Here is a 50,139-nt window from a genome sequence, read left to right on the forward strand (position 1 = left end):
TTTTATGGAGGCTTAGCGAAGTGGCCAAACGCAGCAGACTGTAAATCTGTTCTCGTACGAGTTCGGTGGTTCGAATCCATCAGCCTCCACCAGTAAGAGCCATTAGCTCAGTTGGTAGAGCACCTGACTTTTAATCAGGGTGTCGAAGGTTCGAGTCCTTCATGGCTCATCAAAGTCGTCAACGATGTTGGCGGCTTTTTATTATTTTCAGTGATCTTATGCTCGCCCTTTCCTTTTTAAACCTCCCCCAACAAGGTTGCACTTCTGGTATCAACAGCCTCGCATCTCATCTTCTTGAGGTATCAAATTTATTATATGCCCGTAACTATTCAGTTAGGCAGAATCTATACTTAATATACTTAAGCTCCTCACGAACCCTTCGTTATTCCCGTTCCAGCTAAAACTGCAATCATGAAGGATGTCCTTGCGGCCGGTTGTTGTTGTACCGCATGATTATGCTAAAATAAGAAAAAACAATAAAGTGGTGGGAACAGCAATGGTGGAGAAGGATCTTATTGTTCAGACACTTGAGCAGGTGCTGGGTGTTTCGCTTGGCTATCGAATATTGGATGATCAGGAGAGCGAAGCTGTGCTTCAGGCTGTATCCGAGAAACAGAACAGGGATGCCGACCTTGACGAGGCTGCTGTTGCTCCGACTAACGGCGTTTACGACAATAACAAAGAGAATGAACTATGGATTCCACTCCATCTGCAGAAGCCCATTCCAGTGATTACGGCGCCAAGGGATGTGTTGACCCCCTCTGAGGTCGGATTAATGAAGTTGTGGTTATCCAGTCTTCAGGAGGACGGCCAAGCCCTTAAAGGCAAAGGTGCCGGAAAGGCGGATGAGGAACGCCAGGCCCGTCAGCTTGGAGATTGGTTGATGGAACAGGTCCGGGAAGGAGCGCTTCATGCAGCGCTTCCGGCAGAACTGCGGCAGCTCAGATTGAAGGAGAACATGGTTCCTTTTTTGCTGACCAATGAGAGTGAGAGCTCTGGGGTGACGGGATACAAGGCGCTTCAGCGCTTGCTGAAGAGCTACTTTGACGGAGAAGTCCTGCTTATTCCTCTGCAGCAGAAAGAATGGATGGTTCTGGCGAGTCAGGATCTGCTTGCCGGCGGCCTAGCGGATGAGAAAGAGGATTCAGCAGTGGAGGCAGACCAGGATCTGCTATCCCTATTCTGCATGGGATTGTACGAGCTAATCTCGACGGAGTGGGTTGGAGATTTTCACATCGCCGCCATTCCGCCCGTGGATGCGAGGCAAGGGCTGCCCTCGGTGCTTCATAAGCTGAGAGAAACGATGGCCATCGGACGCGTCTTCCGTGTTAAGGAGCATATTCACTTGTCCACAGGTCTTCATCTTGAGCGCCTCATATTCAGCATTCCGGAAGCCCAGCGTAACCGTTTTTTGCAGGAATATGCCGCTTTGCATACGGAGCTGTTTGAGGATAGTGAGACGTTGTCTACACTGGAGTCGTTTTTTGAACTGGACTGTAACGTGAGCGAGACGGCTAAGCATCTTTATATCCACAGAAACACCTTGCTGTATCGGCTGGACAAGATTAAACAGGAGACCGGGCTTGATGTCCGGAGCTTCAGTGATGCAGTTCTGGTAAAAATGACATTGCTATTGTATAAAGTGACGAAAAGGAAATAGGTTTTTTGTGCAGATTGTGTATAGCAAGCCAGGAGCCTATAGGGTAATATAGAATTATCAAATGTATTCGATTTCATAACATTCCTATGAGGGGGCAAATGCACATGGCAGGTGTACGTTTAGAGCATATTTACAAGAAATACCCAGGTTCCGACAAACCAACCGTAGTTGACGTTAATCTTGATATTAAAGATAAAGAGTTTCTCGTATTGGTAGGACCTTCCGGTTGCGGTAAGTCCACTACGCTTCGGATGATTGCTGGACTGGAAGAGATTTCGGATGGAAAGCTGTACATCGGCGACCGCGTCGTGAATGACGTAGCACCGAAAGATCGCGACATCGCGATGGTATTCCAATCCTACGCCTTGTATCCGCACATGAACGTGTATCAAAACATGGCATTCGGTTTGAAACTCCGCAAAGTGAAAAAAGACGAAATCGACAAACGTGTACGTGAAGCAGCTAAAATCCTCGATATCGAGCATTTGCTGGATCGTAAGCCTAAGGCTCTGTCCGGCGGTCAGCGTCAGCGTGTCGCTTTGGGCCGTGCGATCGTCCGTGATCCTCAAGTGTTCTTGATGGACGAACCACTTTCCAACTTGGATGCGAAACTTCGTGGTCAGATGCGTGCGGAAATCACGAAGCTGGTTAAACGTCTTGAGACAACTTGTATCTACGTAACGCATGACCAGATCGAAGCGATGACGATGGGTGATCGGATCGTTGTTATGAAGGACGGCATTATTCAACAAGCCGCTTCTCCTGAAGAGCTGTATAACCACCCTGTAAATATGTTCGTTGCGGGCTTCATCGGATCCCCAACAATGAACTTTATTAACGGTACGTTGTCCGAGCAGGACGGAGGCGTATTCTTCACTTCCGAAGGCCTGAACGTACAAATTCCTGGTGGCAAAGCACAGCTGCTGAAGAATAAATCCTTGATCGGTAAAGAAGTTATTATGGGTCTTCGTCCTGAAGATATCCATGAAGAGCCAGTATTCCTGGAAGCTTCCCCGAACTCTGTGTTCAGCGCCAAAGTTGATGTAACCGAGAACCTGGGTCACGAAATGCTCCTGTACCTCAGCGGACTGGGCACGGATACAGTAATCGGTCGTGTGGACGGACGTTCCACTACACGCGAAGGCGACAATGTGAAGCTGGCGATCGATATGAACAAAGTTCATATCTTTGATAAAGAATCCGAGTTGAATGTACTGTTGGTTGACTAATTAGCGACCACTTTCGAAGAACCGTCCCTTTTGGGGGACGGTTTTCTTATTTTATTAAGGTAATATGCGGAATTATCCTTGCTGTGCCGAGGGGCTGCCCAAGCCGAGCGCGATTGCATTCGGGCTTTATTTCCTATAAGATAAGCAGAAACAGGCCTATATGAAGATACAAGTATGGAGTGATGAAGGTAATGAGCTTTGCGCTATGCGGTCGGCCTGATTCCAAGGTTTATGAATCTTGAGTATGATGCGGCATCAACACATGGTAAAATGAGGTGTAGCATCTTATTTTAATGATATCCAAATAAGGCAGCCGAGAACGAGCTCACTTACATAGCTTACATAGGCAGCATGATTATATGTGCAATTCAGGTACAATGATGCAGTACTTCAACGGGTTCCGCAGGCATACGAGGAACGCGACGGAAGCGAAAGTGCAGCAAACCAGGGCAGACTGCCAATACTAACTGCTACGGGAAGCTCACCGTCTACAATACAGCGGCAGAAAAGCAGAAGAAAAGGGGTAAGACCATGGCCAAAAAAGTAAAAGTGTCAGAGCTGGTACAGCAATTCCAGCTTGAGGTCATCTCAGGCGAGGAAGGTTTGAAACGGCAGATCACTACGGATGATTTGAATCGACCGGGTCTGGAAATGGCAGGGTATTTTGAATATCACCCACGCGAGAGAGTTCAGCTTCTGGGGCGGACAGAGCTGGCTTTTTTTGGGATGTTGAAGCCGGAGGAGCGCAAGGACCGGATGCGCAGACTGTGCACGGACGAGACGCCATGTATCGTGGTGACGCGTTCGCTTGAAGTTCCTCAGGAGCTGGTGGAGGTCAGCAACGAAAAAGGACTGCCTGTGCTTCGCAGCAGCATGGCAACGACGATTCTAACAAGCCGCTTTACGAGCTTTCTGGAGCGGAGACTGGCACCAACGACGACGATCCACGGCGTTCTATGTGATGTGTACGGCGTGGGTATGCTGATCACGGGAACCAGCGGTATCGGCAAAAGCGAGACCGCACTTGAACTGGTGAAGCGCGGACATCGGCTGATTGCTGACGATGCGGTCGAAATTCGCCAAACGTCAGATTTTCAGCTTCACGGGACCGCGCCTGAGCTGATTCGGCATCTGCTTGAGATTCGCGGGGTCGGCATTATTAATGTGATGACCTTGTTTGGTGCGGGCGCCGTGCGGAACAACAAGCGAATTACGCTGGTCGTCCGTCTGGAAGCGTGGCAGCAGGACAAACAGTATGATCGCCTGGGTCTGGACGAGGAAACAACACGCATCATAGATACGGATATCCCGTTGGTCACGATTCCGGTACGGCCAGGACGAAACCTTGCGGTCATCATTGAGGTAGCAGCGATGAACTACAGATTGAAGCAAATGGGACTGAATGCAGCATTACAGTTTACCAATAAACTGACGGCGACGATCGCCGAAGATATGGATGATTTGGATTAGGAGGTATTTCTAAATGTCATCACTGCTGATCAATCCGGTGGCGTTCTCCATCGGAACGCTGTCTGTTCACTGGTATGGGCTTATACTGGGACTCGGTGCGCTTGCAGGGCTTCTGCTGGCGATCCAGGAGGGAAAGCGATTCTCCATTCCCCAGGAATTCTTTATGGATCTGCTGTTGCTCGGCGTTCCCTCGGCTATCATCGGAGCGAGGATATATTATGTCGCCTTTAAATGGGAAGACTATCAGGACAATTTCCTGGATGTGTTCAAAATATGGGAGGGCGGCATTGCGATCTTTGGCGCGCTGATCGGTGCGATCATCTGCGCGGTCATCTACGTTCGCCGCAAAGGATATAACTTCTGGCGCATTGCAGATATTTGCGCCCCATCCCTGCTTGCCGGCCAGATTATTGGCCGCTGGGGTAATTTTGTCAATCAGGAAGCATACGGAGGCCCGGTAGAGGAATCCTTCCTGCGTGAGACGCTCCGACTGCCTGACTTCATTGTGAACCAAATGAATGTACAGGGCGTATTCCATCATCCAACCTTCCTGTATGAATCTTTGTGGAATGTGGTTGGTATTATTCTGATCTTTATTATCCGCAGACAAAAGTTCCTTCGGGCCGGAGAATTGTTTATCGGATATTTCATCTGGTATTCCATCGGTCGCTTCTTCATTGAAGCTGTCCGTACAGACAGTCTGGCATTCAGAGGCGCAAGCGGCCTGGCTGATTTCGTCAATGGACTGTGGAGCCCGATGACCTGGATGGGCTTTGAGCAAGGCTTTCTGGATCCTGCCTACGGCAACGTCCGTATATCGCAGCTCTTATCCATATTGTTCGTTGTCGTCGGGATTGCCCTGATTATCTTCCGCAGGGTAACAGGCAGAGCGAATGAGCGCTATCTGGATCCAATTGTATCAACCAAGGCGGACACCAGCACAGCACCAACGCCGGAAGCCGAATTGCGCAAGGGAGAGGCTGCACCATCCAAACCGCAGCAAACGACAGCTGCAGCTGAGCCGAATGAAGTGAGAGAGAGAACTAACATTAACCAGCCACCAGCGCAGCGTACCGAGGCTGGCAGGGAGGATACTCCGGATGTGAGCGAAAGCCTGGATTCGGAGGACAAAAAGGAGTAAATCAGCATGATTGAAACCGTACTGTTTGATTTGGACGGCACGATTATTGATACAAACGAACTGATCATCTCTTCTTTTATTCATGTGTTTGAACAGCGGGAATCAGGGCCGCTCACAAGGGAGCAGATTATTCCCCATATGGGCACGACGCTGGAGCATCAGCTGCAAGCTTTTTCGGGCGAGGAAGACGTGTCCCATTTCGTGAAGGCCTACCGCGCCTTCAACTCGGTGCATCATGATGAGATGGTCCGGCCATTTCCGCATGTGAATGAAGTGGTGGAGCGGCTGCATGCGCACGGGCTTCGCCTCGGTGTGGTGACGACGAAGATTCGTCCGTCTACGATGATGACACTGGAGAAGTTCGGACTGGAGCCGTATATGTCGGCTGTTGTCACTGTGAACGATGTGGAGCATCCGAAGCCTCATCCAGAGCCTGTGCTGACCGCTGTGGAGCAGCTTGGATGTGATCCGGAGACAACTTTAATGATCGGGGACAGCCCGGTGGACATTCAGTCTGCCAAAGCAGCAGGCGTGAAGGCGGCGGCTGTCGCTTGGTCACTTAAGGGCGTGGACAAACTTCAGGAGTACGGACCGGACTATATCATCAACGATATGAGGGATCTGTACGACATTATCGGACTTCACAAGGAATAGAGGTTTTGACGGCATGGCCAGAAACGTAACCCGGCATCCGGTGGAAGGGCCTAATGCATTGTGGCAAATATACCGTACCGTGAGCCCCTTCAAAGGGGTCAAAAACTTTGTCTTCATCCAGATCGCCCGCTATTGTCCGGTGCTATCCGTTAAGAACTGGATATATCGACACATCCTTGGCATGAAGGTGGGCAAGCATGCGGCGTTTGGGCTCATGGTGATGGTGGATGTTTTTTTTCCCGAGAAGATTACGGTAGGCGATAATTCGATCATCGGATATAACACGACCATTCTTGCTCACGAGTACTTGATTAAGGAGTACCGTCTCGGTGACGTCATCATTGGAGAGAACGTGATGATTGGAGCGAATTCGACCATTCTGCCCGGGGTGACGATTGGAGACGGCGCCGTGGTGGCTGCCGGATCGGTTGTGCATAAGGACGTGGCTGCGGGCACATTTGTGGGCGGGAACCCGCTGCGGGTGCTGACGAAGGGCTCGGGAGATGAGCCCACCTAAGGCAATTCGTGGTCATAGGTTCCCATGCTGTCCGTTTTATAGTAGAATGAGGAAGGTAATAGGGAAAAATGCTAATGAGAGGTCCCCAGGCTTGACGAACAGTCCTGCGGGACTTTTAAGATTTTTTGGCAGGTATGCCCCGCTTCCTTGATTCTATACAAAAGGAGATTTTATTGGTATGAGCGGAAATTCCATAAAGAAGGAACGACTGCCGCACCTGGACATTTTTCGAGCGCTGGCGATTATAGGCGTTCTTCATGTTCATGCGACGTCGTTTGCTACGGTTGCTGCAACCGAATCGCGATTCTACTACATTATTAACTTTTTAAATATCTTTTTTAAGTATGGCACGCCTTCATTTATTTTCCTGAGCAGCTTTGTTCTGTTCTATAACTATATCGACAGGCCGCTGACGAAGGATTTGATCAAGAACTTCTACAAACGGCGGCTATTGTATATTCTGCTTCCGTATCTGCTGTTCTCGATCATTTATTTCTTTGTTCGCTTGTACCAGAACGGTTTGCTGAATAGCTCGCTTGATCTATGGGCTCAGATGCCGGTCTTTTTCGAACGGCTGGCTCGCGGTCAGAACTATACGCACTTATACTTTGTATTTATCAGCTTACAGTTCTATATACTGTTCCCGATATTCCTTAAGTTGTTCAAGTCGTCCCGGTTCTTGGTCCGGTGGGCGGTGCCGATTGGCTTCTTGCTGCAATGGGGCTTTATTATACTGAACAAGTATGAGTTCCAGATCACGTACAAGGGAAGTTTGTCGATCTCTTATATCGCCTATTACATGCTCGGCGCATATGTGGCCATGCATTATGATAAGTTCAAGGGATGGTTCAGTTCAACCTGGAAGCAGCAGAGCGCAAGGCAGAGGACGGTAACTGTCTTCATATGGCTGGGCTGGCTGGCGCTGGCGCTGGCGCATGTTCAGATATGGTACAACAACCGATTGTATAGCGCGAGATACGACTCCTTGCTGTATGAGCTGCTCTGGAATATGCACACCGTCTTCTCGGCGATCGTGCTGATGCAGTTGGCCAGCTGGCTCTATAACAGCGGCTGGAAGCGGATCGTTGCGCTGCTGACGCGCATCGGGGAGCTGTCGTTTGCGATCTATCTGGTGCATCCGCTGTGGCTGTTCCTCTACCGGGAATATGACCCTAAACTAAATCCGGTTACCGATGATTATCTGATCTGGATTTACGGCGGATTTATTACGGCGCTGCTTGTCAGCGGGGTCGTTGTCCAATTGCTGATGAGATGGGTGCCGGGGGTTTGGGTGCTGCTCGGCAGCGTGCCGCGCTCCCTCAAGCCGGCGCCTCGGACTCGGGCGGATCGGAAAGACACCGTGGCCGGAGATGGCAAGAAGTCGGTGGATCTGTAACTCATTTGCTCCAATAATCAACACAGGGCAGGTCTCATCATGATGAGGCCTGCCTGTTATTATGCAAGCTGTTCGCTGGTGCGAGCAGCTTTTTGGCGTAGGTTCGGATTTTCTGCAAAGAAGCAAAAAAGGTGCCGAAAATGATAATATTACTAGTGTGGCTTTGTTCGTTGTAGTTCAAGATTACAGGGGGTAATGAACGTTTGTAGGCCGTGATGCCGTGCCATTGACGGATGTAAGCTTTGTATGTTAATATATCGAATATCCTTTAATTTGTTAGCAAATTAGCGCTTTAACGCAATGAAGATATAGAGGTGGTGTAGTATGTCTAAACCGAAAGGCTTCGAAAAACCAGCCGGTGTCCGGGATTACCTCCCGCACGCGGTTGCCAAGCTGCGCCGGATTGAACGAGAAGTTCTTGCGTGTATGGACCGCTGGGGCTACCGGCAGATCATGACACCTACGATGGAATATTATGATACGGTGGGCGTGGCAAGCTCGACGTCGGATCAGAAATTGTTCAAATTGTTGAATAACAGAGGCACCACGATGGTCCTCCGTTCGGATATGACGTCGCCGATTGCGCGCGTTGTATCTTCGCTGTTGAAGGAGGAGCCACTGCCAATACGCTTGTCCTACCATGCCAATGTATTCCGGGCGATTGAAGAAGAAGCCGGCCGCGAGTCGGAGTTTTTTCAGACTGGGGTGGAGCTTGTCGGGGACGATTCCCCGGAGGCGGATGCCGAGGTGATCGCTCTGGCCATCGAGTCATTGAAGGCGGCCGGTGTCGCCAGGTTCAAAATCGCAATGGGCCATATGGGCTTCCTGAACGGCCTTCTGCAGGAGGTGCTTCCGGAGCGGGCCGAGGACCAGGGCAGCCTGAAGCAGGATCTGTTAAACCGGGATTATGTGGGCTATCGAGGTACCATTGAGCGGCTGAATCTGCCCGAAGAACAGGCGGGCAAGCTGGATGGCGTGCTGAAGCTTCGCGGCGGCCGCGAAGCCCTTGAACATGCGCAATCGCTGAGCGGCAATACACTGGCTCAGAGCTCCATTCGCCATCTGGGCAAGGTGCTTGAAGTGCTGGATGCGTATGAGGTGTCTGAGCATGTTATGATTGACCTGACGATGATTGGCGATTTCTCTTATTACACGGGTATGATCTTTGAGGGCTATGCTGCCGAGCTGGGCTCTCCGGTGGCCAGCGGGGGACGCTATGACAAGCTGCTGCGGCAGTTTGGGCGTGCAGTGCCTTCAACTGGCTTTGCCTTGAAGACGAATCGCATACTGGACGGCGTATCCGGAACCGATATTCCAGAGGAACGGCCGATTCTCGTGCAGTATACGCCAGCCTTCCGCAAGGAAGGGCTGCAGAAGGCAACAGAGCTGCGTGCCCAAGGTTATATTGCGGTAACCTCTGTTATAGAGGAGAACGACCATAGCGAGGTGGCTGGTCAGAATGAACATCAACCGCCGGCTGCGGGCAAACTGCTCAATAAAGGTTATCAGGAAATTATTACTTTCAAATAGATGAGTGTGAATGGACGATATACAGGGAGGAGGATGCATGATGGCGGAAGTGTTGAAGGTTGCCATGCCTAAAGGGCGTATCTATAAAAAAGCATCTGCGCTGTTCCGCGCTGCGGGTCTCCCGATTCCACTGGATGTGGATGAGACGCGCAAGCTGGTCATTCCCCTGCCTGAGGCGGGAATGGAGTTCATCTTGGCCAAGCCGGTGGACGTTCCGACCTATGTCGAGTATGGAGTGGCCGATATTGGCATCGTCGGCAAAGATGTGCTGATGGAGGAGAAGAAGGACGTGTATGAGCTCCTTGATCTGGGCATTGCCCGTTGCCGGATGTCCGTCATTGCACTGCCGGATTGGACGCCGGGCATACGTCAGCGGGTAGCGACCAAGTATCCGAATGTTGCCTCGCAATATTTTCGTGAACAGGGACAGCAGGTCGAGGTCGTTAAGCTGAACGGTTCAATTGAACTAGCGCCGCTGATCGGACTTGCAGATCGGATTGTCGATATGGTGGAGACCGGACAGACCTTGCGCGAGAATGGGCTGGTTGAACTGAACAGCATCTTCGAGATTACGAGCCGGCTCATTGCCAATCGGGTCAGTTATCGGATGAAGAATGCGGAAATCCAGCAGCTATGCGACCGATTGCAGCAGGTGATTAACGCAGGGGCACAGCTCTAATGGAAACGGATAGCATGCTGATGCTACAGTTAGGGATTGTCCCAACGAAGCTAGCATCGGATGGGAAGAGAGCGGCACGATGTGCTGATATTATGAAATATCGCTTGCAGAGCATATAAGGTCTGAACTTCAGGAGGTGTTGAAGGTGAGAGTGGTATCTGCGCGTGACTTTCAGCTGAAGCGCGAGAATGATTACGGGACACCTGAGCAGAATGAAACGGTAAAAAGCATCGTGAACAGCGTACGAGCCGAAGGGGATATCGCACTGCTGCGGTATACCGAGCAGCTGGATCGCGTCAAGCTGGAGGCGTCCGGACTGCGCGTAACCGAGGCCGAAATGCAGGCCGCTTATGAGCGGGTAGAGCCGTCCTTTGTGACGGCGATCCGGGCGGCGGCAGACCGGATTCGCGCTTATCATGATAAGCAGAAGCGCCAATCCTGGATGGATTTTCAGGCGGACGGAAGCATCCTCGGCCAGATCATTCGCCCGCTTCGGCGGGTCGGTGTGTACGTGCCAGGGGGGAAAGCAGCCTACCCCTCCTCCGTGCTGATGAACGTGATTCCCGCGCAGGTAGCGGGTGTACCGGAGATCGTCATGGTGACTCCGCCGGCTAGCGGAGGAGAGATGGGCATTAACCCGTACATTCTGGTCGCCGCAGCCGAGGCTGGTGTCACGGAGATGTACCGGGTTGGCGGTGCCCAGGCGATTGCCGCACTTGCCTACGGAACGGAGACCATCCAGCCGGTGGATAAAATATGCGGGCCGGGCAATATCTATGTGGCGCTTGCCAAACGAGAGGTATATGGGGCCGTTAATATTGACAGTCTCGCAGGACCAAGCGAAATCGCAGTGCTGGCGGAAGAAGGGGCGGACCCTTCGTACATAGCTGCCGATCTGCTGTCCCAAGCCGAGCATGACGAGATGGCTTCCGCTATTCTGGTCACGCCGTCCCTCAGTCTGGCGGAGGCCGTGTCAGCCGAGGTGGAGCGACAGCTGGAGCTGCTGCCGCGCCGTGACATTGCCAGGGCTTCGATGGATTCTTACGGAGCAGCGGTCGTGACCGATTCGCTGACGGATGCGATTGATATCATCAATCGGCTCGCGCCAGAGCATCTGGAGATTGTAACGAAGGAGCCGATGGCGATTGTCGGTCAGATTGAGAATGCCGGAGCGATCTTCCTGGGGCCATACAGCTCCGAGCCTGTCGGGGATTATTTTGCCGGTCCGAACCATATTATTCCGACGAATGGCACGGCCCGATTTGCTTCACCTGTGGATGTGGACGATTTTATTAAGAAATCGAGCTTGATCTATTACAGCAAGGAAGCGCTGCTTCGCGACGGTGAGACGATCATGGAGCTGGCCCGGCGCGAAGGGCTGGAAGGACACGCCCGTGCCATCGGCATTCGGCTGGATCAAGAGCGAAATACAGGGGGGACAACGAAGTGAGCAGTTATGAGACAAGCGGTCGCACAGCCAGTGTAAGCCGCAAAACCAATGAAACCGACATTACATTAAAATTCAACGTGGATGGAACCGGCGTTTCCAACCTGGAGACGGACGTTCCGTTCCTGAATCATATGCTGGATCTGTTCACCAAGCACGGTCATTTCGATCTCCACGTACAAGCCAAGGGAGATATCGAGATTGATGACCATCATACCGTTGAAGATATCGGAATTTGCCTCGGGCAGACGATCCGCGAAGCGCTTGGGGACAAAAAGGGAATCAAACGCTATGCGAGCGTCTTTGTGCCGATGGATGAGGCGCTGGCGCAGGTTGTTATTGATATGAGCAACCGGCCGCATTTTGAATATCGTGCCGAGTACCCTTCGGGGCAGGCAGGCTCCTTCGATACGGAGCTTGTGCACGAGTTTCTGTGGAAGCTGGCTCTGGAAGCCCGGATGACGCTGCACGTCATTGTCCATTACGGACAGAATACACATCATATGATCGAAGCGGTGTTCAAGGCGCTCGGACGGGCGCTCGATGAAGCCACCAGCATAGATCCGCGTGTGACGGGAGTTCCTTCAACGAAGGGAGTGCTGTAAACGATGGCGATTGCGATCGTAGATTACGGGATGGGTAATCTGCACAGCGTAAGCAAAGCGGTGGAACGCCTCGGGGACGAGCCGCTTGTGACCGGGAAGCGGGAGGAGATTCTCGCAGCGGATGGCATTATTTTGCCGGGAGTCGGCGCATTCGGCGATGCGATGGAGCAGCTTCGTGCCACGTCGCTGGATAAGGTCATGAAGGAGGCGGCCGAGCTTGGAAAGCCGTTGCTGGGCATATGCCTTGGCATGCAGCTGCTCTTTAGCAAGAGCGAGGAGCATGGTCACCACGAGGGGCTGAGCATACTGCCCGGTCAGGTGGTTCGCTTTGAGAGCGGAGCGTACAAGGTGCCGCATATGGGATGGAACAGCCTGACGTTTACGAAGCCGGAGCATCCGCTGTTTGCAGGGCTTCAGGAAGGGCATGTGTATTTTGTCCACTCTTATCATGTTCTGCCTGACCAATCATCCGATTTGCTTGCCGTGACGGACTACGGCCGTCCGGTAACAGCGATTGTCGGTCGCGGCAATGTGCACGGGATGCAGTTTCATCCGGAGAAGAGCGGGGAGCTGGGCATGAGTCTGCTGCGCAATTTCCTGGCGCTGACGAGGTAGAAACGAGACAATGCGTAGGGGACGTGGGCGGTTGTGCATTGAGCAACGGCTCACGTTCCATGATGGTCGTTCGATCCACAAAATAACGTGAAGGCGAGGGTTGCTTGTGTCCTCATTTATCATATATCCCGCGATCGACATTCGCGGCGGGAAGTGTGTGCGGCTGGTGCAGGGAGACTACAACCAGGAGACGGTATACAACGATAGTCCGCTGGCAGCGGCCAAAGCATGGGAAGAGCAAGGCGGGCAGTTCATCCATCTGGTGGATCTGGATGGGGCGAAGGCCGGCCATCCGGTCAACGATGAGGTGATCGGTCAGATTGCCTCTCAATTGAACGTGCCGGTGCAGGTAGGCGGCGGGCTGCGGACGCTGGCAGACGTGGAGCGTCTGCTGTCGCTCGGCGTCAGCCGGGTCATTATCGGAACGGCTGCGATTGAGGACCGGGAGTTTACCGAGCGGGTGCTCGGACAATATGGCGATAAAGTCGCCATAGGCATTGATGCCCGGGACGGTTATGTAGCGACACGCGGCTGGCTGGAAACCTCCGAGGTGAAGGCAGACGAGCTGGCGAAGGAGCTGGCGGCCAAAGGAGCGGAAACGTTTATATTCACGGACATTTCCCGCGACGGTATGATGCAGGGTCCGAATGTAGAGGCCATTGTCTCGCTGGCACAAGCGAGCGGGCGCACCGTGATTGCTTCGGGCGGAGTAACGCAGCTGGACGATCTGGTGGCGCTCAGCAAGCACCATGGCGACGGCATCGGCGGCGCTATCGTGGGCAAAGCGCTATATACCGGCAATATCGATTTGCGCGAGGCTGTGGCAAAGCTCGGATAAGAAATAGATTAATGGGAAGAAGGCGAAATCATGCTGGCAAAACGGATTATTCCTTGTCTTGATGTTAAGGACGGCCGGGTGGTGAAGGGCGTTAACTTTGTGAACCTCCGCGATGCAGGGGACCCTGTTGAGCTGGCGGCATTATATGACCGCGAGGGCGCTGACGAGCTGGTGTTTCTGGACATCTCGGCTTCGGTTGAAGGGCGGGCCACCATGGAGGAGGTTGTGCGCAAGACCGCCGGGGAGATTGCCATTCCGTTTACGGTTGGCGGCGGCATTTCCTCCGTGGATGATATGAAGCGGATCCTGCGTGCGGGTGCCGACAAGATCGGCATCAATACCGCTGCAGTTAAGCAGCCCGAGCTGATCTCGGCAGGCGCGCGTAAATTCGGCTCCCAATGCATCGTTGTTGCGGTGGATGCCAAATATAACGAGGCATGGGGCGAATGGGAAGTATACACCCACGGCGGCCGTACGCCTTCCGGCATCAAGGCGCTGGACTGGGTACGGCAGGCGGAATCGCTCGGGGCCGGTGAAATCCTGCTGACGAGTATGGATGCGGACGGGACGAAGGATGGCTTCGATCTGCCGCTGACTTCCGCCGTATCTTCCTCGGTCAGCATTCCGGTGATCGCTTCAGGCGGAGCCGGGAAAGAAGAGCATTTCTACGATGTATTTACAACAGGGAAGGCCGATGCAGGCCTTGCCGCAACGATCTTCCACTATAAGGAGATCTCGATTCCGGAGCTGAAGCAGCATCTGAGCGGGAAGGGAGTGGACATACGATGAGTGATCAACGGAATAAAGCCGTGACGTTTGAGCAGGCAGTGGAGAATATCCGCTGGGATGAGGGGGGCTTGGTTCCTGCCATCATTCAGGATGCGGATACGCGACAAGTGCTGATGATGGCCTATATGAATCAGGAGTCGCTTCGTCTGACGCTGGAAAGCGGGGACACCTGGTTCTGGAGCCGTTCGCGCCAGGAGCTGTGGCATAAGGGAGGAACCTCGGGCAACACGCAAGCCGTCGTATCGATCGATTATGACTGTGACGGGGACACGCTGTTGATTCAGGTCAAGCCGAAGGGTCCGGCCTGTCACACAGGCAAGATCACGTGCTTCCACAACCCCGTTGTGATGCAGCGCCAGGACGGCAGCGAGCCTGTTCAAGAGTCCAGCTCAAGTACAGCAGGTGTGGCAGACCGCTTCGCCGTTCTCGGCGAGCTGGAGGCGATTATTGCACAGCGGGAGGCCGAGCGTCCGGAAGGGGCCTACACGACGTATCTGTTTGATAAAGGTGTAGATAAAATATTGAAAAAAGTCGGCGAGGAGACGGCGGAGACCATCATCGCCGCAAAAAATAAAGATAACGCCGAGCTAAGGCTTGAAGTCAGCGATCTCATCTATCACCTGCTGGTGCTGCTGCAGGAGCGAAAGCTTCCGCTGGATGACATTATGGACGAGCTGGCCCGCCGTCACGAACGGCCGCGCCGGGATTAGGGGGCTGTAGCATTCATGCGAATCGACTACCATACCCACCATGCCCGGTGCGGGCATGCACAGGGACAGCTTGAGGAATATGTGCAGCGGGCGATTGAGCTTGGCCTGGATCATATCGGGCTATCCGATCACATGCCGCTGCTCCATGTTGATCCGGATCGTTACTATCCGGAGATGGCGATGCCGATGTCGGAGCTTCCGCGTTATGTTGAGGAATGCTTGCAGCTGAAGGAACGGTATAAGGGCCAGATCGAGGTGCGGGTAGGTCTTGAAGGTGATTATATCGAAGGCTGCGAGGAGGAAATTGAGCGGATCGTGAACGGATATCCTTGGGATTATGTCATCGGCTCGGTGCATTTTCTTGGCGAGTGGGATATTACGGATTACCGCCAGACCGCAGGCTGGGAAGGGAAAGACCCGCTGGAGGTCTACCGCCAGTACTATGATGCGGTTCAGAAGGCTGTTGCGACCGGCTTCTATGACATTATGGGCCATCTTGATGTGATTAAACGCTTCGGGTACGGCCCTGGCAAGGAGCATGAACCGGAAGTGATTGCGCTGGAGAAAGCGGCGCTGGCGGCTGTGGCCAAGAGCGGGAAGGCGATGGAGCTGAATGCATCCGGACTGTCTAAGGACTGTGCGGAAATGTTTCCAAGCCGTCGCATGCTGGAGGAAGCCATCTCGCTAGGCATTCCGCTGACGCTTGGCTCGGATGCCCATCAGCCATTGAAGCTTGGCGAGCATCTGGACAAGGCCAGAGCGCTGCTGGCGGAGCTCGGCGTAACGGCACTGGCAACCTTCCGCGAGCGGAAGCGTGAAATGGTGCCTTTTGAAACCTAACCTTTTCGATGTATAATACAGGAAGAACGATACACAGAAGCGGACGGCTGTTCTCCTCTCCAACCGTATCAATTGGCGGTGATGGAGGCGGGAACAGCCTGATTTAGCGACAGCGCTTTCACGTCTAGAGCATATGCGTCAACCAATTCATTTCTCCAGGAGGCCCCCCATGTATCGAGAATTTCGATTGTTTGCCGGAACGTCCAATCCGGGTCTAGCCGAAAGGATTAGCCAGCAGCTGGGTGTGGAACTGGGCAAGGTCACGATCTCCCGCTTCAAAAGCGGGGAAATCTACGTGCATTATGAAGAAAGCATACGAAACTGCGATGTGTTCCTACTGCAGTCGTTCTCTCACCCGATCAATGAGATGTTTGTGGAGCTGCTGGTCATGATTGATGCGGCCAAGCGGGCCTCGGCCAGAACGATCAACATCATTGTGCCGTACTATGGCTATGCCCGACAAGAGCGGAAATCGGCGCCGCGTGAACCGATATCGGCGAAGATGGTGGCTGATGTGCTGACAACGGCGGGCGCTTCGCGCGTCATTACGATGGATCTGCATGCGCCTGCCATACAGGGATTCTTCAACATTCCGGTCGATCATCTGACCGCGCTTGACCTCATCACCGAGTACTTGAACAGCAAGGATATCGATCATCCTGTCGTGGTATCGCCAGATGCGGGACGGGCCAGAACGGCTGAGAAGCTGGCGAGCCGCCTCGGCTCGCCCTTCGCCATGATGGTCAAGCAGCGTCCGGCGCATAATCAGGCAGTGATCACGCATGTGATCGGGGATGTGAGAGACCGCACCCCGATTATTATCGAGGATCTGATCGACACGGGAACGACGATTGTCCAGGTTGTGGAAAGCTTGAAGGATCGGGGGGCCAAGGATGCCATCGTCTGTGCGACGCACGGGCTGTTCTCCGGCTCGGCGCTGGAGAAGCTGGATCATGCCCATATCGGGGAAATCGTGGTTACAGACTCGATTGCGCTGCCGGATCACCCCAGCACAGATCGCCTCAGAGTACTGTCTGTTGCACCGATGCTCGCGAGGGCGACACATATCATAATGGAGGGCGGCTCGATTGCTACCCTGTTCAAGGACGCCGGCGTGTAAAGCTGGTGTCTTTTTTCTGCAAATGATTGTGTTAGTTATGTTATACTGTTGTGGATAGAGGAGCAAGTTAAAGGAGGTGGCCTTGCTTCCGTGAGTGAGAATCACAACGGATCGTACGATCCGCATAATGTTATACCTATCGAAATGACAGCCAACTTTTTCTTCGATCGGGCGGTTCGCGCGCTGGATCGTTACCAATATGACAAGGCATTGAAATATTTTCGTAAAGCGGTTGAGTATGAGCCGGACAATCCGGTCAATCATTGCAACATGGCGGGTATATTATCAGAGACAGGGGATTACACGGCTTCCAATGAAGTGCTGAGGCACATTCTGGAGCAGGTGGATCCGTCCATGACCGAATGCTACTTCTATATGGCAAACAACTATGCCAATATGGAGCAGTATGAAAAAGCAGAGGAAGCGCTCATCACCTATCTGGAGGAGGATCCGAACGGTCAGTTTCTGGATGAGGCGGAGGAAATGATGGAGCTTCTTCAACATGAGCTGAGCCGCCCGGCCAAGCCCAGCCGCATCAAAAGCCGTGAAGGCATGGTCGAGCATGAGCGGGCGCGGGAACTGCTGGAGGAAGGCAAGTTCGCGCAAGCGGTGAAGCTGCTGGAGGAAATCGTCAGCGAACATCCGGATTTCCTGGCGGCGCGGAACAATCTGGCGTTAGCCTATTATTATATGGGCCGATTCGACACGGCCAAACGTACCATCGGCGATGCGCTTGAGCAGGAGCCGGGCAACCTGCACGGCCTGTGCAACCTGGCAATTTTCTATCAGCATGAAGGAAACACACAGATGCGTGACAAGCTGATGGACATGCTGTCGGTCACCGTGCCGTTCCATATGGAGCATGTGTTCAAGCTGGCAACGACGATGGGCATTCTTGGCCAGCACGAGATCGCCTATCGGCATTTCCGCCGCCTGCTCACTGATGAAGGGTTTAACGGAGACCCGAGCCTGTATCATTATACGGCGGCAGCCGCTAGCAACAGCGGCCGTTATGAGGCAGCGGAGAAGTATTGGCGTCAAGCGGCGAAGCTGGATCCGGAATCGGTAATCCCGCCGTTCTATTTAATGCAGCTGCAGCAGATGAGGAAGATGGGCAGCGATCAGATTAAGGTCAGTTACCATTATCATCTGCCCTTTGATGAACAGCTCAAGCACCTGGAGCTGGACGGGGAGCGGCTGACTCAGGAAGCCCGGCAGAATCCGCTCATCCGCTCGTCCTTCTTCTGGGCGCTGCGGCATGGGGATCCGCAGACCAAGCTGCAGGTGATCCGGACGCTGGAGCTTATCGCGGATGAAGAGGTGCGGCACGCCTTGCTGTCCTTTCTGCAGGAACCTGGCGAGCCACCGGAGCTTAAACATGCGGCCCGGCTGGCGCTGCAGCAGATGGAGACGGCAGCAAGCCGGCTTCAGGAGCGCTCTGAGGAACGCGAGCCGGCTGTCCGAAGCCGTGAGGTTCTTCCCGACTGGCTTCCGGAGTGGAAGGAAGTGCTTGTCAAGGCGGCCGAGAACAAGGAGAAGGGTACGGACCCATACTGGGAGAAGGAACTGGAGCATCTGTGGTCAGACTATTTGAGCCGCCAGTATCCGAACATACCGAATATCCGCAATACGGAGGGCTGGGCGGCGGCGCTTGCCTATTTGGTAGCGAAGAGGCGTGGACGAGCCGTCACTTATCAGCAGGCCGCTGCGCAATACGGGGTCTCCCCGTCAACGGTCAGCCGTTATGCGCGCCAAATCCATAATGTATGCGACCCGGAGCCGTCATCCGATGATCGTTTCCATCCTTTTACGGAAAAAATCTAGCAAGAATAAGCTTGCAAAGCGGCCTTATGAGTGAATACTTAACGTAGGCGTGCGACGGAGAGAGCCAATATGCGGGTATTTCCCGCATTTCAGGAATAAATTGTATAAAAGCGAACAGTGATGACATAAAGGAGGCACACAGCGATGTATAAATCCATCGTAATCGGAACGGGGCCAGCCGGTTTAACGGCGGCCATCTATCTGGCACGCGCGAATCTGAAGCCGCTTGTCATTGAAGGATTACAGCCAGGGGGTCAGTTGACCACGACCACTGAAGTCGAGAACTTTCCGGGTTTCCCGGACGGCATTATGGGGCCTGAGCTAATGGATAACATGCGCAAGCAGGCGGAGCGTTTTGGCGCTGAATTCAAGAGCGCGTGGGTGGAGTCGGTTGATCTCTCCCAGCGTCCATTCAAGGTCAATGTGGAGGGTGTCGGCGAGCTGCTGACGGAAACGGTCATTATATCGACCGGCGCTTCTGCTAAATATCTCGGCATTCCGGGAGAGCAGGAGAATGTGGGACGCGGAGTCAGCACCTGTGCAACCTGTGACGGGTTCTTCTTCCGCGGCAAGCGCATTGTGGTCATTGGCGGCGGCGATTCTGCAATGGAGGAAGCCAGCTTCCTGACGCGTTTTGCATCGTCGGTCACGGTTGTTCATCGCCGCTCGGAGCTGAGAGCCTCCAAGATTATGCAGGACCGTGCCCGTGAGAATGAGAAAATCCAGTGGGCGCTGGACCGCACTCCGCTGGAGGTCGTTACGCATGAAACCGGTGTGAAGGGGCTGAAGGTCCGCAACAACGAGACCGGCGAGGAAGAATTGATCGAAGCCGAAGGCGTGTTCGTTGCAATCGGTCATACACCAAACACCGGGTTCCTCGGCGGCCAAATTACAACGGATGCAGCCGGCTACATTCAGGTGAAGCCAGGCACGACGGAAACGAACATTCCGGGCGTATTCGCTTGTGGAGACGTCCAGGATACAAGATACCGGCAGGCGATTACGGCCGCAGGCTCGGGCTGTATGGCTGCCATGGACTGCGAGAAGTACCTGGAAGGCCATATGGTGCATGACTGGAGCGAGACGCTGAACAAGTAAGGCACAGGTGCTGGCATACAGTAAATCACAGAGGGGCAGTCCCGAAAAGTCTAAACGGACCTTTCGGGACTGCCCCTTGTTCACATCTGAAGGCAGGAAAGAGGAGGAAGGCTTCTTACATGCTTAAAGCTTTGTTGGCGTTCTTGACGTCATTGGTCAGCAGCTGCTTGAGATTGTATGCAGGATAGAGACTGCGGGCATGCATGAAATGGAACACTTTGGCATGCAGATCAATCGCGTTGTTCAGCTGTTTCTTCAAGGTGTCGCGCAGTCTAGGGGTCGCTGTCTCGGTAATGGCGATGGCATAGTTGCGGACCGAGGTCTTGGCAAAGATCAGCAGCTGGGCAGCGTAGAAGGCGGTCATATCCGCTTCGGACAGGTTGCGCATGCCGACAGGCGCCTCAGGGAAAAACTGCAGCAGCTCTTTCAGGTTCATTTCAATACCTTTGATCGCTTCGGTGTACAGCGCACGCAGTTCCGAATCTTTAATGTCGCCCAGACACATCTTGAATTTCATCAGATAGTTTGTCTGGAATGCGGTTAATTCGTGCATTTCCATCGTTTCATGCCAGGCCAAATGCTTAGGGGCTTCCTTGCTCGTCACGTATCATTCTCCTCCACATATTCGGTATGCGATAGCCTATTCAGAGGACAGGAGAAGTGTGCCTAGCGGAAGCGAAGTCAATGGCTGTAGAGATCCAGCGACAACCGCACCATATCGCGCAGTCGCATGCCATTCTCGTAAATGGCCTCTTCATAATGCCGGACGAAAAAATCACGATCAATGCCGGTCATACGAAATCCGCATTTTTGATACAAGGCCAGCTGGGCGATGCTTGTACTTCCGGTTCCGACCTCAAGGGTGGCATACCCATGACGGCGTGCCTGCGCAATGGCGTGACGGACCAGTTGTTTGCCGTAGCCCTGTCCATGAAGGTGCTCCGCAACGGCAACATTCACCAGCTCCATCGTATCCGGCCGGGTCGGAAGCAGAACATAGACGCCGATGACAGCGCCATCGATCTCGCCTACGTAGCAGTGGCCTCGCTGTGTGTATGCTTTGACGAGCCGCTCCGAAGGGTCAGCGAGCAGCAGCAGCTCCAGCGGAAGCGGTTCGCCCGGGTTCAGCTCTCTAATATGCATAGGGACTCCTTTCATTGAAAAAAATGTTTCCTTCGCATCGGATCACTTATCCTCATTCTAACATTTCACGCTTTACCGACCTAGTCCGAGCGTGGCTCCACCCCAGGTTGAATCGGGGCGCAAGCTCAATCCGCAGGTTATTGTTTCATGTCTTGCGGACGCCCTACAATGAGTGTAACAAAGGAGCGTGACAAGAATGAATCATCACAAGCTGTCTCAAAACATATACAGGTATCGAAAGGAGCAGGGCCTGACCCAGGAGCGGCTGGCTCAGCAGCTGGGCGTCACCTTTCAGGCGGTCTCCAAATGGGAGAACGGGCAGAGCCTGCCGGATGTATCGCTGCTGCCGGAGCTGTCACGGCAGCTGGCTGTCAGCATGGACCGGTTGTTCGGCTATACTTCTGCCGGCAAGCCGGTCACGATCTATGAGGAGGAATACAAAACGCCGGATTATTACTGGGGCACGGAGCCGTCGGTTACGTGTTACAAGGTGCTGGAGCTCATGCCGCCGACACGCAGGCTTAAAGTGCTGGACATCGGCTGCGGGGAAGGCAAGGATGCGGTGTTTCTGGCGCGCAACGGCTATGATGTGACCGCCTTTGACATTTCCGATGCTGGCATTGAGAAGACGAAAATGCTGGCGGAAAGAACCGGCGTGCATGTCCATGTGTTCAAAGCGGATATCCGGGATTTCCGCCTGGAGACGGAGTTTGATATCGTATACTCCAGTGGGGTGCTGCACTATATCCGGCCGGAGTACCGGGCGGAGATCTTTAATAACTACAAGCAGTTTACCGCCAAGGGCGGGATGCACTTCCTGAATGTGTTCGTACAGAAGCCATTTATTGCGCCCCCGCCGGAGAATGAGCCGTACGCTTATGACTGGATATCAGGCGAGCTGCTGTCCCTGTACCATGATTGGATGATTCATGATTGTCCCGAGGTGGTCTTTGACTGCAACTCCTCCGGCGTGCCGCACCAGCATGCGATGAGCAAGCTGATTGCGCAGAAGCTGTGAACGAGAACGGATCACCCATGATAACTCAAGGAAAAGCGTGATGGGGAGCTGAAGTGAGCAAGGCTGCTTCCCCGTATCTGCGCCTTGCCCGATGAGGAGCGGGGAAGGCGGGTAGATCTCGCGCCAGGAGTGAACATGAGTTACCCTGAACAGATGTATGGGCTGATGCCCAACTGGAGGCGTTTCCGTATGGAAACGTCTTTTTGCTATGCGGTCAAGGCAAGGCCGTGGTTCAGGAGGGGAAATCCCCGCATACGGCGGCGGTTCATGATGGGCCGACCAGCTCTGTCATGAGAAACGCCGCAGGCCGGGAGCTGCCTACGGAGCGCAAAGGGCCGGGAGCGTGGCGGCTGAAACCAAGTGATGCGCTGTCTCGTTATAGCAGTAGACGGTTTTTTAAACTCTTTTTAAACAGAAGCTCCCTTTCGATTTAAACATGGGTGTGTAGTCTTGGAGATAATGTCACTGAAAGGAAGTGAATGCTGCCGTGTTAGAGCCTTATCTGTTTCCCATCTCTTATGCTTTTATGACCTTTCCCATCGCCGCTTTGCTATGTGCGATCCCTTTCCTTGTCGTGCAGTATCGCAAATACGGCTATTTCAATAAATTTCGCGGGTTTCTGCTATACCTGTTCTTGCTGTACTTGATGAATGCAGTCTATCTTGTGCTGCTGCCGCTGCCAGCTTCAAGGCATAATGACCCGCTGCCGGTGTCCTCGTATATGCAGTGGGTTCCCTTCGAGTTCGTGCAGGATATTATGAGGGAGACGAAGGTGGTCTGGTCGGAGCCCTCCACCTATATTCGCCTGCTGAAGGAAAGAGCGTTTCTGCAGGTGGTGTTTAATGTGCTGCTTGTCGTCCCGTTCGGGATGTTTCTGCGCTATTATGCTCGGGCTAAATGGCTGACCTGCCTTATAGCTTCGTTCGGGCTGTCCCTGCTGTTCGAGATTACCCAGGTGACGGGCATTTATGGCTTCTACGATTACCCGTACAGACTGTTTGATGTGGATGATCTGATGATGAATACGCTGGGCGGAATGATCGGTCTGGTGCTGGCGGACTGGTTGAAGAACCATCTGCCGCGAATGGAGCGGCTTGATGAGGATGTGGATCTGTCAACCAAACGGGTCAGCTATACGCGGCGGGGGATCGCCTTCGCGGCAGATATGATGCTGCTTCTGTTGATCTGGGGCGGTCTGGTCATACTGAGGGTGCCGGGGGCTTATTTTATCGTGAGTATATTGTACTTCATCGTGCTTCCTTATATGAACGAGGGACGGACAGTGGGCAGCTGGATCGTTCGCATCCGGATCAGTGGAGAGGGAGAGCATCTGAAGCTGAAGGAGATTCTGATTCGCAACGGACTGCTCTATGTTGTCGTCGGCGGGCTGCACTCGCTGGTGTTCACGGTTCATTTCCCGGGGCTGCTTCATGGCATGTATCTGTTCGGGCTTCTGATTATGGACGGCTGGGTGTTCATACATCTGGTGCTCTGTTTGCTGAATCGGGATCGGAAGCTGCTTCATGAGTACAAAAGCAACACCAAACTGGTCATTGGCTGACAAGAGAAGGATCGAATCAACCCGGTTTGCGAAGCGAAATGTGGGATGAGGAGAACGATGATTCATGCGTGGAGTTCCGAGGCAGAGGGCGGATTGCGGAGATCATGGGCCACTTACTGAAACCACCTGCTACCTCCTGTGTTATAATATGGAATATGCAACTGCAAGGGGGATTTAGGTTGAAAGCAAAAATGCTGTGCGTGACGGCCCTGATTCTTGGGCTTTTGTTTATTTCTGTCCACCATCTGGGTTATCCCCTCGGTTACGATCTGTTCACCGGCGTGGGCATCCCGCCTTTGATTACCGCAGGGAACACAACCTATCATCTTTCGACGATCATTGGAAGCCTATTGCTCATCATTGGCGTATATGGCACGGCCCGCCTCTTCGAGGCGCGTTATCCGAAGATCATGAGCAGGCTGATCATCGGCTGTATTGCTTATATCCTCGTATTTCCTTGGGTCTCCGGCCAGATTGTATCGCTCGTGAAATACAATACCAGCGGGTTATCCTCGGTAGCCTATTCGACAAAAGACAGCGAGTGCCGTTATCAAACGATCGAATCACGTTTAGTTGCAGATTGCATGCTCAATATATACAATTACGGAAATGAGCATCAGATTACGATTCGTCCTGTGGACATTGGATTCGGCAGAGACCACGTTACGCTCGAGCCTAAGGAGATCACGGTGGAGCCCCATCGTCGATCGCTTGTACCCGTCCGGTTCCAAAGCGTGAACCTGGTGGATGTGGAGGGCCGCGGCATGAAGAAGCATCCTGCCGTTGAGATTGGTCTGCACGATCATTGGAAAGTCTACCGATATCCAGGTTGATCAGAACCCGTCCGGGCTTGTCCTGTGCAAGGATTAGGCTCGGCGGGTTCCGGTTTGTTACAATAGAAGTGGTTTGTGGTTTGTTGGACGAGAAAGGGGAGGGGATGCAGTGAAGCCGATTCGTAATTCGGCCAAGGCGGTCATCATGGATCAGGACCGGGTTCTGCTCACCAGAAATGTGGATCATCTGGGTGAATTTTTTCTGTTTCCGGGCGGTGGCCAGGAGAAGGGGGAGACGCTGGCGCAGGCCGTTGTCAGAGAATGTCTGGAAGAGATCGGACGGACCGTGGCGGTCGGCGATCTGCTGCATGTGCGAGAGTATATCGGCAGCAACCATGAGTTTGCGGCAGAGGATGGCGACATCCACCAAGTCGAGTTTTATTTTGAGTGCCGCCTGACGGATCAGGGGGATTCATTTGAGGGCCATCGTCCTGATGACTATCAGGTTGGGGTCGAATGGGTCAAGCTGTCTTCCTTGGGAGATGTTCGTATATATCCTCGTTCGCTGGTTGAACCTTTGGCGAAGAGAAGAGGTTACTCCGGCCCGGGCCCGTCCAGGGTCTATGTCGGCGATACCAATTAACAGATCGGCAGATGCCCCTATGGCGGAGCTCTCGGCCGCTGGCTGTCGCCGAAAGGTAAAATGATGCCAATTATGAACTTTAAGCAACCATCATCAGGTGAACGGGAGGACGAGCCTATGGAGCAATGGGAATACAAAACGCTGAAGTATCGAACGGGCGGTTTTTTTGGCGGCAATGTGAAAGAAGAGGACTTCGAGGAGGAGCTGAATCGCTACGGCATGGATGGCTGGGAGCTGGTATCCTGCTTTGATACGAACATGTCCGGACAGTCGCGGGATGTTATCGTGGTGTTTAAACGCAAGGTGAACTTCGGGTAGCCGATGAAATTGAGATGGGGATGAACGATGAATAAATACAGTTTTCTGCTCGTTGCGGTGCTTAACTTCTTGGCTGCGATCGCCTTTATCATCACTGTTGTACTGTCCGAGAAGAGCACCCATCAGTGGGGGTTCTCCCTGGTTGCCTTCATGTTCGCCGTGGGCGGAGTGGGCAATCTGGTGCTGCACTTCAAGCAGAAGTAATCGATTGGGATCATAAGACAGACGCGGTTTGACAGATGAAGTATGACTCGTACGCGAATGATGAAAGGACAAGTTAAGCGATGGAATGGAAAAATATATATCGTGGGTTAGTCATGGGCATTAGCGATCTCATCCCCGGCGTCAGCGGAGGGACCATTGCGGTCGTTCTGGGGATATATGACCGCCTGCTGGCGGCCATTAGCGGGTTCTTCAGCAAGGAGTGGAAGAAGCATCTCGGCTTTCTGATTCCGCTCGCGGTTGGCATGGGATCTGCCTTGCTGCTGCTGAGCCGGGTTATTGAGTATTTGCTGGAGCATTACTATGGACCGACACAGTTTTTCTTTATGGGACTTATTGTGGGCGTGCTGCCCTTTATTTTAAGGAAAGCGGAAGCGAGAACGCGCTTTAAGACTGTTCATATCGTCGTTCTGCTGGTGGCTGCGGGGCTGCTTGCGCTGACGGCGTTTCTGCGAACCGATGAGGCGATCGAGCCGATCACCGCTTTGACGGGCGGTACGGCGATCCGGCTGTTCTTCTCCGGCTGGCTGGCCAGCATGGCGATGCTGCTGCCGGGCATTAGCGGCTCTTTCGTCCTGTTGATTCTGGGCGCATATTCTACGGCGATTGCTGCGCTGTCGTCCATGAACATCAGCATCATTGCCGTGATCGGCTTGGGAGCTGTTGTCGGCTTCATCGTCAGCAGCCGCCTGATCCGTTATTTGCTGGATGTGTTTCCGAGCGTGACTTATGCGGTCATTACCGGACTGATCCTCGGTTCCCTCGTTGTCATTTTCCCGGGGGTTCCTGCGGGAATCGGGCTGCTGGCAGTCAGCGCGGGCACATTTGTGGCTGGTCTCCTGATTGCCGTGCTGCTTGGCAGACGGGAATAACGTGAGACAGATCTTTTTCTTGGGGGCACGGGTGCCGTCCTGGGAAACCTGACAAGAGGGGATATACCCCCGTTCAGGTGAACAGGCGGTCTTCAGGCCCCTTATTTATATTTCCTTCCGGCCTCTTGCTCCTGCATGGGGCAGCCCATACATGCTTTGATGCGGGATGCGGGTCAGATCCAGCCTCTTTCCTCTGCGATGGCAATGGCCTCGATCCGGTTCTTGGCACCGAGCTTGCCCAAGATTTCGGACATGTAGTTGCGGACGGTGCCATAAGACAGATGCAGCCTCCCCGCAATGTCCATGGAGCTGCTGCCTTCGGCGGCTAGACGGAGAATTTCCTGCTCGCGCTCGGTGAGCGGATTCGGCTCCCGGATCGTGCCGAAGACCAGTTCGGGAGAGACTTCGCGCCGCCCCTCCATCACGCGCCGGATCGCTTCGGCAAGGCGGTCGCTAGGCTCATCCTTGAGTAAATATCCTTGCACGCCAGCCTGCACGGCGCGTTCAAAATACCCCGGTCTGGCAAAGGTCGTCAAAATAATGACGCGGCAGGGGCTTCCGAGCTTCACGAGCTCTTCGGCGACGTCCAGGCCGCTAAGCACCGGCATTTCGATATCAAGCAGGCAGACATCCGGCTGCAAGGCGCCGATCTGGCGCAGCGCTTCCTCTCCGTTGCCGGCTTGCCCGACTACCTGAATATCCTCTTCAAAATTGAGCAGCGCGGCCAGCGCGCCGCGAAGCATGCTCTGATCCTCGGCAATCAGTACTTTAATCGCCATCCGGTGAATCCTCCTTCCGGCTCTTGATGACAATCGGAACGCGTATCGTCAGCTTCGTTCCGCCATGGCTTTCTATGTCCAGCGTGCCACCGATCAGCGCGAGCCGTTCGGTCATGCCCCGAAGCCCGTTTTTCTCGGGGGCATCGTAACCTGCCTGCAAGCCGGCGCCATCGTCTTCAATGCTCAGCAGCCAATCGGTGCTGCCGGTTTCCATGGTGACAGTACAGGTGCGCGCCTGGCTATGCTTGACCACGTTGGTGACGGCTTCGCGCAGGCATAGGCTCATAATATTCTGGGCCAAATCGGATATGCCGGCTAGACGCGGATGGCCATGGCAGATCAGCTCAATACCTGCGCTGTTCAGAATGACGCGGGCCTCCTGCAGCTCCCCCGCCAGCGTGGCCGTCCGCATCTCGGAGACCAGCTCCCTGACCTGCCTCAAGGCGGAACGCGAAGTATTGTGGATTTCGCGGGCCTCCAGCTTGGCCTGCTCGGCGTCGGTATCAACCAGCTTCTCGATAAGCTGGCTCTTTAACGTAATCAGGGATAGCGTATGTCCAAGCGTATCATGCAAGTCCCGGGCGATTCGCATGCGCTCCTCCCCCTTGATCAGACTGCGGATTTGCTCGTTGGCCTGGGCCAGTTCCTTCTCAAGCTGCTGCCGCCGGTATAATGATCGAATCCCGAACGGAGCCATCACCATAATGAGGAGGAAAGGAATCATGAAAATAAGCTCCCTCCAACCTAACGTATGGGCGTGTTTGATCAGAGGGGCGCTCTGCACCAGGGTAAAGAGCGCGAGGGCGATGGTAAAATTGCGCCGGTCCGTATACCAGCCGATGAAATTGGCGGTGAAGAAGCCCATATACATATAGCTTGGATGGTACCACATGCAGAGAATGAAGATGATGGACATCTGAATTCCGAGCCATGTGAAGAAGCGCGGCTCCCCTTCAGCAAAGTACAGCTGGCGGTAGGTGAAGGTGAACAGGGCGATAAGGCCATAGCCGACGGCCATTTTCGTTCCGGATTCACTCAGCATATTAATAATAGGAAGCACCAGGTAGATGAGCCACAGGTAAGGGAACCATCCGATCTCTGCCGGGAAAATCGCAAAGCGGCGTTTGCCTGTCTTCACACGCTTCATGTACACCATCCTTTTATGCAGCTTGTTGTTTTTTGCGAATATAGGTGGATAGTAACATAAATACGGCAAAATATCCTGTCAAAACAACGATATGCTCCCATCCTGGCGCTTCAGCGCGGGTGATCGCCCACGCTCCGCTCCCGAAGTGGTAGGAGGGCATCCATTGCCCGATGGCCTGCATGAAGGATGGCATGGCCTCCATCGGGAACCACAGTCCGCCGGTCAGGGCGAGCCCGAGATACATGCCGTTGCTGACGCCGCTGGCGGTCTCCACACGCTTCATCAATCCGATCAGCGCTCCGATCGCCAGAAACGGCGCCGAGGCAAGCAGAATCCATAAGCCGCTGGACAGCCACTGCCACATGGCCATCGATACACCGTTGATCAGGTATCCTGCCGTGAAAATGACGATAATGCTCAGCAGATGCATCACGGTCTGTACAAACATTTTGGCAATAAAATAGACGGATCCCGGCAGCGGGGTTACCCGCATATAGATAGCCCAGCCCTGCGCCCGCTCCTGCACAAGCGGAATGCCAAGGTTCATGATGGCGGTCCCCATCACGCTGAACACGGTCATCGACATCAGATAATGGGCCTGCCATATTCCTGCATCCATGGCGTCTGTGCCAGTCACCAGCCGGGTGAAGATGACATAGAACGCGATCGGCATGGTCAGGGACCAGAAAATATAGTACGGATTGCGGACCATACGCAGTAATTCGAACCTGCATTGCAAGCGGATAAGTCTCCAGTTGTTCATTCAGTTCGCCTCCTCCAGTTCCGTTGTCAATTGGCTGAACGCTTCGTCAAGACTGCCCTGCTCGATGCGGATATCACGCATGCCGACGCCTTCCCGGTACAAGACGGACAGCGTGCCGTCCGTATCGTCCGTCACGATATGTATCCGGCCATCCTCGACGAACAGGTCGGTTATGCCGAGGGTATGCGGCAGGAGCTCCCGAATCGATTCAGGCTTTTGATCGGAGATGAACGATAAGGCGCGCCGGGTCAGTCTGGCCTTGATATCTTTCGGATCGCCATCCGCGATAACCCTTCCTTGATTAAAGAGCAGCACGCGCTCGGCAATATCATCAGCTTCCTGCAGATAGTGGGTCGTAAACAGAATCGTCTTGCCCCGCTCGGCCAGCTGCTTTGCAGTGTTCCAGAATGTCCTGCGCGCGGTTGTATCCAGCCCGACTGTCGGTTCATCAAAGAACAGCAGCTCCGGATTGCCGGCGATGGCGAGGGCAAAGATCAGCTTGCGCTTTTGGCCGCCGGACATTTTGACGGCCCACTGCTTCAGCTCTTCCGGCGTCAGTCCGGACAGGCGGACGATCTCATCCATCGGCAGAGGGTTCGGATAATAGCCCCGGATGAGCTGGATGACTTCCCGTGTGCGGAGACCGTCCATCACACTGACCTCCTGCAGCATGGCGCCAATCTGCTGGCGGACCTCGAGACTCCTTGGGTTCTGGCCGAGCAGGAGCACCTCGCCTTCGCTCGGGCTTGCAAGGCCGAGCATCATCGAGATGGCGGTGGATTTTCCGGCGCCGTTGGGCCCGAGAATGGCGGTGATCGATCCGCGATGGATGGTGAAGGAAACTTGATCCACCGCTCTTTTGCCGCCGAACGTTTTGGTGACTTGCTTCAGCTCGGCGACCGGATCGCCGGGTTGCTGCTTGATCATGGACAACGCCCCTTTTCGCATTAGGTGTTTGATGGCTCTATCATAACGGGGCAGCCAGCGGCCGTGTTAGTAAAGGATGTCACCGGTTTGGGATGACTTTTGTCATGCGCGGGTCTTGTTATGGATGATCGCAGGGCGGTTTCGCGCAGCTCTGGAAAGGCTTCACGGTCCTTGGCAGGTGTGAGGCCTTCTCTTGACCGAAAGTGTGGCTTCAATTATAGTGGGTACAGTAGGAGCAACATGAATCATGCAGCAGTCATATATCAATTAATAGAAGGAAAAAGGTGGCTTGTAACATGTCTGAAAACATCTACGTCGGTGTCGATTTGGGCGGAACAGCGATTAAGGTTGGAATTTGCAACGAAGAAGGACATCTCCTGCATAAGTACGAGGGGCCGACGGAAACGGCAAAAGGCGTTGACACGGTAATAGGCAACATTGAAAAGTACGTGCGTCATATCGTGGAGGAGTCTCCGTACAGCTGGGATCAGCTCGCAGGTGTAGGCGCTGGATTCGCCGGCTTTATGAACATTCGTGAAGGCATCATTATTCTGGCACCGAATGTAGGGTTTAAGGATGTGCCGATTCGCGCTCTGCTCGAAGAGCGTCTGGGCAAGCCCGTGAAGATAGACAACGATGCCAACGTGGCGGCGCTTGGCGAGGCTTGGAGCGGTGCGGGCCGCGGCATCGAGAACTGTGTGTGCTACACGCTGGGAACCGGCGTGGGCGGCGGTATCATCATTAACGGCAAAATTTATCAAGGCGGCGGAATGGCCGGCGAGCTCGGCCATATTACGGTTGTTCCTGATCTGGAAGCAATCCAGTGCGGCTGCGGCAAGATGGGCTGCCTCGAAACCGTTTCCTCTGCTACAGGCATCATCCGTATGGCGAAGGATGCCGTTGCGCGCGGAGATCGCACGTCCCTGTCCCTGGTGGAGAACATCGCGGCGAAGGAAGTGTTCGACGCAGCCAAGGCCGGAGACGAAGTGGCGCTTCGCATCGTGAAGCGGGCCGCTTATTATCTTGGCAAGTCGATGGCTACGGTGGCAGCAGTGCTGAATCCTGAGGTGTTTATTATTGGCGGCGGCGTATCCAAGGCCGGTGATATTCTGTTTGACGAAGTACGGGCGGTGTTTGCCAAGTTGGCGCCGGAGCCGCTGCAGCGCGGCGTTAGCATCGTGCCTGCGGAGCTGGGCAATGATGCCGGAGTTGTTGGCGCAGCGGGTCTGCTTCTGCGTTCGTAGGTTTGTTATTTTCCGATCTGCCGCTTGATTATATATTCAATCGAGGGAGGGGAAGCTGATGCTGGAAGCAGCCGATCGAGGCAGCGACACATCAACCATGGCCACCCTGATCATCATTACCGGGATGTCGGGTGCAGGGAAGACTTTAGCGGTGCAAAGTCTGGAGGACCTCGGATTTTTTTGCGTGGATAACCTGCCTCCGGTGCTCATTCCGAAATTCGCGGAGCTGATCGATCAATCGAAAGGCAAGATTGGCAAGGTCGCTTTGGTCATCGACCTGCGGGGCCGTGAATTCTTCACTGCATTGTCCGAATCGTTGAATTATATTAAGGATCATTTCACGATTCGGTGTGAAATTCTGTTCCTCGACGCAACCGATTCGGTGCTGGTTCAACGCTACAAGGAGAGCCGGCGCCGCCATCCCCTTGCTCCGGAAGGCATGCCGCTGGATGGCATCCGTCTGGAGCGCAAAATGCTGGATGAACTGAAAAACTCGGCGACTCAGGTCATCGATACAAGCCATATGAAGCCGCTGAAATTGAAGGAGAAGATCATCTCCCGCTTTACACATCTGGAGACCAGTATGCTGTCGGTCAACATTACGTCTTTTGGATTTAAATACGGAATCCCGATTGACGCCGACCTGATCTTTGACGTGCGTTTTCTGCCTAATCCGCATTATGTGGAGCAGCTGCGCCCGAACACCGGACAGAACAGCGACGTATATGATTATGTCATGAAGTGGCCGGAGACGCAGACGTTTCTGACGAAACTGCTGGATATGCTGCATTTTCTTATTCCGCAGTATCGCAAGGAGGGCAAGAGCCAGGTTATTATCGGGATCGGCTGCACGGGCGGCAAGCACCGTTCGGTGGCGATTGCGGAATATCTTGGCAAGATGCTGGGTGCCAGCGAAACGGAAGCGGTGTCGGTAAGCCATCGTGATTCTGACCGGGATCGGCATTAATTAGGGGAAGTGATAAACTTGGGTGAGCAAGCAACAAAGCGCCCTCGCATCGTCGTGATGGGTGGAGGAACCGGGCTGTCGGTCATGCTCCGGGGCCTGAAGGAAAAGCCGATCGACATAACGGCGATTGTTACTGTAGCGGATGACGGAGGGAGCTCCGGCATTCTGCGCAGTGAGCTGCAAATGCCTCCTCCGGGAGATATAAGAAATGTACTCACGGCTCTCGCCGATGTGGAGCCGCTAATGTCTGATATATTGAAATACCGTTTCGAAACCGGCTCGGGACTGGCCGGGCACAGCCTCGGCAATCTCATCCTGGCTGCCATGACGGATTTGCACGGCGATTTTGTCACGGCTGTTAAGGAGATGAGCCGGGTTTTTGTTGTTCGCGGACAGGTTCTGCCAGCGGCTGGCGAAGCGGTTGTGCTGCACGCCGAGATGGAGGATGGCACGATTGTGACCGGTGAATCGAAAATTCCGGAGGCTGGCCAGCGAATCAAGCGAGTCTTCCTGGAGCCGGAGCATGTGGAGCCTCTTCCCGAAGCCCTTGAGGCGATTCGACAGGCGGATGCGATTCTGATTGGGCCCGGGAGTCTCTACACGAGTATTCTGCCCAATCTGCTTGTCCCCAAGCTTGCCGAGGCGATTGTGGCATCGGATGCTATCAAAATGTTTGTATGCAATGTCATGACACAGCCAGGAGAGACAGATAATTATACAGTAAGTGATCATTTGCAGGCGGTATACGATCATATTGGCCTTCATCTGTTTGATTATGTTATTGTTAATGATGGAGACATTCCTCCTCAGGTGCAGGAGAAGTATGCACAGAAAGGCGCGAAGCCTGTGTACCTGGACCGTGATGAGGTGACCAGCCGAGGATATAAGCTCATCGCTGACAAGCTTGTGCTGTTTCGAACCTATTTGCGGCACGATGCGGATAAGCTGAGCCAACATATTTTTCAGCTGGTGCAAGACTGGATAACACGAAAGAGGTGAGTACCTTGTCCTTTGCGGCTCAAACCAAGAAAGAGTTGACCATGGTCGAAAGCCAGGGCTGCTGCGAGAAAGCGGAACTGTCTGCGCTCATCCGGATGAACGGATCGGTTCAGCTTTCGAACAAAAAGGTGATTCTGGATATTTCGACGGAGAACGCCGCGATTGCAAGGCGCATTTATTCCTTAATCAAGAAGCATTTCCAGGCGCATACTGAACTTTTGGTGCGTAAAAAAATGCGTTTGAAGAAGAATAATGTATACATCGTCCGCATACCGGCTCAGGTTCAGGAAATTCTGAAGGAGCTGCGTATTGTGTCGGAAGGATTTCTGTTTCAGCCACGGATTGACAAGCAGATTGTCCGCAACAATTGCTGCAAGCGGGCATATCTTCGGGGTGCCTTCATGGCAGGGGGTTCGGTCAACAACCCGGAGGGCTCGTCGTATCACCTGGAAATCGCCACGATGTATGAGGAGCACTGTCAGTCTCTTGTCCAGCTTGCCAATGAATTTCACCTGAATGCCCGCTGTATTGAGCGGAAGAAAGGGTTCATCTTCTACATCAAGGAAGGCGAGAAAATCATCGAATTCCTGAACCTGATCGGAGCGCATCAGGCGTTGTTCAAGTTCGAGGATGTCCGGATCATGCGGGATATGAGAAATTCCGTCAACCGCATCGTCAACTGTGAGACGGCCAATCTGAACAAAACCATCGGGGCGGCGATTCGCCAGATTGAGAACATCAAGCTGCTGCAGAAGGAAGTCGGCCTGGAGAACTTGCCTGACAAGCTCCGGGAGGTCGCCGAAATTCGGCTGGCTCATCCGGATATGAACCTGAAGGAAGTCGGGGAACTTCTCAAGGGGACGGTCAGCAAATCCGGGGTAAACCACCGTCTTCGCAAGATTGATGAACTGGCGGAAAAGATTCGAAACGGATAACATTTTTTCTGCTAGTGTCCTGTATGGTTAAATGTTATAATATGATAAAATATCACCGCGCTTTCAATTCAGCAGATTTATAAGATAGGGGGTAATTTTCATGACAAAGCACCCGGTAGTCGTTCGGCTGAAGACGGGTCTACACGCCAGACCGGCCGCGCTGTTCGTTCAGGAAGCGAATAAATATTCCTCTGAAATTTTCGTCGAAAAAGATGATAAAAAAGTAAATGCCAAAAGTATCATGGGAATTATGAGCCTAGCTATCAGTTCCGGAACTGAGGTTTACATTAGCGCAGAAGGAGCCGACGCTGAGCAAGCGGTTACCTCGCTCATGAATTTGGTGAGCAAGGAAGAGCTCGAAAATCAATAAACAATACCTGTCATTAAGAAAAGTCTTGTCATCTGCAAGGCTTTTTTTAACATAAGCAAGCGAGGGGTATTCTACATAATGGGTTGGGATGAGACGGGAGCGGTTGCCCGTCTTTTTGTCATGCATACCATGCAGGGATCCATGATTCATAATAAATATGATAATTTCGCAGCGTCTGATGCAACATTTACCAACTGAGCACCGTTAGAAGGGTAAGGCAAGCATACAAGGGCCAAAATTGAGGAGGCGAATGAACAATGAACAAGTGGGTTAAACGGGTTGGTGCAGTGATGATTGCAGGGACGCTGCTGACCGGAGGCGCAGCTGTCACCGGAATCGGGGGTGCAACGGAAGCATATGCGGCTGAGACGCCGCGCAGTGTGGTAACAGTGGTGGGTAAAGGCGAAATTTCTGTGAAGCCGGACATCGTCTACCTGTCCATTGGCAGTGAGTCTACGGCGGCAACAGCAAAAGAGGCGCAAAGAAGCAATGCGCAGAAAGTTCAGAAGATTACAGCGTTGCTGAAGGATACATGGAAGATCAACGAGAAGGATATCAAAACGGAGCAGTTCTTCGTACAGCCAAACTACACGTATTCGGATGAAGGCGGACGCACGCTGAAGAGCTATACCGCTTATCATTCGCTTGAGGTTACGCTTCTTGACCTGACGAAGGTCGGAGACGTGCTGGATTCAGCGGCTGACGCGGGTGCGAACATCATTGGCAACGCCCGCTTCTCGGTTGCCGATCGGGATGCTTACGAGGCGCAAGTGATTGAAAAGGCGATTGCGAATGCCGATCTGAAGGCGCGCGCCATTGCCAATGCAGCCAAGCGTCAGCTTGGAGCAATCGTCAATGTGTCGGAAGGTTCGGCGATGAATGATATCATTACGTTTGCCGCGGCGGACGGCCTGGCGTCGAAAGCAGAAAGTGCTGGCACCTCGCTTGAGCCGGGCGAGATCAAAATTGTTACCCAGCTTAACGTTCAATATGAGCTGAAATAGTATGTCGGAATTAAGCTCTCGGGCTTTGTGCCGCTGCGATGCAGCGCGTAGAACTGCTGGAGGGCTGGTCAGCACCCGTCTGTATATGCAGGCGGGTGTTTGTGTTGAGACAAGGGCTTCGTTCTTGTCCACTGCGGAAGCTGGGGATGAGGGTTTCCGGTTGCTCGCCCAGCGCTGCCATGTTCTTGAAGAATATCCCGTCTTTACCCTGTCGAAATCCGCAGAAAAGTGTTGTACATAGTGGGAAAACAATGTATAGTGAATATGCAAAAAACTGAATTTGATGAACATCGGTAAAGCCATACCCATGGATATGGCTTTTTTTTCTTAAACGACGCATGATATACGATTATTCTTGAGAAACGGGTCTGCCTTCGGGCAGAATTGCCGTTTCTTCTTACTGGTTTCGAACAGGCCCGCGAATATAAGCGCGCAAGTATTCACGCTCTATCCCATGTAAGGGCACCATTAGAAAGGGGTTGATGCTATGATTGAGCTTGTCCAGATTGAAAAACATTTTCAGGGACAGGCGGTCGTGCATCCGCTGTCGCTCTCCATTAAGGAAGGGGAATTCCTGACCTTGCTGGGCCCAAGCGGCTGCGGCAAGACAACGATCCTCCGTATGATCGCAGGCTTCGAGCAGCCTACGGATGGACAGGTATGGCTCGCGGGGCAGAACGTGACGGATGTTCCTGCAAGCAAGCGGGATCTGAACCTCGTATTCCAGCATTATGCCCTATTTCCGCATATGACCGTTGAAGATAACATCGCGTTTGGGCTAAAGATGAAGAAGATGCCGCGTGCCCAGATCAAGGAGCGTGTAGATGAAGCTGCCCAAATGACGCAGCTGTCGGCGCTGCGGGATCGCTTTCCGCATCAGCTCTCCGGCGGTCAGCAGCAACGTGTCGCCATTGCGCGTGCGATTGCGAACAAGCCCAAGGTGCTGCTGCTGGACGAGCCGCTTGGCGCGCTGGATTTGCAGCTTCGCAAAAACTTGCAGTCCGAGCTGAAACATTTGCAGCGTACGCTTGGGATTACATTTGTTTATGTGACGCATGATCAGGAAGAAGCGATGATGATGTCCGACCGGATCGTCATTATGAATAATGGCAAGGTGGAGCAGATCGGCACGCCGCGCGAGATCTATGCGAGACCGCAGACCCTGTTCGCTGCAACCTTTGTCGGGGAGAACAATATTTTCTCATCGCCGGAGGGGCTTATCGCTGTTCGGCCCGAGAAGATGGTGGCTCAGCGGGAGCCGGGTGCGAAGAAGACGGGTGTCATTGAGGACATTCAATATTTGGGCAGCGTGCATAAATTGCTGGTGCAGCTGGATGGCGAGCCAATGAAAGTGACGGTGGCGCTCGATATATCGGATGAACGTCCGTGGCAGATCGGTGAGGCTGTAGGGGTGAACTGGAACGACAAGGACGAGGTGATGATCGAGCCATGAGAAATTCCCGATTTCTCCTGCCGCCGGTCCTGTTGTGGCTGTCATTGTTCCTAGTGATCCCGATGCTGATCGTGGTGGGCATCTCGTTTTTGTCGAGGGACACGCTTGGCCGAGTTGTATTTGAGTTCAACCTGGAGGGATACCGCACTTTTTTTGATCCGCTGTATTTGGGGATCTACTGGGACACGCTGGTTTTGTCGCTTCTGACTACGGTCATCTGTTTGTTGGTCAGCTATCCGCTGGCCTATTATATAGCGAACGCGTCCCCGCGGGTTCAGACTTGGGGGCTGGTCCTGATTACGATTCCGTTCTGGATCAACTTTCTAATCCGCACGTATGCCTGGGTGCTGCTGCTGCGAACGCAAGGGGTCGTCAACAGCGCATTGCTCTGGCTCGGCTGGATTGATGAGCCGATTCAGATGCTGTATACCTACGGCGCGGTGCTGATGGGCATGGTCTATAACTTCATTCCGTTCATGGTGCTGCCGATCTACGTGGCGCTGGAGCAGATGGACAAGCGTCTGCTGGACGCCGCAAGCGACCTCGGCGCTTCCAGATGGAAGGCGTTCCTGCATGTGACGCTGCCGCAGAGCAAGTCGGGCATCATGACCGGTGCGGTGCTTGTCTATGTATCGACTTCCGGCATGTTTGTGGTGACGGATATTCTGGGCGGTGCGAAGTCGACCATGATCAGCAACATTATTCAGACGCAGTTTCTGGGGGCACGTAATTGGCCGTTCGGCGCGGCGCTGTCAGTGATTTTTGTCGTGACATCCCTGATCCTGATTCTGCTGTTTAACCGGGCGATGCAGGCTCGTCATCAACGAGTAGGGGAGGGAAGAGCGTGAAGAAGCGCAGCCATCCCCTGCTGGGGATCCATTCGTACCTGATGCTGGCCTTCATCTATATGCCGATTCTGATCATTATCATTTATTCTTTTAACAGCGCGAGACTTAGCGGCAACTGGGAAGGCTTCACACTGGACTGGTACACATCCTTGTTCCAGAATCGCCATGTCAGGGAAGCGCTGATGAACAGCCTGACGATCGCGATTACATCCACAGTGGTGTCGACCATGCTCGGCACAGCGGCGGCGCTGGCGCTGCGAGATTTGCGCGGCAAGAAACGCAGCGGCATGAACGGGCTTCTGTATCTCCCGGTTATCATCCCGGACATCATTATGGGGCTGTCGCTGCTGGTGATGTTCAGCCAACTGAACATGCCGCTAGGCAAGACGACGGTGATGATTGCGCATATTACATTCAGCTTGTCCTACGTCTATGTAGTTGTGACAGCAAGGCTGTCAGGCATGGGCAAGCAGCTGGAGGAGGCTGCGCAGGATCTTGGCGCCACGCCGTGGCAGACGTTCCGGCATGTGACGCTGCCGCAGATTGCCCCGGGGATTATATCCGGTGCACTGATTGCTTTTACGCTGTCGCTGGATGATTTTATGGTGAGCTTTTTTGTGGCGGGGCCGAGTTCAACGACGCTGCCAATCTATATATACGCCCAGGTTAAGCGGGGGATATCGCCGGAGATTAACGCCCTGTGTACACTGCTGATCCTGGTGAGCATTACCCTGATTCTGCTGTCCCAATACATTCTTAACCGGGGCAACAATGACAAGAAACACAAGACATTGCCGATTTAAAGCAAATTTGCTTTTTCGGATAGAGGGATGATCTCAAAAGATCCCAAAAAACGGAACGAGGAAGAGAGGAGATAAGGAATTGAAAAGAAGAGGATGGACCCGTCTGCTGGCGGCAGGCTTGGTTGGGGTATTGTCGGTAGGCCTTTTGGCAGGCTGTGGCTCAGAGAAGGAAACGCTGCATATTTACAGCTGGGCGGATAACTTTGATCCCGAGGTGCTGAAGGATTTCGAGGAAAAGTTTGATGTGAAGGTCACTTATGACAACTATGCCAACAATGAGGATCTGCTGGCCAAGATCAATGCGGGCGGAAGCGGATATGATCTGATTCAGCCTTCGGATTACATGGTCAAAACGATGATTGAGTCAGACCTGCTGGAGCCGCTGGATATGAACAATATCCCGAATTTCGAGAACATTTCTGACACGTTCAAGGACCCGTCCTACGATCCGGGCAACCAATATTCGATTGTGTACACCACCGGTGTGACGGGCATTGCATATAACACGAAGTATATTCAGGATGAGATTAACAGCTGGGAAGATCTGTGGAATCCCGAATATAAGGGCAAGGTGCTGCTGCTTGACGATAATCGCGAGGTGATCGGCTTGGCGCTCAAGAAGCTCGGGAAATCGAACAGCACGACCGACGAGGCGGAGATTACCGCAGCGGTGGAGGAGCTGAAGACGCTTCTTCCGAATGTGCTTGCCTTCGACACGGACAGCATCAAACAGAAGATGATGCAGGAAGAGGGCTGGATTGCGAGCGTATGGTCGGGGGATGCGGCGTTTATCGCGGCTGAGAATCCGGATGTGGCCTATGTTGTGCCTGAAGAGGGAGCGACGATTTTCTCCGATAACTATGCGATTCCGAAAGGTGCGAAGAACAAGGAACTGGCCGAGAAGTTCATCAACTTCATGCTGGAGCCTGAAGTGAGCGCCAAGAACTTTGAGTATATCGGATACAGCAATCCGAATACCAAAGCGATGGAATTCCACAGCGAAGATTATCGCAACAATACGATGATCAATCTGACAGACGAAGAGCTGGCGCGGACCGAATGGCTCGATAATGTGGGCGAGGCGCTGCAGCTGTACGACCGTCTGTGGAGCGAACTGAAGAGCGGCCGGTAACAAAGCTGTTATCGTTTGTTAAATATAGAAAGCGGGAAAAGGTCTGTCGAATCGACAGGCCTTTTCTTTGTATGCCGTCACATCCTCGGACCTATGTCTGGAGAAGTCATTTTCTCGAACCTGAGCTCGCCGCTGTATCCCGAGGTTAGGGAGTTTGGCCGGGAAGGCATGAGCGGGGATAGGCCCTCGGCCCCGGAATCAAAATTGTCATTCGTATTGTTACCTATAGACCAAGCATGAAGGATTATAATGGGAAAGGAAGTGAACAATAACAGCAACTTATTCAATTGACCCCATAACAAAAACGACAAAGGTGGAATTTCGAAATGAAGCGTAATCTCCGTATATGTGCATCGTTCATTGCAGCTGGTGTTCTGATCGGAAGCCTCGGATGGACCGGGCAGGTGATTGAGGCGAACGGATCGGCACAGGCGGCCGCGGCCAGCCAGAAGAAGTCCAGCAAGGAAGTTGTTCTGAAATGGAATGGCAAAGTGCTGCCGCAAAAAGGAATCCTGTCCAACGGTGTTACATATGTGCCAGCTACCGCCGTCAGAGACGCGCTCGGTTTGCCGATTAAGTATGATGCTAAAGCGCGTGCTTATACGCTGGGCGATGGATACAACCGTCTGAAAGCGGTGGTGTATGCCTCGAAAGACATCGGCCTATCGGTTAACGGGCTTTACATAGGGGAGCCTGGAGGCCAGATCATCGATGGGCGTTTGTATATCCCGTATAAAGTGCTCAGTGATTATATGGGCGTTCAAGGACAGTGGAATGCGGCGCAGAAGACGCTTTCGATGGTGCCGAAAAAGCAAAATGCGATCACAATTTCTGCCAAAACATTGAAGGAGTCCACGGATAAAGCCAACATTCAAGTGCGCTATGCCCAGATCAGCGGTCTTGGCAACGATAAAGCGCAGTCTGCGATCAACGAGACGCTAAAGCAGCATGCCGAGCGGTTCATCGAGGCGGCGAAGGAGCAGGTTGCGGAAGCGCCATCGCCTGAGCCGGGGATGGAGTATGAGTTCCAGGGCGATTTTGTAGTGACCTACAACGCAGAGGGGCTGCTCAGCATCTTGACGAGTGAATACACGTATACGGGCGGGGCGCATGGGATGACTTACCGCCAGGGTTATACGTTCTCGCTGGAGGACGGATCGCTGCAAAGCCTCGGGGACGTCATTAACCTGAAGGGTGACGGCAAGAAGAAGCTGAATGATTATGTATTGAAGAAATTCAAAGCCAATGAGGGCTATCTCGGCGGGTTTGAAGGCGTATCGGACGATGCGGATTTCTACCTGAAGGACGGCTCGGCGGTGCTCTTCTTCCAGCTGTATGAGTACACGGCGTATGCTTACGGTTTTCCGGAGTTTGAGCTGAAGCTGAAGGAGTGGAAGTAAGGGCTGCAGTTATGTAAGCAGACTCGAGTACAAGAGTTATGGAAAAAACGGGCAGGCACCGATTCGGCGCCTGCCCGTTTTTTTATGCAAATAAGGTTTCCGGCTGAGTTTACAGTCCTTGCGCCGGAGTTTTCTCCAGCACCTGATCGACGATGCCGTATTCCTTGGCTTCTTCAGCAGTCATGAAGTAGTCGCGATCGGTGTCTTTCTCGATGCGCTCAAGCGGCTGACCGGTACGCTCTGCGAGGATGCGGTTCAGCTTGTCGCGCATCTTCAGAATGCGGCGGGCGCGGATTTCGATATCCGTTGCCTGGCCTTGTGCGCCGCCAAGCGGCTGGTGAATCATGATTTCGCTGTTAGGCAGCGCGAAGCGCTTGCCCTTGGCACCTGCATTCAGCAGGAACGCGCCCATCGAAGCCGCCATGCCGACACAGATGGTCGAAACATCCGGCTTGATGAATTGCATCGTATCGTAAATGGCCATGCCGGCGGTAATCGAACCGCCCGGGCTGTTGATGTAAAGATGAATATCCTTTTCAGGGTCCTCTGCTGCCAGGAACAGCATTTGGGCAATGATGGAATTGGCGACCACGTCATTTACATCGGAGCCGAGGAAGATAATGCGGTCTTTCAGCAATCTGGAATAGATGTCGTACGCCCGCTCGCCGCGGTTGCTTTGTTCAACGACCATAGGTATAAAACTCACGTGGAAAACCTCCTCTTAAGTACAGTCCTCTTTAAAATACTGTTACCGTATTACCCACATGATAAACAATTCAAATCAAAAAGTCAAAGAAAGTCAAACTATCGGGTAAAAAAAAGAGCCATCTCAGGCACTATGCGGGTAAACAGTAATGATGATGTAAATTATAAATGGCGCGCCCGCGAGGAATCGAACCTCGATCTCAGGCTCCGGAGGCCTACGTCATATCCATTGGACCACGGGCGCATAAAAATTAGCAACGAAATTGATTATACAACAAGTTTGAACAAAAGACAAGAAGTCGTTCAAAAGATTGTTTTTGTCTAGACCCAAGCATCATTTGGCCATAATGTATAAGAATGCCTGAGGCTGAGAAATATACTTTCGGACCCCTTGCAACCTGCATAATAATTGAGTAGAATAAGGGTGGGACTTAAATTGCTTACCCGGGACATTTTACGTCCAACATAAAGAGCGTCGAGACGAAGTTTGCAGGAGTGGAATGCATGCGTGACCTATTAGAAATACAAGAGCAGCTTCTGCCAGATCTCATGGACACTCTTAAACGAAGGTATACGATCCTTCATCAGATCAGGTTGTCTGGAGTTGTCGGACGGAGGACGCTCGCCGGATCACTCGAGATGACCGAGCGTGTGCTCAGAGCGGAGACCGATCTTCTGAAGGCACAAGGTCTGATTGAGATCGAGACGGTCGGAATGCGGATCAGCGATGCCGGCATCTGTTTGCTGGAACAGCTGGAGCCGATGATGAAGGAGCTGTTCGGTCTGGCCCGCCTGGAGGAGAAGATTCGCAAGGCTTATGGCTTGCGCAAGGTTGTTGTCATTCCTGGCGACAGTGAATCCTCCCCGGATGTGAAGCGTGAGCTTGGCCGTGTCGGAGCAAGAACGCTCCTCAGCTATGTTCATAGCGGAGACACGATTGCCGTCACAGGCGGATCAACGCTTGCCGAAGTGGCAGAGCAGATGACCGCGCTTGCCGGCGGCCCTTTGAAGGGAAGCTGGTTTGTACCGGCTCGGGGCGGCCTTGGAGAGAGTGTGGAGATTCAGGCGAATACGATCGCTTCCAAGATGGCCAAACGGGTTGGCGCGGAATACCGGCTGCTGCATGTACCGGATTTGCTGGGCGAGGATGCCTATCAGTCTCTTGTGCATGATCAGCATATTCAGGAGATTGTGCATGTCATCCGTCAATCACGCATTATCATTCACGGCATCGGCGACGCCATGGAGATGGCTCGCAGGCGCAAGCTGGATGACGGCTCGATTGACAGTCTGCAGAAAGACGGTGCCATTGCGGAATCCTTCGGATACTATTTCAGCGAATCAGGTGAGGTCGTACACAAGATGCTTACGCTCGGTCTTCGGCTTGAAGATATTATGCGCACCGAGATCGTTATTGGCATCGCAGGAGGAAGAAGCAAGGGCAAAGCGATCCACGCTGTGCTGAAATTCGGCCATGAAGACATTCTGGTCACGGACGAAGCGGCTGCGCTGGAAGTTATGAAGGAAATAGAGACGCTCTAGCATTAAAGGACCATGGACCAGGATTGAACGGGGTGGAGCGCCTAAGTGCTGCATGCCTGAATGGAGCCCGAAGTGCTGCGATCATATGGAATTGTCCCTTTTTCGCAGGCATTGGCCGCACATTCAAGCTATTGTTGTCATGACTGACCTTTTGGCGGTCTTGAATATATACAAATAAAGCAAATATGGAGGGAACTGCTAATGGTTAAAGTAGGTATTAACGGTTTTGGACGTATTGGACGTAACGTGTTCCGCGCTGCGCTGAACAACAGTGAAGTTGAAATCGTGGCAATCAACGATTTGACTGACGTGAGCACACTGGCACACCTTTTGAAATATGACACAACTCACGGAAGACTGGATGCAACAGTTGAAGCTAAAGAAGGCGCGCTTATTGTAAACGGCCGTGAAGTGAAAGTATTCGCTGAGCGTAATCCAGAAGCTCTTCCTTGGGCTGAATACGGTGTTGAAATCGTGGTTGAATCCACAGGTATCTTCACTGCTAAAGAAAAAGCTTCCGCTCACTTGAAAGGCGGCGCGAAGAAAGTTATCATCTCCGCTCCAGCTACTGACGAAGACATCACAATCGTTATGGGCGTTAACGAAGACAAATACGATCCAGCTAACCACACCATTATCTCCAACGCTTCTTGTACAACGAACTGCTTGGCTCCTTTCGCCAAAGTTCTTGATGAGAAGTTCGGCATCGTGAAAGGCATGATGACTACGGTTCACTCTTACACGAATGACCAGCAAGTACTCGATCTGCCGCACAAGGACCTTCGTCGTGCTCGTGCTGCTGCTGAGAACATCATTCCTTCCACAACTGGTGCGGCAAAAGCAGTTAGCCTTGTCCTGCCACAACTGAAAGGCAAACTGAACGGTATGGCTATGCGCGTACCTACGAAGAACGTTTCTGTTACAGACCTCGTTGTTGAGCTGTCCAAGAACGTAACCAAAGAAGAAGTTAACGATGCGCTGAAAGCTGCAGCTGACGGCCCGCTGAAAGGCATCCTGAACTACTCCGACGAGCCGCTTGTATCCAGCGACTACAACAGCGATCCGGCTTCTTCCACGATTGATGCGCTCTCTACTATGGTAGTTGGCGACAACATGGTTAAAGTCGTTTCCTGGTATGACAACGAGTGGGGCTACTCCAACCGCGTTGTTGACCTCGCTGCTTACATCGCAAGCAAAGGTCTGTAATTGATTTAAACCATTCAATCGAAGAGGAGTTCCGCTTAAAGGTGCTCCTCTTTGGTTCATGGTTTTTCCTGTTTTTAAGCCATAAGCCATGCACTTAAACACATAGACAACACGCCGGGCTTTGGACGACATAAAGAGATGAAGAGCACCTGCTGTCGGCTGGGGAGAATAGTTTCTAGGAGGAACGTGGAGATGAACAAGAAAAGTGTACGTGATGTAGAAGTAAACGGCAAACGCGTCTTTGTCCGGGTCGATTTCAATGTACCGCTTGAGGATGGTAAAATAACAGATGATACTCGTATCCGCGAGACACTGCCAACCATCAATTACCTGATTGAGCGAGGCGCGAAGGTCATTCTCGCCAGCCACATGGGTCGCCCGAAAGGCGAGGTTGTTGAATCGCTGCGCCTGAATCCGGCAAGCGAGCGCCTGTCCGAACTGCTTGGCAAACCGGTTGCGAAGGCGGATGAAGCTGTAGGCGAAGCGGTTAAGGCTCAAGTGGAGAAGCTGCAAAACGGCGATGTGCTCGTGCTTGAGAACGTGCGCTTCTATCCAGGCGAAGAGAAGAACGATCCGGAGCTGGCGAAGCAATTCGCAGAGCTTGCTGATCTGTTCGTCAATGACGCATTTGGTGCAGCTCACCGTGCGCATGCTTCGACAGAAGGCATTGCCCATCATCTGCCGGCTGTATCCGGTCTTCTGATGGAGAAGGAGCTGTCTGTTCTGGGCAAAGCGTTGTCGAACCCGGATCGTCCGTTCACAGCGATCATCGGCGGTTCCAAAGTTAAGGACAAAATCGATGTCATCAACAACCTGCTTACACTGGCTGACAATGTCATCATCGGCGGTGGACTTGCCTATACGTTCTTCAAGGCGCAAGGCCATGAAATCGGCAAATCCCTGCTGGATGCAGAGAAGCTGGATACGGCGCTTGGCTTCATTGAGAAAGCTAAAGAGCTGGGCAAAAACTTCTACCTGCCGGAAGACATCGTAGTAACTGACGATTTCAGTGCAGATGCAAACACCAAGGTGGTCACGATCGACAGCATCCCAGCAGATTGGGAAGGCATTGATATCGGTCCGAAGACACGCGAGAAGTATGCAGAAGTGATTAAAAACTCCAAGCTGGTCGTATGGAACGGGCCGATGGGCGTGTTCGAAATCGAACCGTTCAGCCACGGTACTCGCGCTGTAGCGCAAGCTTGTGCGGAAACGTCTGCTTACACGGTGATCGGCGGCGGAGACTCGGCTGCAGCAGCTGAAAAGTTCGGTGTAGCTGACAAGATGGACCACATCTCGACGGGTGGCGGCGCATCCCTTGAATTCATGGAAGGCAAGGCGCTTCCTGGCGTTGTGGCTCTGAACGACAAGTAAGACACGAATGGGTAAAGACGCAAGATAGCAGTTCCCCGCGGGATGGCGGGGAATATTTAAGGAGTGAACCTAGTGAGAACACCAATCATAGCTGGCAACTGGAAAATGTTCAAAACGGTTCCGGAAGCAACGTCCTTCTTCGAGGAAGTTAAGGGCAAGGCGGAAGTAGAAGGCGTTGAGAGCGTCATCTGCGCGCCGTTCACAACGCTTCCGGCTCTGGTCGAAGCTGCGAAAGGAACAAGCATCAAGATCGGGGCTCAGAATCTTCATTATGAAGACAGCGGTGCATTTACCGGAGAAATCAGCGGTTCCATGCTGAAGGATCTGGGCGTGGACTACGTCATTATCGGGCATTCCGAGCGTCGTCAGTACTTTGCGGAAACCGACGAGATCGTCAACAAGAAGGTGCATGCGGCATTCCGTCACGGACTGCTTCCGATTGTATGCGTTGGCGAGAAGCTCGAAGAACGTGAAGCAGGGAAGACGATGGACGTATGCAAAGTGCAGACCGAAGCTGCATTCGCAGGTGTTCCTGCAGACCAAGCGGTTCATGTCGTCATTGCCTATGAGCCGATCTGGGCGATTGGCACAGGCAAATCCTCCACGGCGCAAGATGCCAACGAGGTGATTGCATATATTCGCGATCTCGTGAAAGGATTGTACGGGGAAGACGTTGCAGCTGCGGTTCGCATTCAGTACGGCGGCAGCGTGAAGCCTGAGAATGTAATGGAGTATCTGGGGCAAAGCGACATTGACGGCGCTCTCGTCGGCGGTGCCAGCCTGCAGCCAGCTTCTTACATTCAACTCGTTGAGGGGGCGAAGTAAGATGTCAGCACCAAGACCGGTAGCCCTGATCATCATGGACGGATTCGGGCTGCGCAATACGGAGGCAGGAAATGCGGTCGCTAAGGCGAATAAGCCGAATTATGACCGTTATCTGAAACAATATCCGAACACCACACTGACCGCTTGCGGAGAAGCTGTAGGCCTGCCGGAAGGGCAGATGGGCAACTCCGAGGTCGGCCACTTGAACATTGGTGCAGGACGGATTGTATATCAGGACTTGACCCGGATCAGCAAGTCGATTCGTGAAGGGGAGTTCTTCAAGAACGAAACCCTGGTTGAGGCCATTCAGAATGCCAAGAAGAACAACAAGAAGCTTCACCTGTACGGGCTTGTATCCGATGGTGGCGTACATAGCCATATCGAGCATATGTTTGCCATGCTGGATCTCGCGAAGCAAGAAGGCCTGGACGAGGTGTACATTCATGGCTTCATGGACGGACGCGACGTCGCTCCGGACAGCGGGCGTCAATTCGTCAAGGACCTGATCGCCAAGATCGAAGAGATTGGCATCGGCAAGATTGCTACGGTATCTGGCCGTTACTACGCAATGGACCGCGACAAGCGCTGGGACCGTGTAGAGAAGGCTTACCGTGCGATGGTATACGGTGACGGCCCGAAATATACGGACCCGCTCAAGGCCATTGAAGACTCCTATGAGAAGTCGATCTATGATGAATTTGTTGAACCGACGGTGATCGTGGATGAGCAGGGGAACCCGGTCAGCCTCGTGGAGAGCGGAGATTCGGTTGTGTTCCTGAACTTCCGTCCTGACCGTGCGATTCAGCTGTCCCAAGTGTTCACGAACAAGGATTTCCGCGGTTTCGAGCGGGGACCGAAGTTCCCTGAGAACCTGCATTTTGTGTGCCTTACGCTGTTCAGCGAAACGGTCGAAGGCTTCGTGGCCTACAAGCCGAAGAACCTCGACAACACGCTGGGCGAAGTGCTTGTACAGCATAACAAAAAGCAGCTTCGCATTGCCGAGACCGAGAAATACCCGCATGTTACCTTCTTCTTCAGCGGCGGGCGCGACGTGGAGCTTCCTGGCGAAACGCGTGTCTTGATCAACTCGCCTAAGGTGGCGACTTACGATCTTCAGCCGGAGATGAGTGCATACGAGGTGGCTGAAGCATGTGTGAAGGAAATCGAGGCGGATAAGCATGATGCCATCATTCTGAACTTCGCGAACCCGGATATGGTTGGTCACTCCGGCATGCTGGAGCCAACCATCAAAGCGGTGGAAGCCACGGATGAGTGCGTAGGCAAAGTCGTTGAAGCCGTTCTGGCCAAAGGCGGGGTTGCTATCATCACGGCCGACCACGGCAACGCCGACATGGTATTCGACGAGAATGGCCGTCCGCATACGGCACATACAACCAATCCGGTTCCGTTCATCGTCACCGATGAGAATGTGACCTTGCATGAAGGCGGCATTCTGGCAGACATCGCTCCAACGATTCTGGATCTGATGCAGCTGCCGAAGCCGGACGAAATGACGGGCACTTCGATGATTGCAGCACGCAAATAAGAAATAAAACACCTGAAACAGCCTGGCAGCAATGCCAGTTTCAAATACCATATTAACAAAAGGAGACTATACCCATGACCATTATTTCTGACGTATATGCACGCGAAGTCCTTGACTCCCGCGGTAACCCGACTGTAGAGGTTGAAGTATACCTGGAATCCGGCGCAATTGGCCGTGCCATCGTTCCTTCCGGTGCTTCGACTGGTGTTCACGAAGCAGTTGAGCTTCGCGACGGCGACAAATCCCGTTACCTCGGAAAAGGTGTTCTGCAAGCAGTAAAGAATGTTAACGAGGTTATCGCTCCTGAAGTGATCGGAATGGACGCGCTTGATCAAGTAAGCATCGACAAGCTGATGATCGCTCTGGACGGAACGCCGAACAAAGGCAAACTGGGTGCAAATGCGATTCTGGCTGTATCGATGGCTGTCGCTCGTGCAGCTGCCGAGGCGCTTGCTATGCCGCTGTACACTTACCTTGGCGGATTCAACGCAAAACAGCTTCCAGTACCAATGATGAACATCGTGAACGGCGGCGCTCATGCTGACAACAACGTTGACGTGCAAGAGTTCATGGTACTGCCTGTAGGTGCTTCCAGCTTCAAAGAAGCGCTTCGTATGGGTGCTGAAATCTTCCACAACCTGAAATCGGTTCTGAAAGGCAAAGGACTGAACACTGCTGTTGGTGACGAAGGCGGCTTCGCTCCGAACTTCACTTCCAACGAAGACGCGCTGTCCTCGATCATTGAAGCGATTGAAAAAGCTGGCTACACGCCAGGCAAGGACGTATTGCTGGGTATGGACGTGGCTTCCACGGAATTCTTCAAGGATGGCAAATATGTGCTTGAAGGCGAAGGCAAATCCTTCACACCTGCTGAGTTCGTAGACCTGCTTGCTTCTTGGGTAGAGAAATATCCAATCATCACCATCGAAGACGGCTGCTCCGAGGACGACTGGGAAGGTTGGAAATTGCTCACTGAGAAATTGGGTGACAAAATTCAGCTCGTGGGTGACGACCTGTTCGTTACGAACACTGAGCGTCTGGAAAGAGGCATCAAGGAAGGGATCGGTAACTCCATCCTGATCAAAGTTAACCAAATCGGTACGCTGACTGAAACATTCGACGCGATCGAAATGGCAAAACGCGCTGGTTACACCGCTGTGATCTCCCACCGTTCCGGTGAGTCCGAAGACAGCACGATCGCTGACATCGCGGTTGCTACAAACGCTGGCCAGATCAAAACGGGTGCACCTTCCCGTACGGACCGCGTTGCGAAATACAACCAGTTGCTTCGCATCGAAGACAACCTGGGCGAACTCGCTCAGTACGACGGCTTGAAGTCGTTCTACAACCTGAAGCAACAATAATAAGGGCTATAAAAGCCTGGCTCCTGATGTTGCGGGGGCCGGGCTTTTTTTTGCGCTTATTGGGGGAGCGGGGGAGAGGCAAGGCTGCACATTG

50 protein-coding genes and 3 tRNA genes are annotated in these 50,139 nt (G+C 53.1%); 45 read left to right on the forward strand and 8 right to left on the reverse strand.

What is annotated here, in order from left to right; all coding sequences use genetic code 11:
* Positions 1-6 precede the first annotated feature (6 nt).
* The 21 genes from CHH67_RS23535 to trxB all read left to right on the forward strand — a co-directional run bounded on the left by CHH67_RS23535 (position 7) and on the right by trxB (position 20,162).
* Positions 7-92: transfer RNA gene (locus CHH67_RS23535), tRNA-Tyr, on the forward strand.
* Between the two features lie 4 nt (positions 93-96).
* Positions 97-169, forward strand: a tRNA-Lys gene (locus CHH67_RS23540).
* A gap of 315 nt (positions 170-484) precedes the next feature.
* Entirely contained in the window at positions 485-1,660 is a 1,176-nt protein-coding gene (locus CHH67_RS23545; protein WP_244908312.1) for a PucR family transcriptional regulator, read from the forward strand.
* Positions 1,661-1,764: 104 nt separating this feature from the next.
* Complete coding sequence (locus tag CHH67_RS23550; RefSeq protein WP_095267812.1) at positions 1,765-2,889, forward strand: ABC transporter ATP-binding protein; 1,125 nt, start codon at positions 1,765-1,767, stop codon at positions 2,887-2,889.
* A gap of 531 nt (positions 2,890-3,420) precedes the next feature.
* Complete coding sequence (gene hprK / locus CHH67_RS23555; protein WP_095267813.1) at positions 3,421-4,359, forward strand: HPr(Ser) kinase/phosphatase; 939 nt, start codon at positions 3,421-3,423, stop codon at positions 4,357-4,359.
* Positions 4,360-4,372: 13 nt separating this feature from the next.
* Positions 4,373-5,500: a prolipoprotein diacylglyceryl transferase gene (lgt, locus tag CHH67_RS23560; protein WP_095267814.1), complete on the forward strand. Its 1,128-nt coding sequence runs from the start codon at positions 4,373-4,375 to the stop codon at positions 5,498-5,500.
* Positions 5,501-5,506: 6 nt separating this feature from the next.
* Entirely contained in the window at positions 5,507-6,154 is a 648-nt protein-coding gene (gene ppaX / locus CHH67_RS23565; protein ID WP_095267815.1) for a pyrophosphatase PpaX, read from the forward strand.
* A gap of 13 nt (positions 6,155-6,167) precedes the next feature.
* Positions 6,168-6,671 carry an acyltransferase gene (locus tag CHH67_RS23570; RefSeq protein ID WP_095267816.1) on the forward strand — a complete coding sequence of 168 codons (504 nt, stop codon included), beginning with the start codon at positions 6,168-6,170 and terminating at the stop codon, positions 6,669-6,671.
* A gap of 178 nt (positions 6,672-6,849) precedes the next feature.
* Positions 6,850-8,067, forward strand: a complete 1,218-nt coding sequence (locus CHH67_RS23575; protein ID WP_095267817.1) for an acyltransferase — start codon at positions 6,850-6,852, stop codon at positions 8,065-8,067.
* Positions 8,068-8,391: 324 nt separating this feature from the next.
* Positions 8,392-9,597 (forward strand): ATP phosphoribosyltransferase regulatory subunit, encoded by a 1,206-nt coding sequence (locus tag CHH67_RS23580; protein WP_095267818.1) that lies wholly within the window; start codon positions 8,392-8,394, stop codon positions 9,595-9,597.
* 40 nt (positions 9,598-9,637) lie between these two features.
* Positions 9,638-10,276 carry an ATP phosphoribosyltransferase gene (gene hisG / locus CHH67_RS23585; protein ID WP_095267819.1) on the forward strand — a complete coding sequence of 213 codons (639 nt, stop codon included), beginning with the start codon at positions 9,638-9,640 and terminating at the stop codon, positions 10,274-10,276.
* Between the two features lie 145 nt (positions 10,277-10,421).
* On the forward strand, positions 10,422-11,726 hold the full coding sequence (gene hisD, locus CHH67_RS23590) for a histidinol dehydrogenase (RefSeq protein WP_095267820.1): 1,305 nt from the start codon (positions 10,422-10,424) through the stop codon (positions 11,724-11,726).
* A complete protein-coding gene (hisB, locus tag CHH67_RS23595; RefSeq protein WP_095267821.1) occupies positions 11,723-12,328 on the forward strand; it encodes an imidazoleglycerol-phosphate dehydratase HisB in 606 nt (201 codons plus the stop codon). Before hisD ends, hisB begins: the two co-directional genes overlap by 4 nt.
* 3 nt (positions 12,329-12,331) lie before the next feature.
* Complete coding sequence (gene hisH, locus CHH67_RS23600) at positions 12,332-12,943, forward strand: imidazole glycerol phosphate synthase subunit HisH (protein ID WP_095267822.1); 612 nt, start codon at positions 12,332-12,334, stop codon at positions 12,941-12,943.
* A gap of 106 nt (positions 12,944-13,049) precedes the next feature.
* Positions 13,050-13,781 (forward strand): 1-(5-phosphoribosyl)-5-[(5-phosphoribosylamino)methylideneamino]imidazole-4-carboxamide isomerase, encoded by a 732-nt coding sequence (gene hisA / locus CHH67_RS23605; RefSeq protein WP_176475646.1) that lies wholly within the window; start codon positions 13,050-13,052, stop codon positions 13,779-13,781.
* Positions 13,782-13,811: 30 nt separating this feature from the next.
* Positions 13,812-14,570: an imidazole glycerol phosphate synthase subunit HisF gene (gene hisF, locus CHH67_RS23610; RefSeq protein ID WP_095267824.1), complete on the forward strand. Its 759-nt coding sequence runs from the start codon at positions 13,812-13,814 to the stop codon at positions 14,568-14,570.
* Positions 14,567-15,280, forward strand: coding sequence for a bifunctional phosphoribosyl-AMP cyclohydrolase/phosphoribosyl-ATP diphosphatase HisIE (hisIE, locus tag CHH67_RS23615; protein WP_095267825.1), 714 nt, complete (start codon positions 14,567-14,569; stop codon positions 15,278-15,280). The genes hisF and hisIE overlap by 4 nt, the downstream gene beginning before the upstream one ends.
* A gap of 15 nt (positions 15,281-15,295) precedes the next feature.
* On the forward strand, positions 15,296-16,120 hold the full coding sequence (gene hisJ, locus CHH67_RS23620; RefSeq protein ID WP_095267826.1) for a histidinol-phosphatase HisJ: 825 nt from the start codon (positions 15,296-15,298) through the stop codon (positions 16,118-16,120).
* Between the two features lie 169 nt (positions 16,121-16,289).
* Positions 16,290-17,240 carry a ribose-phosphate diphosphokinase gene (locus CHH67_RS23625; RefSeq protein WP_095267827.1) on the forward strand — a complete coding sequence of 317 codons (951 nt, stop codon included), beginning with the start codon at positions 16,290-16,292 and terminating at the stop codon, positions 17,238-17,240.
* 144 nt (positions 17,241-17,384) lie between these two features.
* A complete protein-coding gene (locus CHH67_RS23630) occupies positions 17,385-19,064 on the forward strand; it encodes a tetratricopeptide repeat protein (protein ID WP_244908313.1) in 1,680 nt (559 codons plus the stop codon).
* A gap of 144 nt (positions 19,065-19,208) precedes the next feature.
* Positions 19,209-20,162 (forward strand): thioredoxin-disulfide reductase, encoded by a 954-nt coding sequence (gene trxB, locus CHH67_RS23635; RefSeq protein ID WP_095267829.1) that lies wholly within the window; start codon positions 19,209-19,211, stop codon positions 20,160-20,162.
* 115 nt (positions 20,163-20,277) lie between these two features.
* Here trxB and CHH67_RS23640 read toward each other — a convergent pair whose 3' ends face one another.
* The gene (locus tag CHH67_RS23640) at positions 20,278-20,721 is read right to left on the reverse strand and encodes a spore coat protein (protein ID WP_095267859.1); all 444 of its coding nucleotides are present in this window, start codon (positions 20,719-20,721) and stop codon (positions 20,278-20,280) included.
* A gap of 122 nt (positions 20,722-20,843) precedes the next feature.
* Positions 20,844-21,305, reverse strand: coding sequence for a GNAT family N-acetyltransferase (locus CHH67_RS23645; RefSeq protein WP_095267830.1), 462 nt, complete (start codon positions 21,303-21,305; stop codon positions 20,844-20,846).
* 196 nt (positions 21,306-21,501) lie between these two features.
* On the opposite strand from CHH67_RS23645, the gene CHH67_RS23650 reads away from it, so the two are divergent.
* The 7 genes from CHH67_RS23650 to CHH67_RS23675 all read left to right on the forward strand — a co-directional run bounded on the left by CHH67_RS23650 (position 21,502) and on the right by CHH67_RS23675 (position 26,712).
* On the forward strand, positions 21,502-22,323 hold the full coding sequence (locus tag CHH67_RS23650) for a methyltransferase domain-containing protein (protein ID WP_095267831.1): 822 nt from the start codon (positions 21,502-21,504) through the stop codon (positions 22,321-22,323).
* A 487-nt stretch (positions 22,324-22,810) separates the two neighbouring features.
* Positions 22,811-23,884: a VanZ family protein gene (locus CHH67_RS23655; protein ID WP_095267832.1), complete on the forward strand. Its 1,074-nt coding sequence runs from the start codon at positions 22,811-22,813 to the stop codon at positions 23,882-23,884.
* A 179-nt stretch (positions 23,885-24,063) separates the two neighbouring features.
* Positions 24,064-24,717 carry a hypothetical protein gene (locus tag CHH67_RS23660; RefSeq protein WP_095267833.1) on the forward strand — a complete coding sequence of 218 codons (654 nt, stop codon included), beginning with the start codon at positions 24,064-24,066 and terminating at the stop codon, positions 24,715-24,717.
* A 109-nt stretch (positions 24,718-24,826) separates the two neighbouring features.
* Positions 24,827-25,300 carry an NUDIX domain-containing protein gene (locus CHH67_RS23665; RefSeq protein WP_095267834.1) on the forward strand — a complete coding sequence of 158 codons (474 nt, stop codon included), beginning with the start codon at positions 24,827-24,829 and terminating at the stop codon, positions 25,298-25,300.
* Between the two features lie 117 nt (positions 25,301-25,417).
* Positions 25,418-25,618, forward strand: coding sequence for a DUF4177 domain-containing protein (locus CHH67_RS23670; RefSeq protein WP_095267835.1), 201 nt, complete (start codon positions 25,418-25,420; stop codon positions 25,616-25,618).
* A 27-nt stretch (positions 25,619-25,645) separates the two neighbouring features.
* A complete protein-coding gene (locus tag CHH67_RS26365; RefSeq protein WP_176475645.1) occupies positions 25,646-25,822 on the forward strand; it encodes a hypothetical protein in 177 nt (58 codons plus the stop codon).
* A gap of 80 nt (positions 25,823-25,902) precedes the next feature.
* A complete protein-coding gene (locus CHH67_RS23675) occupies positions 25,903-26,712 on the forward strand; it encodes a DUF368 domain-containing protein (RefSeq protein ID WP_095267836.1) in 810 nt (269 codons plus the stop codon).
* Between the two features lie 173 nt (positions 26,713-26,885).
* On the opposite strand, the gene CHH67_RS23680 is transcribed toward CHH67_RS23675, so the two are convergent.
* From CHH67_RS23680 to CHH67_RS23695, 4 genes are read right to left on the reverse strand one after another with little or no spacing between them, the layout of a single operon-like run.
* Positions 26,886-27,491: a response regulator transcription factor gene (locus tag CHH67_RS23680; protein WP_095267837.1), complete on the reverse strand. Its 606-nt coding sequence runs from the start codon at positions 27,489-27,491 to the stop codon at positions 26,886-26,888.
* Positions 27,481-28,638 (reverse strand): ATP-binding protein, encoded by a 1,158-nt coding sequence (locus tag CHH67_RS23685; RefSeq protein WP_095267838.1) that lies wholly within the window; start codon positions 28,636-28,638, stop codon positions 27,481-27,483. The genes CHH67_RS23680 and CHH67_RS23685 overlap by 11 nt, the downstream gene beginning before the upstream one ends.
* A 13-nt stretch (positions 28,639-28,651) precedes the next feature.
* Positions 28,652-29,401 (reverse strand): ABC transporter permease, encoded by a 750-nt coding sequence (locus CHH67_RS23690; protein WP_095267839.1) that lies wholly within the window; start codon positions 29,399-29,401, stop codon positions 28,652-28,654.
* Entirely contained in the window at positions 29,402-30,328 is a 927-nt protein-coding gene (locus CHH67_RS23695) for an ABC transporter ATP-binding protein (protein WP_095267840.1), read from the reverse strand.
* Positions 30,329-30,624: 296 nt separating this feature from the next.
* On the opposite strand from CHH67_RS23695, the gene CHH67_RS23700 reads away from it, so the two are divergent.
* From CHH67_RS23700 to CHH67_RS23750, 11 genes are all read left to right on the forward strand, one after another.
* Positions 30,625-31,572 (forward strand): ROK family glucokinase, encoded by a 948-nt coding sequence (locus CHH67_RS23700; RefSeq protein WP_095267841.1) that lies wholly within the window; start codon positions 30,625-30,627, stop codon positions 31,570-31,572.
* 58 nt (positions 31,573-31,630) lie between these two features.
* Positions 31,631-32,539: an RNase adapter RapZ gene (gene rapZ, locus CHH67_RS23705; protein ID WP_095267842.1), complete on the forward strand. Its 909-nt coding sequence runs from the start codon at positions 31,631-31,633 to the stop codon at positions 32,537-32,539.
* A gap of 57 nt (positions 32,540-32,596) precedes the next feature.
* Complete coding sequence (locus CHH67_RS23710; RefSeq protein ID WP_176475647.1) at positions 32,597-33,538, forward strand: gluconeogenesis factor YvcK family protein; 942 nt, start codon at positions 32,597-32,599, stop codon at positions 33,536-33,538.
* Positions 33,539-33,543: 5 nt separating this feature from the next.
* Positions 33,544-34,473: a DNA-binding protein WhiA gene (gene whiA / locus CHH67_RS23715; protein WP_095267844.1), complete on the forward strand. Its 930-nt coding sequence runs from the start codon at positions 33,544-33,546 to the stop codon at positions 34,471-34,473.
* 100 nt (positions 34,474-34,573) lie between these two features.
* Positions 34,574-34,843, forward strand: coding sequence for an HPr family phosphocarrier protein (locus CHH67_RS23720; protein WP_095267845.1), 270 nt, complete (start codon positions 34,574-34,576; stop codon positions 34,841-34,843).
* A gap of 257 nt (positions 34,844-35,100) precedes the next feature.
* On the forward strand, positions 35,101-35,847 hold the full coding sequence (locus CHH67_RS23725) for an SIMPL domain-containing protein (RefSeq protein ID WP_095267846.1): 747 nt from the start codon (positions 35,101-35,103) through the stop codon (positions 35,845-35,847).
* A 487-nt stretch (positions 35,848-36,334) separates the two neighbouring features.
* Positions 36,335-37,300 carry an ABC transporter ATP-binding protein gene (locus CHH67_RS23730; RefSeq protein ID WP_095267847.1) on the forward strand — a complete coding sequence of 322 codons (966 nt, stop codon included), beginning with the start codon at positions 36,335-36,337 and terminating at the stop codon, positions 37,298-37,300.
* Positions 37,297-38,148 (forward strand): ABC transporter permease, encoded by an 852-nt coding sequence (locus tag CHH67_RS23735; RefSeq protein WP_095267848.1) that lies wholly within the window; start codon positions 37,297-37,299, stop codon positions 38,146-38,148. The genes CHH67_RS23730 and CHH67_RS23735 overlap by 4 nt, the downstream gene beginning before the upstream one ends.
* Before the next feature lie 41 nt (positions 38,149-38,189).
* Positions 38,190-38,951, forward strand: a complete 762-nt coding sequence (locus tag CHH67_RS23740; RefSeq protein ID WP_155618373.1) for an ABC transporter permease — start codon at positions 38,190-38,192, stop codon at positions 38,949-38,951.
* 79 nt (positions 38,952-39,030) lie between these two features.
* Positions 39,031-40,083 (forward strand): ABC transporter substrate-binding protein, encoded by a 1,053-nt coding sequence (locus CHH67_RS23745; protein ID WP_095267850.1) that lies wholly within the window; start codon positions 39,031-39,033, stop codon positions 40,081-40,083.
* Between the two features lie 326 nt (positions 40,084-40,409).
* Positions 40,410-41,483, forward strand: coding sequence for a PdaC/SigV domain-containing protein (locus CHH67_RS23750; RefSeq protein WP_095267851.1), 1,074 nt, complete (start codon positions 40,410-40,412; stop codon positions 41,481-41,483).
* A 109-nt stretch (positions 41,484-41,592) separates the two neighbouring features.
* Here CHH67_RS23750 and clpP read toward each other — a convergent pair whose 3' ends face one another.
* Both clpP and CHH67_RS23760 read right to left on the reverse strand, forming a co-directional pair.
* Positions 41,593-42,189 carry an ATP-dependent Clp endopeptidase proteolytic subunit ClpP gene (gene clpP, locus CHH67_RS23755; protein ID WP_095267852.1) on the reverse strand — a complete coding sequence of 199 codons (597 nt, stop codon included), beginning with the start codon at positions 42,187-42,189 and terminating at the stop codon, positions 41,593-41,595.
* Between the two features lie 168 nt (positions 42,190-42,357).
* Positions 42,358-42,432, reverse strand: a tRNA-Arg gene (locus tag CHH67_RS23760).
* A gap of 260 nt (positions 42,433-42,692) precedes the next feature.
* Between CHH67_RS23760 and CHH67_RS23765 the strand changes: the two genes are divergently transcribed.
* The 6 genes from CHH67_RS23765 to eno all read left to right on the forward strand — a co-directional run bounded on the left by CHH67_RS23765 (position 42,693) and on the right by eno (position 50,045).
* Complete coding sequence (locus tag CHH67_RS23765; RefSeq protein WP_095267853.1) at positions 42,693-43,730, forward strand: sugar-binding transcriptional regulator; 1,038 nt, start codon at positions 42,693-42,695, stop codon at positions 43,728-43,730.
* Positions 43,731-43,931: 201 nt separating this feature from the next.
* Positions 43,932-44,936 carry a type I glyceraldehyde-3-phosphate dehydrogenase gene (gene gap, locus CHH67_RS23770; RefSeq protein WP_095267854.1) on the forward strand — a complete coding sequence of 335 codons (1,005 nt, stop codon included), beginning with the start codon at positions 43,932-43,934 and terminating at the stop codon, positions 44,934-44,936.
* Positions 44,937-45,128: 192 nt separating this feature from the next.
* Positions 45,129-46,310 (forward strand): phosphoglycerate kinase, encoded by a 1,182-nt coding sequence (locus CHH67_RS23775; protein WP_095267855.1) that lies wholly within the window; start codon positions 45,129-45,131, stop codon positions 46,308-46,310.
* Positions 46,311-46,382: 72 nt separating this feature from the next.
* Positions 46,383-47,135 (forward strand): triose-phosphate isomerase, encoded by a 753-nt coding sequence (gene tpiA, locus CHH67_RS23780; protein ID WP_095267856.1) that lies wholly within the window; start codon positions 46,383-46,385, stop codon positions 47,133-47,135.
* Position 47,136: 1 nt separating this feature from the next.
* Complete coding sequence (gene gpmI, locus CHH67_RS23785; RefSeq protein ID WP_095267857.1) at positions 47,137-48,681, forward strand: 2,3-bisphosphoglycerate-independent phosphoglycerate mutase; 1,545 nt, start codon at positions 47,137-47,139, stop codon at positions 48,679-48,681.
* Between the two features lie 74 nt (positions 48,682-48,755).
* Complete coding sequence (gene eno / locus CHH67_RS23790) at positions 48,756-50,045, forward strand: phosphopyruvate hydratase (protein WP_095267858.1); 1,290 nt, start codon at positions 48,756-48,758, stop codon at positions 50,043-50,045.
* Positions 50,046-50,139: the final 94 nt, after the last annotated feature.

Origin of the sequence: Paenibacillus campinasensis (genome assembly GCF_002272015.1) — a bacterium.
Lineage (GTDB): Bacteria > Bacillota > Bacilli > Paenibacillales > Paenibacillaceae > Paenibacillus_AQ > Paenibacillus_AQ campinasensis.

What these genes read in the sequence shown, in the direction of transcription:
- CHH67_RS23685 (WP_095267838.1), bottom strand. Translation starts at nt 28,638, where the DNA reads ATGAAGCGTGTGAAGACAGGCAAACGCCGCTTTGCGATTTTCCCGGCA.
- CHH67_RS23550 (WP_095267812.1), top strand. Translation starts at nt 1,765, where the DNA reads ATGGCAGGTGTACGTTTAGAGCATATTTACAAGAAATACCCAGGTTCC.
- hisIE (WP_095267825.1), top strand. Translation starts at nt 14,567, where the DNA reads ATGAGTGATCAACGGAATAAAGCCGTGACGTTTGAGCAGGCAGTGGAG.
- hprK (WP_095267813.1), top strand. Translation starts at nt 3,421, where the DNA reads ATGGCCAAAAAAGTAAAAGTGTCAGAGCTGGTACAGCAATTCCAGCTT.
- CHH67_RS23570 (WP_095267816.1), top strand. Translation starts at nt 6,168, where the DNA reads ATGGCCAGAAACGTAACCCGGCATCCGGTGGAAGGGCCTAATGCATTG.
- rapZ (WP_095267842.1), top strand. Translation starts at nt 31,631, where the DNA reads ATGCTGGAAGCAGCCGATCGAGGCAGCGACACATCAACCATGGCCACC.
- CHH67_RS23645 (WP_095267830.1), bottom strand. Translation starts at nt 21,305, where the DNA reads ATGCATATTAGAGAGCTGAACCCGGGCGAACCGCTTCCGCTGGAGCTG.
- trxB (WP_095267829.1), top strand. Translation starts at nt 19,209, where the DNA reads ATGTATAAATCCATCGTAATCGGAACGGGGCCAGCCGGTTTAACGGCG.
- CHH67_RS23690 (WP_095267839.1), bottom strand. Translation starts at nt 29,401, where the DNA reads ATGAACAACTGGAGACTTATCCGCTTGCAATGCAGGTTCGAATTACTG.
- gap (WP_095267854.1), top strand. Translation starts at nt 43,932, where the DNA reads ATGGTTAAAGTAGGTATTAACGGTTTTGGACGTATTGGACGTAACGTG.
- hisF (WP_095267824.1), top strand. Translation starts at nt 13,812, where the DNA reads ATGCTGGCAAAACGGATTATTCCTTGTCTTGATGTTAAGGACGGCCGG.
- gpmI (WP_095267857.1), top strand. Translation starts at nt 47,137, where the DNA reads ATGTCAGCACCAAGACCGGTAGCCCTGATCATCATGGACGGATTCGGG.
- CHH67_RS23580 (WP_095267818.1), top strand. Translation starts at nt 8,392, where the DNA reads ATGTCTAAACCGAAAGGCTTCGAAAAACCAGCCGGTGTCCGGGATTAC.
- CHH67_RS23710 (WP_176475647.1), top strand. Translation starts at nt 32,597, where the DNA reads ATGGGTGGAGGAACCGGGCTGTCGGTCATGCTCCGGGGCCTGAAGGAA.
- CHH67_RS23720 (WP_095267845.1), top strand. Translation starts at nt 34,574, where the DNA reads ATGACAAAGCACCCGGTAGTCGTTCGGCTGAAGACGGGTCTACACGCC.
- ppaX (WP_095267815.1), top strand. Translation starts at nt 5,507, where the DNA reads ATGATTGAAACCGTACTGTTTGATTTGGACGGCACGATTATTGATACA.
- CHH67_RS23765 (WP_095267853.1), top strand. Translation starts at nt 42,693, where the DNA reads ATGCGTGACCTATTAGAAATACAAGAGCAGCTTCTGCCAGATCTCATG.
- CHH67_RS23575 (WP_095267817.1), top strand. Translation starts at nt 6,850, where the DNA reads ATGAGCGGAAATTCCATAAAGAAGGAACGACTGCCGCACCTGGACATT.
- CHH67_RS23725 (WP_095267846.1), top strand. Translation starts at nt 35,101, where the DNA reads ATGAACAAGTGGGTTAAACGGGTTGGTGCAGTGATGATTGCAGGGACG.
- hisH (WP_095267822.1), top strand. Translation starts at nt 12,332, where the DNA reads ATGGCGATTGCGATCGTAGATTACGGGATGGGTAATCTGCACAGCGTA.
- CHH67_RS23730 (WP_095267847.1), top strand. Translation starts at nt 36,335, where the DNA reads ATGATTGAGCTTGTCCAGATTGAAAAACATTTTCAGGGACAGGCGGTC.
- CHH67_RS23775 (WP_095267855.1), top strand. Translation starts at nt 45,129, where the DNA reads ATGAACAAGAAAAGTGTACGTGATGTAGAAGTAAACGGCAAACGCGTC.
- hisG (WP_095267819.1), top strand. Translation starts at nt 9,638, where the DNA reads ATGGCGGAAGTGTTGAAGGTTGCCATGCCTAAAGGGCGTATCTATAAA.
- CHH67_RS23680 (WP_095267837.1), bottom strand. Translation starts at nt 27,491, where the DNA reads ATGGCGATTAAAGTACTGATTGCCGAGGATCAGAGCATGCTTCGCGGC.
- hisJ (WP_095267826.1), top strand. Translation starts at nt 15,296, where the DNA reads ATGCGAATCGACTACCATACCCACCATGCCCGGTGCGGGCATGCACAG.
- eno (WP_095267858.1), top strand. Translation starts at nt 48,756, where the DNA reads ATGACCATTATTTCTGACGTATATGCACGCGAAGTCCTTGACTCCCGC.
- CHH67_RS23695 (WP_095267840.1), bottom strand. Translation starts at nt 30,328, where the DNA reads ATGATCAAGCAGCAACCCGGCGATCCGGTCGCCGAGCTGAAGCAAGTC.
- CHH67_RS23700 (WP_095267841.1), top strand. Translation starts at nt 30,625, where the DNA reads ATGTCTGAAAACATCTACGTCGGTGTCGATTTGGGCGGAACAGCGATT.
- CHH67_RS23735 (WP_095267848.1), top strand. Translation starts at nt 37,297, where the DNA reads ATGAGAAATTCCCGATTTCTCCTGCCGCCGGTCCTGTTGTGGCTGTCA.
- CHH67_RS23670 (WP_095267835.1), top strand. Translation starts at nt 25,418, where the DNA reads ATGGAGCAATGGGAATACAAAACGCTGAAGTATCGAACGGGCGGTTTT.
- CHH67_RS23625 (WP_095267827.1), top strand. Translation starts at nt 16,290, where the DNA reads ATGTATCGAGAATTTCGATTGTTTGCCGGAACGTCCAATCCGGGTCTA.
- CHH67_RS23640 (WP_095267859.1), bottom strand. Translation starts at nt 20,721, where the DNA reads ATGGAAATGCACGAATTAACCGCATTCCAGACAAACTATCTGATGAAA.
- CHH67_RS26365 (WP_176475645.1), top strand. Translation starts at nt 25,646, where the DNA reads ATGAATAAATACAGTTTTCTGCTCGTTGCGGTGCTTAACTTCTTGGCT.
- CHH67_RS23750 (WP_095267851.1), top strand. Translation starts at nt 40,410, where the DNA reads ATGAAGCGTAATCTCCGTATATGTGCATCGTTCATTGCAGCTGGTGTT.
- CHH67_RS23675 (WP_095267836.1), top strand. Translation starts at nt 25,903, where the DNA reads ATGGAATGGAAAAATATATATCGTGGGTTAGTCATGGGCATTAGCGAT.
- lgt (WP_095267814.1), top strand. Translation starts at nt 4,373, where the DNA reads ATGTCATCACTGCTGATCAATCCGGTGGCGTTCTCCATCGGAACGCTG.
- CHH67_RS23630 (WP_244908313.1), top strand. Translation starts at nt 17,385, where the DNA reads ATGACAGCCAACTTTTTCTTCGATCGGGCGGTTCGCGCGCTGGATCGT.
- CHH67_RS23740 (WP_155618373.1), top strand. Translation starts at nt 38,190, where the DNA reads ATGCTGGCCTTCATCTATATGCCGATTCTGATCATTATCATTTATTCT.
- CHH67_RS23650 (WP_095267831.1), top strand. Translation starts at nt 21,502, where the DNA reads ATGAATCATCACAAGCTGTCTCAAAACATATACAGGTATCGAAAGGAG.